The 41,453-nt window shown below is 71.9% G+C and carries 40 protein-coding genes and 1 pseudogene; 19 read left to right on the top strand and 22 right to left on the bottom strand.

The window, feature by feature from the left end:
* The first annotated feature begins 52 nt into the window (after positions 1–52).
* Both ACPXCB_RS09515 and ACPXCB_RS09520 read left to right on the top strand, forming a co-directional pair.
* On the top strand, positions 53–532 hold the full coding sequence (locus ACPXCB_RS09515) for an Lrp/AsnC family transcriptional regulator (RefSeq protein WP_088999305.1): 480 nt from the start codon (positions 53–55) through the stop codon (positions 530–532).
* An 81-nt stretch (positions 533–613) separates the two neighbouring features.
* Positions 614–1,624 carry an LLM class flavin-dependent oxidoreductase gene (locus ACPXCB_RS09520; RefSeq protein ID WP_425874484.1) on the top strand — a complete coding sequence of 337 codons (1,011 nt, stop codon included), beginning with the start codon at positions 614–616 and terminating at the stop codon, positions 1,622–1,624.
* 220 nt (positions 1,625–1,844) lie between these two features.
* Here the strand turns inward: ACPXCB_RS09520 and ACPXCB_RS09525 are convergent, their stop codons facing one another.
* Positions 1,845–4,118 (bottom strand): cellulose binding domain-containing protein, encoded by a 2,274-nt coding sequence (locus tag ACPXCB_RS09525; RefSeq protein ID WP_425874087.1) that lies wholly within the window; start codon positions 4,116–4,118, stop codon positions 1,845–1,847.
* Between the two features lie 360 nt (positions 4,119–4,478).
* Between ACPXCB_RS09525 and ACPXCB_RS09530 the strand changes: the two genes are divergently transcribed.
* Complete coding sequence (locus ACPXCB_RS09530; protein ID WP_425874089.1) at positions 4,479–5,912, top strand: pyridoxal-dependent decarboxylase; 1,434 nt, start codon at positions 4,479–4,481, stop codon at positions 5,910–5,912.
* Between the two features lie 665 nt (positions 5,913–6,577).
* Here ACPXCB_RS09530 and ACPXCB_RS09535 read toward each other — a convergent pair.
* From ACPXCB_RS09535 to ACPXCB_RS09555, 5 genes and pseudogenes are all read right to left on the bottom strand, one after another.
* A pseudogene (locus ACPXCB_RS09535) lies at positions 6,578–7,462 on the bottom strand (sulfite exporter TauE/SafE family protein); the annotation flags it as partial.
* 300 nt (positions 7,463–7,762) lie between these two features.
* Positions 7,763–8,233, bottom strand: a complete 471-nt coding sequence (locus ACPXCB_RS09540) for an RrF2 family transcriptional regulator (RefSeq protein ID WP_151456960.1) — start codon at positions 8,231–8,233, stop codon at positions 7,763–7,765.
* A gap of 140 nt (positions 8,234–8,373) precedes the next feature.
* Positions 8,374–9,258: an acyl-CoA thioesterase gene (locus tag ACPXCB_RS09545; protein WP_425874092.1), complete on the bottom strand. Its 885-nt coding sequence runs from the start codon at positions 9,256–9,258 to the stop codon at positions 8,374–8,376.
* Entirely contained in the window at positions 9,255–10,703 is a 1,449-nt protein-coding gene (gene pyk, locus ACPXCB_RS09550; RefSeq protein ID WP_425874094.1) for a pyruvate kinase, read from the bottom strand. The genes ACPXCB_RS09545 and pyk overlap by 4 nt, the downstream gene beginning before the upstream one ends.
* Before the next feature lie 358 nt (positions 10,704–11,061).
* Positions 11,062–11,427 carry a YciI family protein gene (locus ACPXCB_RS09555; protein WP_151456957.1) on the bottom strand — a complete coding sequence of 122 codons (366 nt, stop codon included), beginning with the start codon at positions 11,425–11,427 and terminating at the stop codon, positions 11,062–11,064.
* 338 nt (positions 11,428–11,765) lie between these two features.
* On the opposite strand from ACPXCB_RS09555, the gene ACPXCB_RS09560 reads away from it, so the two are divergent.
* Entirely contained in the window at positions 11,766–12,638 is an 873-nt protein-coding gene (locus tag ACPXCB_RS09560) for an aldo/keto reductase (protein WP_425874096.1), read from the top strand.
* Positions 12,639–12,685: 47 nt separating this feature from the next.
* On the opposite strand, the gene ACPXCB_RS09565 is transcribed toward ACPXCB_RS09560, so the two are convergent.
* A complete protein-coding gene (locus tag ACPXCB_RS09565; RefSeq protein WP_425874098.1) occupies positions 12,686–13,537 on the bottom strand; it encodes an alpha/beta fold hydrolase in 852 nt (283 codons plus the stop codon).
* 230 nt (positions 13,538–13,767) lie between these two features.
* Here ACPXCB_RS09565 and ACPXCB_RS09570 point away from each other — a divergent pair, with 230 nt between their 5' ends.
* The 3 genes from ACPXCB_RS09570 (at position 13,768) to ACPXCB_RS09580 (ending at position 16,204) form a co-directional block, all read left to right on the top strand.
* The gene (locus tag ACPXCB_RS09570; RefSeq protein WP_425874100.1) at positions 13,768–15,120 is read left to right on the top strand and encodes a pentapeptide repeat-containing protein; all 1,353 of its coding nucleotides are present in this window, start codon (positions 13,768–13,770) and stop codon (positions 15,118–15,120) included.
* A 73-nt stretch (positions 15,121–15,193) separates the two neighbouring features.
* Positions 15,194–15,625, top strand: coding sequence for a nitroreductase family deazaflavin-dependent oxidoreductase (locus tag ACPXCB_RS09575; protein ID WP_425874102.1), 432 nt, complete (start codon positions 15,194–15,196; stop codon positions 15,623–15,625).
* Between the two features lie 87 nt (positions 15,626–15,712).
* Positions 15,713–16,204: a hypothetical protein gene (locus tag ACPXCB_RS09580; RefSeq protein WP_425874104.1), complete on the top strand. Its 492-nt coding sequence runs from the start codon at positions 15,713–15,715 to the stop codon at positions 16,202–16,204.
* A gap of 71 nt (positions 16,205–16,275) precedes the next feature.
* On the opposite strand, the gene ACPXCB_RS09585 is transcribed toward ACPXCB_RS09580, so the two are convergent.
* Together ACPXCB_RS09585 and ACPXCB_RS09590 are read right to left on the bottom strand one after the other, a co-directional pair.
* The gene (locus ACPXCB_RS09585; RefSeq protein WP_425874106.1) at positions 16,276–16,470 is read right to left on the bottom strand and encodes a DUF397 domain-containing protein; all 195 of its coding nucleotides are present in this window, start codon (positions 16,468–16,470) and stop codon (positions 16,276–16,278) included.
* Positions 16,458–17,267 (bottom strand): helix-turn-helix domain-containing protein, encoded by an 810-nt coding sequence (locus tag ACPXCB_RS09590; RefSeq protein WP_425874486.1) that lies wholly within the window; start codon positions 17,265–17,267, stop codon positions 16,458–16,460. The genes ACPXCB_RS09585 and ACPXCB_RS09590 overlap by 13 nt, the downstream gene beginning before the upstream one ends.
* A 235-nt stretch (positions 17,268–17,502) precedes the next feature.
* Here ACPXCB_RS09590 and ACPXCB_RS09595 point away from each other — a divergent pair, with 235 nt between their 5' ends.
* The 3 genes from ACPXCB_RS09595 (at position 17,503) to ACPXCB_RS09605 (ending at position 18,867) form a co-directional block, all read left to right on the top strand.
* A complete protein-coding gene (locus tag ACPXCB_RS09595) occupies positions 17,503–17,880 on the top strand; it encodes a hypothetical protein (RefSeq protein WP_425874108.1) in 378 nt (125 codons plus the stop codon).
* Between the two features lie 116 nt (positions 17,881–17,996).
* On the top strand, positions 17,997–18,131 hold the full coding sequence (locus ACPXCB_RS09600) for a hypothetical protein (RefSeq protein WP_425874110.1): 135 nt from the start codon (positions 17,997–17,999) through the stop codon (positions 18,129–18,131).
* A gap of 94 nt (positions 18,132–18,225) precedes the next feature.
* Positions 18,226–18,867, top strand: coding sequence for a dihydrofolate reductase family protein (locus tag ACPXCB_RS09605; protein ID WP_425874112.1), 642 nt, complete (start codon positions 18,226–18,228; stop codon positions 18,865–18,867).
* A gap of 93 nt (positions 18,868–18,960) precedes the next feature.
* Here ACPXCB_RS09605 and ACPXCB_RS09610 read toward each other — a convergent pair whose 3' ends face one another.
* The 5 genes from ACPXCB_RS09610 to ACPXCB_RS09630 form a co-directional block, all read right to left on the bottom strand.
* A complete protein-coding gene (locus tag ACPXCB_RS09610) occupies positions 18,961–19,203 on the bottom strand; it encodes a type II toxin-antitoxin system RelE family toxin (protein WP_393164743.1) in 243 nt (80 codons plus the stop codon).
* Complete coding sequence (locus tag ACPXCB_RS09615) at positions 19,200–19,499, bottom strand: type II toxin-antitoxin system Phd/YefM family antitoxin (RefSeq protein WP_393164745.1); 300 nt, start codon at positions 19,497–19,499, stop codon at positions 19,200–19,202. The genes ACPXCB_RS09610 and ACPXCB_RS09615 overlap by 4 nt, the downstream gene beginning before the upstream one ends.
* 164 nt (positions 19,500–19,663) lie before the next feature.
* A complete protein-coding gene (locus ACPXCB_RS09620; protein ID WP_425874114.1) occupies positions 19,664–21,157 on the bottom strand; it encodes a type I restriction-modification system subunit M in 1,494 nt (497 codons plus the stop codon).
* Positions 21,154–22,596 (bottom strand): restriction endonuclease subunit S, encoded by a 1,443-nt coding sequence (locus tag ACPXCB_RS09625; RefSeq protein ID WP_425874116.1) that lies wholly within the window; start codon positions 22,594–22,596, stop codon positions 21,154–21,156. Before ACPXCB_RS09625 ends, ACPXCB_RS09620 begins: the two co-directional genes overlap by 4 nt.
* On the bottom strand, positions 22,593–26,081 hold the full coding sequence (locus ACPXCB_RS09630) for a DEAD/DEAH box helicase family protein (RefSeq protein WP_425874118.1): 3,489 nt from the start codon (positions 26,079–26,081) through the stop codon (positions 22,593–22,595). The genes ACPXCB_RS09625 and ACPXCB_RS09630 overlap by 4 nt, the downstream gene beginning before the upstream one ends.
* Positions 26,082–26,299: 218 nt before the next feature.
* Between ACPXCB_RS09630 and ACPXCB_RS09635 the strand changes: the two genes are divergently transcribed.
* The gene (locus tag ACPXCB_RS09635; protein WP_425874120.1) at positions 26,300–26,896 is read left to right on the top strand and encodes a type II toxin-antitoxin system antitoxin SocA domain-containing protein; all 597 of its coding nucleotides are present in this window, start codon (positions 26,300–26,302) and stop codon (positions 26,894–26,896) included.
* On the top strand, positions 26,883–27,470 hold the full coding sequence (locus tag ACPXCB_RS09640; RefSeq protein ID WP_425874122.1) for a Fic/DOC family protein: 588 nt from the start codon (positions 26,883–26,885) through the stop codon (positions 27,468–27,470). The genes ACPXCB_RS09635 and ACPXCB_RS09640 overlap by 14 nt, the downstream gene beginning before the upstream one ends.
* A 176-nt stretch (positions 27,471–27,646) precedes the next feature.
* Here the strand turns inward: ACPXCB_RS09640 and ACPXCB_RS09645 are convergent, their stop codons facing one another.
* Positions 27,647–28,195, bottom strand: coding sequence for a nucleotidyltransferase family protein (locus tag ACPXCB_RS09645; RefSeq protein ID WP_425874124.1), 549 nt, complete (start codon positions 28,193–28,195; stop codon positions 27,647–27,649).
* 247 nt (positions 28,196–28,442) lie between these two features.
* Between ACPXCB_RS09645 and ACPXCB_RS09650 the strand changes: the two genes are divergently transcribed.
* The 3 genes from ACPXCB_RS09650 (at position 28,443) to ACPXCB_RS09660 (ending at position 30,032) form a co-directional block, all read left to right on the top strand.
* The gene (locus ACPXCB_RS09650) at positions 28,443–28,976 is read left to right on the top strand and encodes a DUF4240 domain-containing protein (protein ID WP_425874126.1); all 534 of its coding nucleotides are present in this window, start codon (positions 28,443–28,445) and stop codon (positions 28,974–28,976) included.
* 91 nt (positions 28,977–29,067) lie between these two features.
* The gene (locus ACPXCB_RS09655) at positions 29,068–29,385 is read left to right on the top strand and encodes a PadR family transcriptional regulator (protein ID WP_393164761.1); all 318 of its coding nucleotides are present in this window, start codon (positions 29,068–29,070) and stop codon (positions 29,383–29,385) included.
* Positions 29,382–30,032 (top strand): hypothetical protein, encoded by a 651-nt coding sequence (locus ACPXCB_RS09660; RefSeq protein WP_425874128.1) that lies wholly within the window; start codon positions 29,382–29,384, stop codon positions 30,030–30,032. Before ACPXCB_RS09655 ends, ACPXCB_RS09660 begins: the two co-directional genes overlap by 4 nt.
* A 779-nt stretch (positions 30,033–30,811) precedes the next feature.
* On the opposite strand, the gene ACPXCB_RS09665 is transcribed toward ACPXCB_RS09660, so the two are convergent.
* The 4 genes from ACPXCB_RS09665 to ACPXCB_RS09680 all read right to left on the bottom strand — a co-directional run bounded on the left by ACPXCB_RS09665 (position 30,812) and on the right by ACPXCB_RS09680 (position 32,761).
* On the bottom strand, positions 30,812–31,294 hold the full coding sequence (locus tag ACPXCB_RS09665) for a hypothetical protein (protein ID WP_425874130.1): 483 nt from the start codon (positions 31,292–31,294) through the stop codon (positions 30,812–30,814).
* Positions 31,291–31,737, bottom strand: coding sequence for a hypothetical protein (locus ACPXCB_RS09670; RefSeq protein WP_425874132.1), 447 nt, complete (start codon positions 31,735–31,737; stop codon positions 31,291–31,293). The genes ACPXCB_RS09665 and ACPXCB_RS09670 overlap by 4 nt, the downstream gene beginning before the upstream one ends.
* A gap of 306 nt (positions 31,738–32,043) precedes the next feature.
* Positions 32,044–32,307: a DUF6244 family protein gene (locus ACPXCB_RS09675; protein WP_091076450.1), complete on the bottom strand. Its 264-nt coding sequence runs from the start codon at positions 32,305–32,307 to the stop codon at positions 32,044–32,046.
* 235 nt (positions 32,308–32,542) lie between these two features.
* Complete coding sequence (locus tag ACPXCB_RS09680; RefSeq protein ID WP_311413617.1) at positions 32,543–32,761, bottom strand: winged helix-turn-helix domain-containing protein; 219 nt, start codon at positions 32,759–32,761, stop codon at positions 32,543–32,545.
* A gap of 472 nt (positions 32,762–33,233) precedes the next feature.
* Between ACPXCB_RS09680 and ACPXCB_RS09685 the strand changes: the two genes are divergently transcribed.
* Positions 33,234–34,178, top strand: a complete 945-nt coding sequence (locus ACPXCB_RS09685) for a hypothetical protein (RefSeq protein WP_425874135.1) — start codon at positions 33,234–33,236, stop codon at positions 34,176–34,178.
* Positions 34,175–34,486 carry a hypothetical protein gene (locus tag ACPXCB_RS09690; protein WP_425874137.1) on the top strand — a complete coding sequence of 104 codons (312 nt, stop codon included), beginning with the start codon at positions 34,175–34,177 and terminating at the stop codon, positions 34,484–34,486. The genes ACPXCB_RS09685 and ACPXCB_RS09690 overlap by 4 nt, the downstream gene beginning before the upstream one ends.
* A gap of 113 nt (positions 34,487–34,599) precedes the next feature.
* On the opposite strand, the gene ACPXCB_RS09695 is transcribed toward ACPXCB_RS09690, so the two are convergent.
* The 3 genes from ACPXCB_RS09695 to ACPXCB_RS09705 all read right to left on the bottom strand — a co-directional run bounded on the left by ACPXCB_RS09695 (position 34,600) and on the right by ACPXCB_RS09705 (position 39,129).
* Positions 34,600–35,523, bottom strand: coding sequence for a hypothetical protein (locus tag ACPXCB_RS09695; RefSeq protein ID WP_425874138.1), 924 nt, complete (start codon positions 35,521–35,523; stop codon positions 34,600–34,602).
* Complete coding sequence (locus tag ACPXCB_RS09700) at positions 35,524–38,157, bottom strand: FtsK/SpoIIIE domain-containing protein (RefSeq protein ID WP_425874140.1); 2,634 nt, start codon at positions 38,155–38,157, stop codon at positions 35,524–35,526.
* Positions 38,158–38,328: 171 nt separating this feature from the next.
* Positions 38,329–39,129, bottom strand: a complete 801-nt coding sequence (locus ACPXCB_RS09705; protein WP_425874142.1) for an SGNH/GDSL hydrolase family protein — start codon at positions 39,127–39,129, stop codon at positions 38,329–38,331.
* A gap of 201 nt (positions 39,130–39,330) precedes the next feature.
* Here ACPXCB_RS09705 and ACPXCB_RS09710 point away from each other — a divergent pair, with 201 nt between their 5' ends.
* Positions 39,331–40,863 carry a M1 family metallopeptidase gene (locus ACPXCB_RS09710; RefSeq protein ID WP_425874144.1) on the top strand — a complete coding sequence of 511 codons (1,533 nt, stop codon included), beginning with the start codon at positions 39,331–39,333 and terminating at the stop codon, positions 40,861–40,863.
* A gap of 334 nt (positions 40,864–41,197) precedes the next feature.
* On the top strand, positions 41,198–41,453 hold a 256-nt coding region (locus tag ACPXCB_RS09715), incomplete at its 3' end, for a hypothetical protein (protein WP_425874146.1).

A 41,453-nucleotide genomic window follows, 5' to 3' on the forward strand; every position in this document is an offset into this window, starting at 1 on the left:
GATTCGGTAATTGGCCTTGGAGGCACGTACTGGTTCGATGGATGATGCCTCCATGCCCCTTGCTACGAATGATGTGCGGCGGTTCGCCGACCTGGACGACACCGACCGCGCGATCCTGTCGGAGCTGGCCGCCGACGGCCGCCTGCCGAACAACGCCCTCGCCGAGCGGGTCGGGGTGGCCCCCTCGACGTGCCTGACCCGCACCCGCGCCCTGCGGGAGCGCGGGGCGATCCGCGGGTTCCACGCGGAGGTCGATCCGGCGGCGGTGGGGTTGCCGTTGCAGGCGCTGGTGTCGGTGCGGCTGACCGCGCACGAGCGGGCGGCGGTGGACGCGTTCCGGGCCAGGTCGGTGCGGCTGCCGGGGGTGGTGGCGGTGTTCCACGTGGCGGGCGCGGAGGACTACGTGCTGCACGTGCGGGCGGCCTCGGCGGATGCCCTGCGGGACTTCGTGCTGGACCACCTGGCCGTGGACCCGGCAGTGCTGCACACCCAGACGAGCCTGATCTTCGAGCAGGCCCGCGGCATGGGCTGAGCGCGCTGCGGGCCCGCCACAGGCGCGTGAGCCGGATCGCCCCGGGGAACAAACCCGAGGTGGGACGGGTTGGCCACCCTTGTGATCAACGTACCGCTGTCTGTTCTCGATCTTGCCCCGGTCGCGGCCGGCGCCACTGCCGGCGCGGCGCTGCGGCACACCACCGAGCTGGCCCGGCGCACGGAGGAACTCGGGTACCGCCGGTTCTGGGTGGCCGAGCACCACAACATGCCGGCGATCGCGAGCTCCGCGCCGGCAGTGCTGCTCGCGCACCTGGCGGCGCACACGTCGACGATTCGGCTCGGCTCGGGCGGGGTGATGCTGCCCAACCACGCGCCGCTGGTGGTGGCCGAGCAGTTCGGCACCCTCGAAGCGCTGCACCCGGGCCGCATCGACCTGGGCATCGGCCGCGCCCCCGGCACCGACCAGGTGACCGCGCTGGCGCTGCGCCGGACCATGGAGGGGCTGTCGGCGGAGGGCTTCCCCCGGGAGCTGTCGGACCTGATGAACTACTTCAGCGGCGAGCGGCCGGGACCGATCACCGCCACCCCGGGCCTCGGCCAGCAGCCGGCCGTCTGGCTGCTCGGCTCCAGCGGGTTCAGCGCCCAGCTGGCCGGGCTGCTGGGCCTGCCGTTCTCCTTCGCGCACCACTTCAGCGCGCAGAACACGGTGCCCGCGCTGGCGCTGTACCGGCAGCACTTCCGGCCGTCGAAGTGGCTGGACGCGCCGTACGCGATGGTGGCCGTGAACGCGGTCTGCGCGGACACCGACGAGCGGGCGGAGTGGCTGGCCGGACCGACGGCGCTGTCGTTCCTGCGGCTGCGCTCGGGGCGGCCCGAGCCCCTGTCGACGCCCGACGAGGCGGCGGCCTACCCGTACACGGAGGCGGAGCGCGAGTTCGTGCGGCAGCGCCGCGACGGGCAGGCGACGGGCTCCCCGGAGACGGTACGGCGGCAGCTCGGCGAGTTGCTGGCGCGCACCGGTGCGGACGAGCTGATGCTGACCACGCTGGTGTACGACGTGGCCGACCGGGTGCGCTCGTACGAGCTGATCGCCGAGCACGTGGCCGGTGGCCTGCGCCGCGAGGGCTGAAACACGATCTTCACGTCGGCGTCACCGGGGCGACGCGTGGCCCGCCTAGTTTTGACCTCGGTGGTGGTACGGCATTCCCGGTCGGGACGGGTCGGGGATGCCGCGGTGTGGGGCACCGGGCCGGAGCTGTGCGGATTCCGCGGCTGCGGCCCGGTGCCTTTTCCGTCCCGCGACCGGCCGGCGGGGTGGCACGAGGCACCGCCGCCGGCCGGGCACCGGTTCACCGCAGGTAGACGTTGGGCGTGGGCGGGGCGGCCATGCCGTCGCCGAGGAAGAAGCCCGGGTGCGGGGGCTGGTTGTAGGCGGTGTTCTGCCAGGCGACCGCCACCCGGTACTGCGGGTCGTGCATGAGCGTGTGGATCCGGGTGCCGGTGGGCGTGGGCGTGCTGTAGATGCGCAGGGCCCGGCTGTCGCTGGTGCGCCAGACGACCTCCTCCCGCCAGTCGCCGAACAGGTCGGCGGAGAGCGCCGGGGTGGACTTGGTGCCGTTGTTCGCCGCCACGCCGCTGGCGGTCAGCAGGCGGGTGTCGCCACCGGTGCCGTACTTGTCGATGCGGGTGCCGTCGAGCAACTCCCGGACGGGGTCGCCGTCCCACCAGGCGAGGAAGTTCGCCGAGGACGGCCGGCGCCCGACGACGGCCCCGGTGGCGCTGTAGAGGTCGCCCATGTGGGTGCCGGCGCCCCAGAACTCGGCGCCGGGGCTGCCGGCGTGGATGTCGGCGGCGACGCCCCGGCCGGGGCCCTCGACTCCCCCGTTGTTCGGCCGCTGCCAGACGACCTGACCGGTGCGGGCGTCGTGCAGGTCGGCCGCCGGCTGGTTGCCGGACTCGTGGATGGTGAAGACCTCCAGGCCGGCGCGGCCGGGGACGAGGTCGCCGACGTGCAGGGCGTCGCCGTGGCCGAACCCGGTGGCGTACATCAGGCGGCCGTCGTCGTTGATGGTGGCCGACCCGTACACGATCTCCTGGCGCCCGTCGGCGTCGACGTCGGCGACGGAGAGGTTGTGGTTGCCCTGGCCGTGGGCGGCGCCGTTGCCCGAGGCGTTGGAGTCGAAGGTCCACCGCTTGCGCAGGGTGCCGTCGCGGAAGTCCCAGGCGGCCACGACCGCCCGGGTGTAGTAGCCGCGGGCCATCACCAGGGAGGGGCGCTGCCCGTCGAGGTAGGCGGTGGCGGCGAGGAAGCGGTCGACCCGGTTGCCGTAGTTGTCGCCCCAGGAGGAGACGGTGCCCCGCGGCGGGTCGTAGCTGACGGTGGAGAGGACCGCGCCGGTGCGGCCGTCGAACATGGTCAGGTACTCGGGGCCGGCGAGGACGTACCCGCTGGAGTTGCGGTGGTCGGCGGTGGCGGAGCCGATCACCTGGCCGGTGCCGGAGCGGGTGCCGTCGGCGGTCTTCATGGCCACCTCGGCGCGGCCGTCGCCGTCGTAGTCGTACACCTGGAACTGGGTGTAGTGGGCCCCGGCGCGGATGTTGCGGCCCAGGTCGACGCGCCACAGCCGGGTGCCGGCGAGGGTGTACGCGTCGACGTGGACGTTGCCGGTGTAGCCGGACTGGGAGTTGTCCTTGGCGTTGGACGGCTCCCACTTGACCACGAACTCGTAGTCGCCGTCGCCGTCGAGGTCGCCCACGGAGGCGTCGCTGGCGGAGTACGTGTAGCTCTCGCCGCTCGGCGTGCTCGCGCCCGCCGGCACCTGCAACGGCACGTCGAGGTAGCCGGCGGGGAACCGGAGCGCGGCCGCCGAGGCGGCCTGTTCCGTGCCGCCGACGACGGCGCGCACGGTGTACGTCGCGTCGGCCGCCGCGCCGCTGTCGAGGTGGTTGGTCGCGCCGGTGATCGGGCTGCCGTTGACCCTGGTCGCGCCGCGGTAGAGGTTGAAGGCCACCCCGGTCGTCTCGGTGCCGAGCAGCCGCCAGGAGACCAGGTTGCCGCTGCCGGAGCGGACGCTGACCAGTCCCCGGTCGAGATCCTCCATCTGCACCGCCCCGGCCGGCGGCGGGGTGGTCGGCGGCGGCGTGGTGGGTGGCGGGGTCGTGGGCGGCGGCGTGCTCGGCGGCGGGGTGGTCGGGCCGCCGGTGGGCGCGGCGCCGGTGCAGGCGGTGCCGTTGAGGGCGAAGCCGGTCGGTGGCGGGTTGCTCCCCTCCCACGAGCCGTTGAAGCCGAAGGTGGTGCTGGCACCGGTGGCGATCACCGCGTTGTGCTCGACGTTGCGGGCGGTCACCTGCGCGCCGGACTGGTCGACGACGGCGTTCCACGCCTGGGTGACCCGCTGGCCGGCGGTGTGCGACCAGGTGAGGGTCCAGCCGTTCACCGGGTCGCCCAGGTTGGTGACGGTGACGTCGGCGCCGAAGCCGCCGGGCCACTGGTTGGTGATCCGGTGCTCGACGCGGCAGCCGGCGGCGGCAGCCGAGGCGGTGAGGGTCGGGAGCGTACCGGCGGCGAGTGCGGCCGCGGCGGCCGCGGCGAGCAGCGCGACGCGGTGGTGGGTGACGGGCATGGGGAGTGTCCTCCGGGGAGGTTGGGCGCGCGGCGACCGTCGCCGTCGGCCTGCCCGGGCCGGCGGGAGGACACGCCGCGCTTGCGGCGGTGGTCCGACGCCGTCGGTGCGACGTCGGTGTCGACGCCGCCGCTCCGGTGTCGGCATCCCGGCGCCGGCAGTGCGGCGTCGGTGCTCCGGCGGTGCGGCGTCGAGGGGTGGCTCCGCGCACCTGCGATGCTAGGGCAAGCGCTTTCAGCGGACAATCCGTCCGTCCCCCCCGCCCTGTCCGCCCTGGCCGCCCTGCCTCGGCTGTCCCCGTGGCGGGTGGCACCAGCCACTTCCCTTGCCCCCGGCCCGGATTCTTGATCGACTCAGGGCGTGGCTGAGCACATGACCCCGGACGAGTTCCGACGCGCCGGGCACGCCGTGGTGGACTGGATCGCCGACTACTGGGCGACGCTGGAGCGGCGTCCGGTGACCTCGCAGGACCCGCCCGGGACGGTGGCCGCCCGGCTGCCCGCCGGCCCGCCGGAGCACGGCGAGCCGGTGGAGGCCGTCCTGGCCGACCTGGACACCCTGATCACGCCGGGGCTGACGCACTGGCAGCACCCGGGCTTCTTCGGCTACTTCCCGGCCAACACGTCGGGGCCCAGCGTGCTGGGCGACCTGGTCAGCGCCGGGCTGGGCGTGCAGGGGATGCTCTGGGCGACCGGGCCGGCGTGCACCGAGTTGGAGACGGTGCTGCTGGACTGGCTCGCCGACCTGCTGGACCTGCCGAAGCGGTTCCGCTCCGGCTCCGGGGGCGGCGGGGTGATCCAGGACTCGGCGTCCTCGGCGACGTTGGTGGCGACCCTGGTCGCGCTGCACCGCGCCGGCGGCGGCCGGTGGCGCGAGGTCGGCGTCGACCGCCGCTACCGCGCCTACGCCTCCACCCAGGGCCACTCGTCCATCGAGAAGGCCGCCCGGATCGCCGGGCTGGGCGCCGACGGCGTACGGCCGGTCGAGGTCGATCCCGAGACGCAGGCGATGTCCCCGGCGGCGCTGCGCGCGGCGATCGAGGCGGACCTGGCGGCCGGAGTCGTGCCGGCGATCGTGGTCGCGACCGTCGGCACCACCTCCACGACCGCGATCGACCCGCTGCCGGAGATCGGCGCGATCTGCGCCGAGTACGGGGTCTTCCTGCACGTCGACGCCGCGTACGCGGGAGCGGCGGCGGTCTGCCCGGAGCTGCGGTTCGGGCACGCCGGCTTGGAGTACGCCGACTCGTACTGCTTCGACCCGCACAAGTGGCTGCTCACCGGCTTCGACTGCGACGCGTTCTGGGTGGCCGACACGGCGGAGCTGATCGAGGCGCTCAGCGTGCTGCCGGAGTACCTGCGCAACGCCGCCACCGAGTCCGGCGCGGTGATCGACTACCGGGACTGGCAGGTGCCGCTGGGCCGCCGGTTCCGGGCGCTGAAGCTCTGGTTCGTGCTGCGCTGGTACGGCGCGGAGGGGCTGCGCGCGCACATCCGCTCCGGCGTGGCGCTCGCCGCCCGGTTCGCCGACCGGGTCCGCGCCGACGACAGGTTCGCGCTGGTGGGGGCGCACCCGTACTCGCTGGTGTGCTTCCGGCTGGCGGCGGACGACGAGGTCAACGCGGAGCTGCTGGCCCGGGTCAACGCCACGGGCCGGGTGCACCTGACGCACACCCGGGTGAACGGCCGCTACACGCTGCGCCTGGCTGTCGGCTCCCCGCAGACCACCGAGGTCCACGTCGACGAGGCGTGGACCCTCCTCACCCAGGCTGCGGCGGCCCTCCTCCCCCGCTGACCGCCCGGTGCTGGTGCGGGGTGCGGGTGCGGGTGCGGGGTGCGGGTGCCGGTGCCGGTGCCGGTGCGGGGTGCGGGTGCCGGTGCCGGTGCCGGTGCGGGGTGCGGGTGCGGGTGCGGGTGCCGGTGCCGGCGCGGGTGCGGGCAGCGGCCGGTTGGCGGCGCCGACCGATCGCGCTAACGGCACGGCTGCGCCGACCTGCTGCGCCGGCCGTGCTGCGGGTGCGGGTGCGGGTGCGGGGCGGGTGCGGGGCGGCTAGAGATCTTGGTAGGAATCGGCCCCTGGAGGGGCACGTTTCTACCAAGATCTACACGACACGACACGACACGACACGACACGACACGACACGACACGACACGACACGACACGACACGATGCGACGCGGGGCAGGGCGGGCCGCGCCGGGGCGGGGGTCAGCGGTTGTTGAGCGAGGCGACCGCCGCCGGGATCGGGAGACGGTCGCCGCCCGGGGCAGTTGTAGCGGGGACAGTCGTCGGGAGACGGTCCCCGGCCGGGACAGCCGCCGGAGGGACGGTCGTCGGGGCGACAGCCGCCGGGGGGACGTCCGCTGGGGGGACGGCCTTCGGGGAAACGGTCGCCGAGGGGACGGTCGTCGAGGGGACGGCCGTCGGGGGGACTGTCGTCGGGCTCGGGGCGCCGGCCGCGAGGGCGGTCGCGGCGACAGCGCGCTGGCGGCGGGTGTGCAGCAGCGCCCGGACGGCCAGTGCCAGGGCGGCGGCCCAGGCGACGGCCAGCAGTGCGTAGACGGCCGGCCGGGCCGGGCCGCCGAGGTCGGTCGAGCGCATCAGCGTACGGGCGTTGGTCAGCACGATCACTCCGCCGATCGTCGCGCCGAGCAGTTGGGCGGGGACGATGCGCACCAGCCAGGCCGCGATCGGGGCGGCGATCAGGCCGCCGACGAGCAGCGCGGCCACCATGGGCAGCAGGAAGCCCTCGGAGCCGAGGCCGATCAGGAAGCCGAGGCTGGCGGCGCCGGCGACCACGAACTCGGACGTGTCCACCGAGCCGATCACCTTGCGCGGCTCCATCCGCCCGCTGACCAGCAGGGCCGGCGTGGCGACCGGGCCCCACCCGCCGCCGCCGGTGGCGTCGACGAAGCCGGCGACCAGGCCGAGCGGGCCGAGGAAGCGGCTGCGCAGCCGGCCGCCGCGCCGATCGGTCCGCAGCGGCTGGGAGAAGCGCACCAGCAGGTACGCGCCGAGGGTGAACAGGATGCCGGCCATCCACGGGGCGGCCGACTCGGTGGAGATCGAGCTGAGGAAGGTCGCGCCGGCGAACGCGCCCACGGCGCCGGGGAGGGCGATGCGGCCGACCACCCGCCAGTCGACGTTGCCGAACCGCCAGTGCGACACCCCGGCGGCGAGCGTGGTGCCGATCTCGGCCAGGTGCACGGACGCCGACGCGGCGGCCGGCGCCACCCCGACGAGCAGCAGCAACGTGGAGGAGGTCAGCCCGTACGCCATGCCGAGCGCGCCGTCGACGAGTTGCGCGGCGAGCCCGACCAGCGCGAGGACCAGCAGCTTGCGCACGAGCGCCCCCTGACTTTTCGGTATCTCCTATCGACTTGGTCGACAATGCGGCACGGGGCGTGCCCCGGTCAAGCCTTCAACCGGTCAGTGAGACGACAGAACCCACCCGACCGCCGTCACCGGGGAGGGGCCGGCCAGGGCCACCCCGAAACCGGCCGGGCGGCCGGCGACGTCGGGCCCGGCAGGGCAACCGCGGGGCGGGCGGCGACGTCAGGCCCGGCTCGGCCCGGCCACGGGCGGGTCGGGGCGGAAGGGCGTGGACCCGCGTCGGCCGGCGGAGGGCGCCCGGCCGGGTCCGGATCAGGTCCAGGCGCGGGGGTCGGCGGCCAGTTCGACGACCCGGCCCGGCAGGGTGCCGCCGGCCACGTCGGCGACGGTGACCAGTTCCAGGATCTCGCGCTCGCTGGCCCGCAGGGCGATCCAGACCTCCTGGAGGGCCCGCGCCGCCCCGTGGTAGCCGAGTTCCTCGGGCCGATGTCCGCGTACGTGCGCGAGCGGGCCGTCGATCACCCGGATCACCTCGGCCAGCGAGATCTCCCCGGCCGGTCGGGCCAGCCAGTAGCCGCCCTCCGGGCCGCGCTGGGCCTGCACGATGCCGCCCCGGCGCAGTTGCAGCAGGATGCTCTCCAGGAACTTCGGCGGGATCTCCTGGGCGCGGGCGATCTGGTCGGCGGTCACGGGCCGGCTTCGCCCGGGCCCGGCGTCGGCGGTCACCGAGGCGAGCTCGGCGACCGCGCGGAGGGCGTAGTCGACCCGGGCGGAGAGGCGCATGCGGCAAGGTTAGTCGCCTGACCGACCCGCCCGGACGATCGCCCCTCGACCGATCGGCCGGTGGCGATGCGCGGGCGGCGTCGGAGACGACCCCGGTGGCGAACCCGACGGGCCGGGCCGCGCCACGACGGTCGGGACGGTCAGTCGCCGACGCGGCGCAGCAGCCCCTCCTGCACGGCGCTGGCGATGTGGTGCCCGTCGGTGGTGAACATGCGGCCGGTGGCGAGCCCCCGGGCGCCGGAGGCCGACGGGCTCCAGCAGTCGTAGAGGAACCACTCGTCGGCGCGGAACGGCCGGTGGAACCAGAGCGCGTGGTCGAGGCTGGCCCCGACCACGCCGCCCGGGCCCCAGACCTCGCCGTGCACCGAGAGCACCGAGTCGAGCAGCGTCAGGTCGGAGGCGTACGTCAGCGCGCAGGCGTGCAGCAGCGGATCCTCGGGCAGCTTGCCGTCGATGCGCATCCAGACCCGCTGGTGGGGGTCGGCGGGGCGGTCGCCGGGGCGTACCCAGCCGGGCTCGCCGACGTAGCGGACGTCGATCGGGCGCGGGATCTGCGCCCAGATGCCGAGCCGCTCCGGGTAGCGGGCGAGCCGGTCGGTCATCGTCGGGACCTCGTCCGGCCCCGGCACGTCGGGCGGGGTGGGTGCCTGGTGGTCCAGGCCCTCCTCCGTCCGCTGGAACGACGCCGACATGAAGAAGATCGGCTTGTCGTGCTGGAGCGCCACCGAGCGGCGCACCGAGAAGGAGCGGCCGTCGCGGACGTTCTCCACCTCGTACACGATCGGCTCGGCCGGGTCGCCCGGGCGGACGAAGTAGCCGTGCAGGGAGTGCACGAAGCGGGCCGGGTCGACGGTGCGTCCGGCGGCGACCAGCGCCTGGCCGGCGACCTGGCCGCCGTACACCCGCTGGGGACCGACCGGGGGGCTCATCCCCCGGAAGGTCATCCCGCCGGTGTGCTCCAGGTCGAGCACCTCCAGGAGCTGGTCGACCGCGGCCTGCCCGACCGCGACGTCCGCGTCGCTCACTGCAAGGCCCGCGCCGACGCCGCGTCGACCAGCGATCCGAGCTGGTGTACGCGCAGCGTGTTGGTCGAGCCGGGGGTGCCGGGCGGGCTGCCGGCGACGATCACCACGTAGTCGCCGGGGTTGGCCCGGTCGAGCCCGAGCAGCGCCTGGTCAACCTGGCGGAACATGTCGTCGGTGTGCTCGACGAACGGCATCAGGAACGTCTCCACGCCCCAGGAGAGGGCGAGCTGGTTGCGCACCTCGGGCACCGGGGTGAAGGCGAGCAGCGGCAGGTCGCAGTGCAGCCGGGACAGCCGCCGCACGGTGTCGCCGGTCTGCGAGAAGGCGACCAGTGCCTTCGCGCCGATGGCCCGGGCGATCGAGGAGGCGGCAACGGTCAGCGCGCCACCATGCGTACGGGGGTCGTGCTGAAGGCGCGGCACGCCGATCGAGCCGGACTCGGTGGTGGTGACGATCTTCGCCATGGTGCTGACGGTGAGCACCGGGTACTTGCCGACGCTGGTCTCGCCGGAGAGCATCACCGCGTCCGCGCCGTCGAGCACGGCGTTGGCGACGTCGGAGGCCTCGGCGCGGGTCGGCCGGGAGTTCTCGATCATGGAGTCGAGCATCTGGGTGGCCACGATGACCGGCTTGGCGTTCTCCCGGCAGAGCTGCACGGCACGCTTCTGCACCAGCGGCACCTGGTCCAGCGGCAGCTCCACGCCGAGGTCGCCACGGGCGACCATGACGCCGTCGAAGGCCAGCACGATCTGCTCCAGGCAGTCGACCGCCTCGGGCTTCTCCACCTTGGCCAGCACCGGCCGGTGCACGCCCTCCTCGGCCATGATGCCGTGCACCAGCTTGATGTCGTCCGCCGAGCGGACGAAGGAGAGCGCGATCAGGTCCACGCCCAGACCGAGGGCGAAACGCAGGTCCTCGGCGTCCTTGTCGGACATCGCCGGCACGCTGACCGCCACGTTCGGCAGCGAGACGCCCTTGTTGTTGGAGACCGGGCCGCCCTCGGTGACCAGGCAGCGGATGTCGTTGCCGGTGACGTCGGTGACCTCGACGGCGACCCGGCCGTCGTCGATCAGCAGCCGGTCGCCGGGCTTGACCTCCTGCGGAAGCTTGCGGTAGGTGCAGGAGACCCGCTCCTTGGTGCCGAGCACGTCGTCACCGGTGATGACGACCGAGTCGCCGGTGCGCCACTCGTGCGGGCCGTCGGCGAACCGGCCGAGCCGGATCTTGGGTCCCTGGAGGTCGGCGAGCACGGCCACCGGCCGGCCGGCCGCTTCCGCGGCCTCGCGGACCAGCCGGTACACCGCCTCGTGATCCTCGTGGCTGCCGTGGCTGAAGTTGAGCCTCGCCACGTTCATGCCGGCCTCGACGAGGCCCCGGATGCGCTCCGGCGACGAGGTGGCAGGACCAAGAGTGCAGACGATCTTCACACGGCGTGTCACGCCCATCAGGCTAGTCTCTCCTCCGGGTCGGGCGCTCTGGGCCGACCCCTTGCGGATTGCGGAACATTGTCCAACGACGCGCGGCGTGCGCGCAGCCGGCGGGCGGAACCCACGCCGGAACGTCGAGGCGGCGGGCATCGGCGACCGCGCGCCGGAATCGTACGCCCCCGGCGCCACCGGACAGCCGGGCGCTCCCCGCCGGTCCACCCGTCGCGCCGACCGGGGCCGCCCGGCGCGCGGGCCGACGCTGGGGCGGGGGTGGCGCGGGGCCGCCCCGACCCGCTGCGGACAGGGCCGGCGTCGTCCCCCGGGCCGGACGGCGACCGCCTTCGCGCGCGGCGCCCGTACCCTGCCGGCGGGCGGCTCAGCTCTGCGTCTTGACCAGCGGGAACTCCAGCGAGCCCTCCGGGCAGAGGAAGGTCAGCACGTCCACCCGGTAGAGCCCCGCCTGGACGGCCGGGTCGGCCTCCATCACGCTGCGTACGTCGTCCACCGAGCCGGTGCGGGCCAGGCCGAAGCCGATCGGCGGGTCCGGTTCGCGGGCCGGGCCGTCCACCGAGCCGGCGACCAGGATGATCCCGCGCCGTTGCAGGGCCTGCATGTGCGCGAGGTGCTCGGCCTGCAACCGCTGCACCGTCTCCGCCGGCAGCGCCCGCCCGGCCGCGCCGGGATACAGCACGATGCACTCGTACGTGTCGAGCGCGAAGTCGACCTGCGGCACTCCCGTCATGGCGTCCCCTCCCCGCGTCGCGCCGCACGCGGCGACGTGCGCTCGGTCGACCGGCGGGGCGTACGCCCGTGGTCGACGTCGAGCCGGCACGGCCCAGCGTCGCACGGGCAGCCGGCCGGCACGGGCGCTCCGGTCAACTTCGTCCGCCGCCCGGCCCGGTCGCGGCAACGCCGCACCGTGTCGTGGCGGGCCCGGAGGCACCCGGGACGCGCCGGCCCGGCGGCGGGTGATCCCGGTCTCGATCCGCCCCGGTGGTGGTGTGGGCGACGATCGGCGGGAAAGCCTCTCGGTGGTGGGATCGACCGCCGGAGACGGACGACAGGATGGGGAATCCACGCATGACGAATGACGCCGGCAAGCAGCCCGCGAAGGCCTCGGGGACGTACCGGATCGGGGGCGACCTCCAGGTCGACCGGCTCGGCTACGGCGCGATGCAGCTCACCGGCCCCGGCGTGTGGGGCGACCCGAAGGACCCGGCCGAGGCCGTGCGGGTGCTGCGCCGGGCGTACGAGCTGGGCGTGACGTTCATCGACACGGCCGACTCCTACGGGCCCTTCGTCAGCGAGCTGCTCATCCGGGAGGCCCTGCACCCGTACGCCGACGACCTGGTCATCGCGACCAAGGCCGGCCTGACCCGCTCCGGCCCGGACGACTGGCGTCCGGTGGGGCGCCCGGAGTACCTGCGCCAGCAGTGCGAGCTGAGCCTGCGGCACCTCGGCCTGGAAGCCATCGGGCTCTACCAGCTGCACCGGATCGACCCGCAGGTGCCGCTCGCCGACCAGCTCGGGGAGCTGGCGCTGCTCAAGCAGGAGGGCAAGATCCGGCACATCGGCCTGTCCGAGGTGACCGTCGAGCAGATCGAGGCGGCCCGCGCCGTCACCCCGATCGTCTCGGTGCAGAACCTCTACAACCTGGCGGACCGCAGCGCGGAGGCCGTCCTGGAGCACTGCGAGCGCAACGACCTCGCGTTCATCCCCTGGTTCCCGATCGCCACCGGCAACCTGGCCCGGCCGGGCGGTCCGCTGGACGCGATCAGCACCGGGCACGGCGCGACGCCCGCCCAGCTCGCGCTCGCCTGGCTGCTGCGCCGGTCGCCGGTGATGCTGCCGATCCCGGGCACGTCGTCGGTGGCGCACCTGGAGGAGAACGTGGCCGCCGCCGAGGTGCAGCTGTCCGGCGACGAGTACGCGGCCCTCGCCAAGGCCGCCTGACGACGCGCGGGGGCGGGCGGCGCACGGCCGGCCGCCCCACGCGAGCGCTACAGGGCGAAGCAGTTGGGGCGGATCGGCTCGTCGCGCAGGGCCTGCCGGATCACCGTGTAGGTGGTGCCGTCGAGCACCAGGCCGAGGTGCCCGACGACCCGCAGGGGGCACGCCGACTGGATCAGTACGTTGGTCGCTCCGTCGGCCAGTTTGGCGTTGTCGACGGGCCGCACCAGCTCGTCCTGGAGGGTGCGCACCGCCGTCCAGCGGACCGTGCCGGGGGTGTCGTCGCCCGCGTTGAGGCCGGCGAGGAACGACGAGCCGATCGACATCTGCTGGCAGGCGACGATGCCGGCGCAGCTGCCCAGGCCGAGGAACTTCACGATGTTGGCCACGTACGTGCCGTACTGCGGGGTGCCGAGGCTGACGTAGCGGTCGATGCTGCTGGTCCCGCCGAGGTTCTTGATGAAGTACCGGGACACCAGGCCGCCCTCGGAGTGGGCGACGACGTCGACCTTGGCCGCGCCGGTCGATGCGCGGACCTGCCCGACGAAGCTGCTGAACGCGTGGGCCGAGGTGGGGATGTCGCCGAGCCCGAGGTTGGGCAGCTGGTAGACCCAGACCCGGTACCCGTCGACGCGCAGCCGGGAGGCCAGCGGCCCGTACGCGGAGGCGATGCCGCTGAGGCCACCGACGACGATGACGGGGTTACCTGCCGCGGCGGCGGCGATCTCGGCGGCGGTGCTGGTGACGCTGTCCCCGGCGGGGGCGGGGGCGGCCGGGTCGGCGGCGCTCCGGTCGGTGCTGGCCGCGGGCCGGTCGGGGGCCGCGACCGCGGCCGTGGCGGGGGCGGCGAGCACGGCGGCGACCATGACGGCGAGGGCGGGGACGATCTTTCGGAGCAGCAAAGCTGCACCTCCCATGGAGGAACCCGGTGGAACCCGGGCGGGGCGGGGTGGGGGTGGTTCCGATCGATCGTGGAGACGATGATGATGGCCGTAATCCGCAAACGTCAATCACAAGTTACGGGCCGGTAACCCCTTGTCGCGTTGGGGGCACAAACCGGCAATCCGGGCAACCATCGTCCAGAGGGGACGGTGCCCCGCGTCGGTCCCGGCGCGGTGGCATGCTGTGACCCGTGCGCCCGACACCGCCCCGCGAAGAGCCGCTGCGGGTGATGCCGTGGTGGCTGGTGCTCGTCGGGCTGCTGGTCGCCGCGCTGCTCGGCTGGCTGGTGCTCGACTGGCTGCTCGGCGAGGCCGACCGCGCCGCCCAGCCGGACACCCGCGCGACACTGCGCATCGACGCCATCCGCACCGGGCTGACCGTGGTCGCTGGCACCGGCGGCGGGCTCGCCCTGCTGCTGGCCGCCCGGCGACAGTGGATCGGCGAACGCGCCCAGCGGCACCAGGAGGCCGTCGCCGCGCAGGACCAGGCGCACCGGGAACGGATGCAGGCGCACGCGGAGGCGGTCGCCGAGGCCGGGCAGCGCCACCAGGAACGGCAGGCCGAGGCGGCCGAGCACGACGCCGCCGAGCGCCGGCTGACCGAGCTGTACACCGGCGCCGTCGCCCTGCTCGGCAACGACAACGCGGCCGTACGCCTGGGCGGCCTGCACGCCCTGGAGCGGCTCGGGCAGGACAATCCCGCCCAGCGGGAGACGATCGTGGCGGTGCTCTGCGCGTACCTGCGGATGCCGGCGCCGGAGGACGACGCGCGCGAGGCGGAGGTGCGCCGCACCGCCCAGCGGGTCCTGACCCGGCACCTGCGCGCGGACGACGACGCCTACTGGCCCGGGGTCAGGCTGGACCTGACCGGCGCCCGGCTCGACGGGTTCGACGCGACCGGCTGCACCCTGGACGACGCGGACCTCACCGGCGCGGTCTGCGCCGGCACCACCAGCCTGGTCGGCGCGACCGTGCGCGGGCGGCTCGCCCTCGGCGCGACCTTCGCGGACCTGGCCTGCGACGACCTGCGCGGCGACGCCGAAATCGTCCTCGACCGCGCCCGGATCACCGGCCGGATCAGCTTCGACCGCGCCGACCTCGCCGGCGGGCTGTCGTGCCGGCACGCCACCGTCGCCCGGGCCTCCTTCCGGGGCGTCACCTTCCACCGGACGGCGAGCTTCGACGCGTCCCGATTCACCGACAGCGCGACCTTCCGCGAGGCGGTCTTCCTGAGCGGGGTCTCGCTGGACCACGCCACCTTCACCGGCTACGCCGGGTTCCGGCAGACCCGCTTCGCGGACATGGCCCTGTTCCGGTGGACCGAGTTCGGTGACCAGACCTGGTTCGAGCGGGCCCGGTTCGAGGGGGCAGCGAACTTCGGCCGGGCCCGCTTCCACGGCCCGGTCACCTTCGACGGGGCGAGCTTCGCCCGCACCTTCCTGGTCGACCAGGCCCGGGCGACGGCCGCCGGCCCGCATGCCTGGCCCGAGGGCACGACCGTCGACGTGGTCGACGACGACTGGCTGCTGCTCACCGATCCCTGACCGGTGCGCTTTCCCCGCTTCCGCGTCGTCCGACGGGCCGACGACCACCGCGGGAGGCCGCTAGGCTGGCCGGATGGCGGAGACCATTGAGGACAGCCCGGTCGAGTGGGTGGCCAGCCACGTGCGCCGCTACGTGGCGAGCGACGGCGCCGACGGCGGGAAGTTCCACGGCTACGACGCCCTGCTGATCACCACCCGGGGGCGCCGCTCGGGCACGCTGCGGCGCACCGCGCTCATCTACGGCCGCGACGGCGACCGCTACCTGCTGGTCGCCTCGAACGGCGGGGCGGCACGGCACCCCGCCTGGTATCTCAACCTGTGCGCCGACCCGCAGGTGGAGGTGCAGGTCGGAGCCGAGAAGTTCCGGGGCACGGCGCGTACCGCCACCGCCGAGGAGCGGCCCCGGCTGTGGCAGGTGATGACAAAGGTCTTCCCGACCTACGCCCGCTACCAGAAGGAGACCGACCGGGAGATTCCGGTCGTTGTCGTCGAACGCGCCTCATAGGCACCGGCCCGGCGCGCAGCCACGGCGGAGGCCCAGGTGATCCACGGCCTATGATGCTGCCCGTACCGCACGGACGGGGAGGGCGTCATGTCCACGGCTGAGCAGAACTCCAGGCTCCCGCTGTTCGCGATCGACGTTGGCATGCTCGTGGCCACCCTGCTCACCCTCGCCGGATATCTGATGCCCTGGTTCCGGCCGAGCAGCCGCGCCATCTGGTCCTTCTCCGGCTGGGCCTACGCGTCGCTCAGCGACGGGGGCGGCTGGACCCTGCTCACCTTCGGTTGGCTGCTGCTGGCCGCCGTGGCCGCGCTGTGGGCACGGCGCAGCCTGGTGGCGGCGATGACCGGGATGGTCGCTGCCGTGGGCACCCTGGTCACCGCTCTGTCGGTGGTGGCGGCGAGCTTCGCGGTGATCGGCGAACAGAGCTCGCTGGACGCGATGGCGCAACTGCCGTTCGACATCGGGCTGACGGTCCTGGCCATCGGCCTCGGGCTGCTCCTGGCCACCTCCTGCCGGGCGATCGTCCGGTGCCACCTGTTGAATGTCGCCGAGGACGCCTCCCCCGCTTCTCCGCTCTGACGAACCTCAGTTCGCATCGGGGTTGCAGCGGCCGGGATCGCCGGTGAGGGCGACGAACTCCCGGCGGGTTGTCAGGCGCGGTCGGTGAGCTGGGCGACGAAAACCCGCCAGGCGGTCGGGGCGAAGACCAACGCGGGGCCGGCCGGGTCCTTCGAATCCCGTACGCCGACGACGCCGGGCAGGTTGTCGGCAACCTCGACGCAGGTCCCGCCGTTCGTCGACGAGCGGGACGACTTACGCCACCGCGCACCGGTCAGATTGTCCATGTCTTCGCCGCTTCCTTGAGCACGTCGATCGATTGCCTGAGCGGGAGGGCTTCGCCTCGGACAGCGTCCCACGCCAGCCCCACGCGAGCAATCGCGTCAGGCTGCCCCGTGGTCTGCGACTCCAACTGATGGTCCACACAGCCCGCCCGCGAGCCGTCGGGCAGGTCGGCCAGGATGAACGCTCCGGCCAGTCCTGAGTAGATGCCAGCAGACATCGGCACGACCTGCACCTGGATATGCGGCTGTTCGGCGCAGGTCAGCAGGTGTTCAAGCTGCTCGGCCATCACGTCGGGACCGCCGCACGCCCGCCGGACGACCATCTCGTCGAGCACCACGAAGAGCTGTGGGCTCGGCAGGCGGGCGAGCACCGCCTGCCGTTCCATCCGCGCCGCGACCCGCTGGTCCAACTCGGCAACCGGCGTCCGCGCCGCCCGGAAGGTCGCTCGGGCGTACGCCTCGGTCTGGAGAAGTCCCGGCACGAACGCGTGCTCGTACCAGCGCAGAGCGGTCGCCTCTCGTTCGATCTGTATCCATTCGCGCAGCCAGACCGGCGCGGCGTCACCCTTGACCAGCTCGTTCCAGAGCGTCGCGAAGTATCCGCCGGTGTCCAGCGCCTTGTCGACGGCGGCCAGGTAGGGCGGGGTCGGCGGCTTCGTCCCGGTCTCGATCGCGCTCACCTGGGAGTCCGAGCAGAAGACCAGCTCACCGAGTTGCGCCTGGGTCAGCCCGGCGGCCGACCGGCGTCGCCTCAGCTCACGAAGCAGGTACTCCGATGGCGAGATTCCCACGGCTCCCACGCCCTTCCGCGACTCTCCGCACAGTTCCCCGTTAGCCCGAAACCGCTCACTACGTTCCGCGAACACGCGGTGACTGTTCCGAGCCTAGGGGGCGTGCGTCCAGGGTGGAAGGAGGACAGCGCGCCCGGCGGAATCGGTCCCCCCGACCCTGTGGGCGCGCACGTCAACGGGGGTCGCTGCTGGCGAGCATCCGCAGCGACCCCCGTTCCCCACTCACCGACGGAAGGAGGCGTCCGTGCCCGTGCCGAGGCCCGCGAATGCCGTACCGGCGTCGCGCTGGGCGACGCGCCCCGCCGCCGCGACGGCCAGCACCCGCGAGGACGGGACGCCACGGGTCAGCCCCGGCGTGTACCTGCTGACGCGCGAGGCGTCGCCGCAGTTCGCCACGCCGATCACGGTACGGGTGGTCCGCGAGCGCACCGACCTGGTCACCTACCACGGCTGGACGTGGATCGAGGCGTACCAACTCGACGCGCGCGGTCAGGCGATCGACCGCCGCGAGTTGTACGTGCGACCCGACGGGATGCGTCCCACGCAGGCGCCCTCGGCCGCGCGTACGCCCTCAACGCAGCGGCGCGCTCCGGCCCGGCGGAACGCGGGGACCAACCGGTGAGCACGTCCATTCGCGACCACGTACCGTCCCGCCCGACGTGGCGCTGCCGGGCCTGCGGGATCGCCTGGCCCTGTTCCCCGGCGAAGCTGCTCCTCCTCGCGAGGTACCGGGGCGACATGCCCGGACTCATGGTCCACCTCGTGACGCTGCGCGAGGAGGCCGCCGCCCAACTCGCCGAGCACGACCCCGGCGTGCAGTCGACGGATCTGCACCGGCGGTTCACGGACTGGATGCCGGTCCGCTCGCCCTGACAGTCACGGACCAACTACGCTCGGACAGCGCGGGGCCGCACGGGAGCGACGAGTGCCCAGGCCCGCGAAGCAGCCGAGCAGACGGAGCGAGCAGATGAGCCGGACCCGCATCCACAACCTCTCCATATCGCTGGACGGGTTCGCCGCCGGTGAGGGCCAGGCCCTCGACACCCCGATGGGCCACGCCGGCACCCGGCTGCACGAGTGGATGGTCGCCACCCGCTTCGGCGCTCCGATCATGGGACGCAAGGGCGGCACCAGTGGCACCGACGACGCGTTCGCCCAGCAGCACGAGCCCGGCATCGGCGCCGAGATCATGGGCGCGGGCAAGTTCGGACCCCCGGGCTGGCAGGACGACGCCGACTGGAAGGGGTGGTGGGGCCCGAACCCGCCGTTCCACACACCGACCTTCGTGCTGACCCACAAGCCGCGCCCGCCGATCGAGATGGCCGGCGGCACGACGTTCCACTTCCTTGACGCCTCGCCGGCCGAGGCCCTCGCCGTCGCGCGCGAGGCGGCAGCCGGCAGAGACGTACGCGTCGGCGGCGGCCCGACCGTCGCCCGCGACTTCATCGCGGCGGGACTCGTCGACCACATCCATCTGGTCCAGGTGCCGATCGTGCTCGGCCGGGGCGTGCGGCTGTGGGACGGCCTCGAAGCCCTCGAAGCGAGCTACGACATCGAGGCGGTCTCGACACCCACCGGCGTCACCCACCTCACGTTCACGAAGCCGTGACGGCCCCAGGGTTCCTGCCGCTCGCGCGGCAGGAAACCGGCCCACGATGAAGGAACTGCACGATCAGGTCAACGACCGGGTGCCGGCCCCGATCTACGAGTAGACGTCCTTGCGATGTCCGACAGCGTGGATGACCAGTGCGTCGCGGTCGAGACGGTAGAGAATCCGGTAGTCACCCACCCGCAGTCGACGTCCGGATCCGTCGCGCATCTCGGTCGAGTTTTGCGGCGCGGGTTCAGAGACCAAGCCGAGGATCGCGCTCAAAACGGTCAAGAACACGTTCCGTGGCTGCTTGTGCAGCCAAACCAGCACGTCGCGGTCGATCTCAACCTTCACGCCGCCTCACCGTTGGCCCTGTCGGCCAGTAACGCCTCCACCTCACGAGGATCGACGCCGAGTGACTCCAGGGCCGCCGACAGCGGCACGAACTGACCTTCGGCCCGGGAACGAGCAATCACGGCCGAGTCCCGGCGGTCCCGAAACGCCTCGATCTCTTCCCACTCGTCGATCCCGATCAGCACGGCCACCGGCCGTTCGTACTTGGTGATGATGACCGGCTCTCCAGTGCGCTCGACCGCGTCCAGCACCCGGCCTGCGCCGTCACGGAACTCACGCAGCGTAATCATTGCCATGTACCGCAATGTACCACGCGGTACCGTCCCTCACCTGGAGATCCGCGCGAGGGCGCGGGCGGCGGCACACAGTCGGCGGACCTGCACAGGCGGTTCACGTACTGGATGCCGGTCAGCTCCGCTGACAGCCGCGGGGCACCAATGCGGCGCGACAGCTCGGAGGATCAGGTCGGATCGGGACTACGCCGCCCGAGTGCGTCGGCGATGGCGGCGAACTCGCGTAGGGCCGCCTCCAGGTCCTCCACGATCTCCTGCGCGATGACCTCGGGCGGCAGCAGCGCGTCCGCGTCCTCCAGGGAGGCGTCCTTGAGCCAGGTGATGTCGAGGTTCACCTTGTCGCGGGCGATCAGCTCCTCGTAGGTGAAGGCCCGGAACCGCTCGGTCTCGACCCGCTCGGAGCGGTCCTTGCTCGGCAGGTAGCAGTCCACGAAGTCCTGGAGGTGCTCCCGGCGCAGCGGGTTCTGCTTCAGCGTGAAGTGCTGGTTGGTGCGGAAGTCGTACACCCAGAGCTTCTGGGTCCACGGCTGTTCCCGGGCGCGCTTGCGCTCGAAGAAGAGCACGTTGGCCTTCACCCCGCCGGCGTAGAAGATGCCGGTGGGCAGGCGCAGCATGGTGTGCAGGTCGTACTGCTTGAGCAGCCGGCGGCGGATGGTCTCCCCCGCGCCGCCCTCGAAGAGCACGTTGTCCGGCAGGACGACCGCGGCCCGGCCGTCTATCTCCAGCAGCGAGGCGATGTGCTGCACGAAGTTGAGCTGCTTGTTGGCGGTGGCGGCCCAGAAGTCGGGCCGTTCAATCTCCCGCTCCTCGCGGGACGCCCGGCCCGCCTCGGTCACCGAGCGGATCGTGGAGCTACGGCCGAACGGCGGGTTGGCCAGCACCAGGCTGTAGCGGCGGCTGGGCGGCCTGCCCAGGGCGTCCTCGACGGCGATCAGCGAGTCACCGCCGGGGGTGCCGATGCCGTGCAGCAGCATGTTCATGGCGGCCAGCCGGGCGGTGCCCTCGACCAATTCCGTGCCGGTGACCGCCCCGGCGGCGAGGCTGCGACGCTGGTCGGGGGTGAGGCTGCCGCCGTGGTGCCGCTGGATGTGGTCGAACGCGGCAAGCAGGAAGCCGCCGGTGCCGCAGGCCGGGTCGGTGACCGTGTCGTCGGGCGTGGGCAGCATGCAGTCGACCATCGCGACGGTCAGCGCGCGGGGCGTGAAGTACTGCCCGGCACCCGACTTGGCGTCCTCCGCACCCCGGGCCAGCAGCTCCTCGTAGGCGTCACCCTTGACGTCGACGCCGGTGCCCGACCACTGCTCCTTGTCGATCAGGTCGACGATGAGCCGCTTCAGCTTCGCCGGGTCCTGGATCTTGTTCTGTGCCTTGCGGAAGATCGTGCCGAGCGTGCCGCCCTCCTTGGCCAGCCCGGTCAGGATGTGCCGGTACTGCACCTCGAGGGCGTCGCCCTCGGCGTCGAGCAGCGTCTGCCAGCTCAGCTCGTCGGGCACGATCTGCTCGGGCCGCATCGGCCGCTTCGCCCGCTCGTCGGCCATCTTGAGGAACAGCAGGAACGTCAACTGCTCCACGTAGTCGATGGTCGACACGCCATCGTCCCGCAGCACGTCGCAGTAGTTCCACAGTTTCTGCACCAGCCGGCGCGAATCCACAGTGCTCACAGCGGCAAAGTCTCCTGCTGGTAGTCGTCGCCGGTCACCCTGGTCGGCGGTGCCGCCAGGTCTTTTCTGGTACGCGGGGAGCGCGCCTTCTGCTTCGGCAGGGCGGCCTGACGCTCGGCCCGAATCCGGGCGAGCAGCTCCGAGGCGGGCTCGTCGCTCGGATCCTGCGACACCAACCGCCCCGCGAAGGCTTCCGCCAATAACGAGGCACGCAGTGCGCCTGCCCGGCGTTTCGCCGTCGCCAACTCGCTGGTCAGGCTCTCGATCAGAGTTCGCGCCGTTGACATTTCGGACAGCAAAGCCCGCTGTTCCTCTAACGAAGGCAGCGGGACAGGCAGGCTGGCAAGCGTCTTGGAGTTGAGGTTGTACTGACCGGCCGATGAGGCCGCTGCCGTTTCGAGATGCTGCCGCCATGCCGGACTGGACACGACGAGCGCGACCCAGTCAGGATCGACCGTCCCCGGCTTGAGGCGAAAGCGAATCAGATAGGATGCGAACGCGACCTTCATCGCCTCTCGCACCACGGCAACACGTCCAATCAGCTGAGGGCTTCCATTCGTTCTGACGAAAAGAAGATCACCCGGAGTCACGAAGTAGCTGTCGAGGTTCTGCGACTCATCAACCGCATACTTCATATCCGCGAGACTTACCTCTCCATTCTGAACATTTGGGATACGAAGAACCGGGACGCCTGCCGCATCGTAGGCGCACTTCGTAGATGTGCCGTATCCCGATTCGAAGGACAGCGAACCCAGGTTGGCTATTGACCAGCCATCCGGCAAGTTATATTCCTCGGAAGCAGACGACAGCGGCCACCCTCCAACGACTCGGCCACATAAACGCTGGTCGAGTTTGCGGGCCCGCCCCGCCGCGAGGGCCAGCCCCGCCAAACCTCGATCCAGCCTTGCCAAGGTCTCTTCGAGGGCGGCGACGATTCGGCGCTGCTCGGCGAGTGGCGGCAGCGGAATCCCAACAGACCGAAGACTTGCCCCTGAGATTCCAGCCTGACCTGCGGTCGTGCGGGCCAAGGCTCGCACCCGGGACCGAAGCTGCGGGGATTGGAAGAGGTATGCGATGTAGGCTGAGTTGGCAGCTTCAGGGTCTACTCGAACACGAATTAGCTTGTCGGGATAAGTTAACGGGCCAACGCCCTGGGGGACAATCGCACACGCCCCAACAAGGTTGATGTTCCCGTTGTAGCGGGTAAAGAGAAGATCCCCGGGGTGCAGCAGGGAATCTGACTCCCCCAGATCCGCCGCGCTCTTTCCGGTGTAACGAACGTCTTCCACTCGCAGACGTCCAGGCCGGACGGCACTGATCCGCAGAATCGGCAAACCGTCGGGCTCTACGCCAGGCCGAGAAACGAAAATTCCGTTCTTGACAGACAAGGCGATGTCATCAAGCCGCACTTCCGTCCAGCCTTCTGGCAGATCGGTCACGCGGACAGCTCCTGGTTGAGTTCGGTGAGGAGGGGTTCGGCGCGGTGGCCGAAGGTGCCCGCGTACCCGTCGATGCCGCCGCGTTCGGTGAACGGTGCGCCGTCCAGGTCGTCGGGGGTGACCTCCACGCTGACCGATATCACGTCCCGGATCCTTTCCAGCCACCACACCTGATCGGCAGTGAAGGTAGCTCCCGCCTGTTCCTGCCGCAGCAGCCACCCACGGAAGCGCTCCTCCACGAGGCTGCGGTAGGGGCGCAGCTCGGTGTCGAGGCCGAGTTCGTAGCGGATGAGGCTGACCAGGTCGGTCACGCCCCGGGTGCCGGGCGCGTCGGCGGTGCGCCCGAGCAGCACGTACGCCTTCCACAGCGTCGCGGGCGTCCACGCCTGCGGCGGGCGGGCGATGCGTCGGGCCAGGTCCTTGAGGTCGTCGTACCCGATCCGGCCGTGCCCCTCGTAGAACACCTGGAGGGCGGTGATCTCGGCGCGGTGTTCCTCCAGGTAGGCGTGCCAGTCCTTGACGGTGACCTGCGCCCGTTCCTCGGCCGGCACGCCCCGCGCCGACAGCAGGGTGTCGGCGTTGACCTCGTCGATGGTGATGTCGTGGGCCCGCCGGATCTCCAGGATGCGTTCGCGCAGCTCCGGGTTCGCGGCGAGCGGGCGCAGGGCGTCGGCCAGCAGGTCGCGTACGGCGGTGGGGCCGGCGGCCTTGGCCGGGTTGAGCTGTTCGGGGGCGACGGCGTCGACAAGCCCCCGCACGATTCCGGTGAGCGGCTGCCCGCCGAGGTCGGTCAGCTCCTCGCGTTCGGCGTCGGTGAGCTGCCGGTCGAGGCGGGCCAGCCGGGCGGCGAGGGTCGACACCTCGTCGGCGTCGGCGGTCAGGGTGCCGGCCTTCTTGAGCAGGTCCCGCAGGGAGATCTGCTTCTCGGAGTGCCGGTTCAGCGGCACCGCCTCGTCCAGGTCGGCCTCGGTGACGCCGACCGCGTCGACGATGACGAACCGGTCCTTGATCTGGGCGTCGGGGGTGACGGCCTGGAACTCGGCGGCGTCGATAGTGCGGGCCCCACGGCCCTTCATCTGCTCGAAGTAGGTGGCGCTGCGCACCGGCCGCAGGAAGAAGACGCACTCCAGGGGGCGTACGTCGGTGCCGGTGGCGATCATGTCGACGGTGACGGCGATGCGCAGCTCCGGGCTGTTGCGGAACGCCTGGAGCAGCGTGTCGGGGTTGTCGCCGTCGCGGCGGGACGCGTACGTGATCTTCGCGGCGAAGTCGTTGCCCCGCCCGAAGACCTGCCGCACCATCGTGACGATCTCCTCGGCGTGGTTGTCGTCGCGGGCGAAGATCAGCGTCTTGGGCACGGTGTTGCGGCCGGGAAAGATCTCGGTGAACAGGCGGTCGCGGAACGTCTCCAGCACCAGGCGCAACTGGCCCTTCGAGATCACCGAGCGGCCGACCTGACCGGCGTCGTAGGTGAAGTCGTCCTCCAGCTCCTGGTAGCGCTCGGCGCGGGTACGCCGGTCCCGCAGCGGCACCACCGTGCGAGCGTCGATGGTCGCGCCCGCGTCGGTGATCTGCGTCCTGATCCGGTAGACGTCGAAGCCGACGTTGACACCGTCGGCGACCGCCTGCTCGTAGGTGTACTGCGAGACGAGGTGCTGCTGGAAGAAGCCGAGGGTCTGCTTGACGGGGGTGGCGGTCAGGCCGACCACGAACGCGTCGAAGTATTCGATCACCGCGCGCCACCGGCCGTAGATCGAGCGGTGGCACTCGTCCACCACGATCAGGTCGAACGTCTCCGGCGGGAGGCGCGGCTGGTAGCCGACCTCCGCCGGCGCGTCCAGCTCGTAATCGTCGTACGCGCGGTCGTCGGCGTCCGGGTCGGGCAGGTCGTCGCCGCGCAGCGCCGCGTACAGGCGCTGGATCGTGGAGATCACCACGGTCGACGAGTCGAGCAGACCCGCGCCGGAGAGCCGGTCGACGGGATACAGCTCGGTGAACTTCCGCCCGTCACCCGGGGTCTGGAAGCCCGCGTACTCCTGGAGGGTCTGCTTGCCCAGGTTGTTGCGGTCGACCAGGAACAGGATCCGGCCGGCGCGGGCGTGCCTCAGCAGCCGGAAACTGGCGGTGACCGCGGTGAAGGTCTTCCCCGCCCCCGTGGCCATCTGGATCAACGACCGGGGGTGGTCGTCGGCCAGCGACCGTTCCAGGCCCACGATCGCGTCGACCTGCGCGGGCCGCAGGCCGGTCGGGTCCAGCTCCGGCATCCGGCGCAGCCGGGCCCGCAGCGTCGGCGCCGCCGGGTCGTCGTCGGCCTCCCGCATCCACCGCGCCAGGGTCTCGGGCCGGTGGAAGGCGAAGATCTCCCGGGTACGGGGGTGCGGGTCGAGCCGGTTCACGAACGCGGTCTCGGTGCCGGTGGCGACGTAGCCGAACGGCAGCGGGGCGTCCCGCCGCCAGGCGCGCATGGTCTGCTCGGGGGTCAGCCCCCGCAGGTAGCGGTCGAGCTGCGCCTCCACGCCGCGCGGGGCGGTGCCCTCCCGCTTGGCCTCGATGACGCCGACCAGCTTCTGGTCCACGTACAGCAGGTAGTCGGCCCGGCCACCGGCGAGGGTGACCTCGCGGACGGCGACACCCGTGCCCGCGTACAGGTTGATGTGCTCCTCGTTCTGCACCTGCCAGCCGGCCTCACCGAGCTGCCGGTCGATCTCGACGCGGGTCTGCGCCTCGTTCAGCGGCCCCCGGGAGGCGCGGCGGGCCCGGGCGATGAACTCCTCCCGGCGGGCGGCCGACACGCGGCCGGGTCGGGCGGTGTCGCGGCGCTCCTGCTCCGCGCGGACCGCCGGTTCCAGGCTGCTGACCAGGGCGGCGGCCGTGTCGCGCCCGGCGGCGGCGGCCCGGACCGCCTGGTCGGCGGCCTGCTCGGCGGCGGCCCGCGCCTGCGCGACGGACTGCGCGCCGTCGATCAGCAGCTTCGCCTCGGCCAGCTCCTCGCGGTATCGGTCCAGCTCCGCCTCGAGGGCCTCGGCGACGCTGCGCGGGACCTGCTGCGCGGGCGGCGTCGGCGGCACGAAACCGATCGGCGTACGGTCGCCGGTCAGCGCCCGGTGGAACCAGACACCCAACTCGAAGCAGGTACGCAGCATCTCCAGCGCCGCCCGCGCCTCGGCCAGATGGTCGTGCACCGCCCGGTTGCCCTGGTCACGCAGGCTGTGGAAGGCGCGGTAGACCTCGCTGGTCAGGGTGCCGTCGGCGTGCAGCGCCTCCACCCGGTGGAAGAAGTCACTGCGGGGTCGCTGACCGGTACGGCGCAGCAGATCCTTCGCCATCTCGTCGCCGAACGCCCGGATCTTGAACATCGCCGCCTGCGCGTCGACGTAGACGAGCAGCTCGGCTCCCGCCCCGTACCAGACAAGCAGCGGATGGTCTTTCAGAAAGCCGAAGTTGGCGGAGTGTTCCGCCAGGCGTCGCACCTGTCGAGGATCCATGCTTCCCCACGTCCATAGGCCCCGATGAACACGTCAGGATACGGGCGCACGATCAACACGAACACCCGCGACCGGGACCTATCGCCTATCCGACACCTGCTCCCCTGCAACCGCGAGTAAAGGGCCGAACGGGACAACACGTCAACGGTGGACGCCAGCACGCCTGCCTAATCGCTAGGCTCAGGGGAGCAAAAAAGGCCGTGGAAGGAGGTGCCACCGTGACCGATGCTCATGACGTAGCAGCGGCGGTGCTGGGTGAGCTCGGCTCCATGAACGCCATGAAGCTGGAGAAGCTCGTCTACTACTGCCAGGGGTGGCACCTGGCTCGGCACGGCGCGGCGCTCTACCCGGATCGCATCGAGGCGTGGCGACAAGGCCCGGTGGTGCCGCTCCTCCACCGCCACCACCGACGCCAGCTCACCGTTTCCGAGTGGCCGCACGGCAAGGCTTCCCGGCTGACGCCCGCTCAAGCAGATACGGTGCGTTGGGTGACCACCACGTACGGCAAGTTCTCCGCCAGCGAACTGTCGACCATGACCCACAACGAGCTTCCCTGGCGGGCCGCACGCGGTGCCTTGCCGGAGGCGGCAAGCTCGAACGAGGAGATCGACGTCGAGATGATGCAGGCGTACTACGCCCGCCAGGTCGCGAGCGTCGAAACAGCCGTCGTGCTGGCCACGGCGAACGCCGCCCTCGAAGGCGAGGAGTTCGACGAGGAATGGCAGGATCGACTCCGGGATGTCGCGTCCGGCGTCATCAGCGCCGACGAGCTGATCGCTCAGGAGATTGCCCGGATCAGCGGTGACCGAGCCTGATCCCTACTGCTGGCCGGGCACAGACTGTCTGAAGAACAAGCTCGGCGTCTCGGACCCGGAGCAGCTTCGCACAACCGAGTTCCGGCTGGTGTCGATCCGTGAGATCTCGGCATCCCGCCTGATCATTCCCGGCAACTACGGGCTGGACCACCTCCAGAGCTTCCACCGGTATTTATTTGGCGACGTCTACTCCTGGGCTGGTCAGACCAGCAGTGTCGACATCAGCAAGCCTGGTGCACGCTTCTGCCACTGGCGGTTCATAGACGACCAGGTCAGCTCGATCCTGAGGCGCCTCGATTCGGACGGACACCTGCTCGGCTTGAACCATGCCGCCTTCGTGGAGGCGCTGGCGCACTACTACGGCGAACTGAACGTCTGCCATCCCTTCCGCGAGGGAAACGGGCGTACGATCCGCTCGTTCCTACGGCAGCTCGCTGCGGCAGCAGGCTTCCTGCTCGACTGGTCCGAGCTGGACAGGACCGAGAACATCGAGGCATGCCAGGCGCACCTCAACACCGCCGACCTCAGTCCGCTGGTGGACGTGCTGCGGCCGGTCGTTCGACGCCTGAGCTGACTGGGCCATCTCGATCCGCTACCGCCACGACAGCAAGCGCCGTTGCCAGAAGCTGCCCTTTGACGCCGCCGTGTACACCCGCAACGCCGACGACCTCGCAGGTCTCGAAGACCTCATCACGATCCACACGATCTGACCTGCACCGCCCGCGACCCTTCCTTCGTTTGGCGTGAGCGCTAGATCTCCAGCCGCAGTCCGGCCCACCGGTCGAGCCATCCCTTGGCCTCCACGCGGCGCTGTACCTTCGCGCGGCCCGCTGCATTGTTGAAAGCTGGAGAGGGGCGGATAACCATTCCTACGAGGTCAGCCAGCCCATGGCAGGACACCAGGCGAACAGAGTCACCCCGCAGGGTAACCGCGACGCACGTTGCCGTTTCAGGCCAGCGCGATATCGCGTCCAAGGTGGACGTGTAGGGCTCATCGCCATTGCGCAGATGCATCCGTGCTTGATTACGAATCTCCCACGGCACCCCAGGCAGGGCCACCATGGCTTGGGCTTCGGCGCGTGCGTCCTCGCGTGGGTCCAGCTTCTCCGGGTCGAAGTAGGCGACATCCACGTCGCGCTCCGGCGAGACCGCGATGTTGCTGATCGCGTCCCAGACGCGGTTGCGTACGAAGCCGGCACCGATCCACCAGTCCGGTAATCCAAGGTCGGCCGCAGCCCGAAGCACTTTCATTACTCCCGGATCTGACTCGATTACGCCCACAACGTCCTGCGCGCTCATGACCACCCCAGGGACCCTAGACCAGCGGACGTACGCACCGCTTGCGAGGCGGGGGCTGAGGGCAGAGCGAAGTCATTGGTCACCGGCGGATAAGCCGTCGAGTCGACCCCAAGGCAAGATCGGGTATCCGGATCTGCCGCGATCAGCTCATCTTCCAGGGCTCCGAGCGCTAGACGGGCGGTCAGGAACGGGCACGACGGCGAATGGTGGGCGGCGAAGTCGGAGACCGCTGCCATACTCCCGCGTCATGAGGGTTGACGAGTTCTGGAACGTGGTGGCGAAGGCACGGGAGTCTGCGGTCGACCCCTCGGACGCCGAGAACGTCGCCGAGCAGACACTGCGACTGCTGGCTGCCCTGCCGGTCGACAGGATCGCGGAACTGGCGCAGCCGCTGTGGGATCTGCGTGCGCAGTCGTACGGGTGGGACCTGTGGCAGGCGGCCTATCTGATCAACGGCGGCTGCTCCGACGACGGCTTCGAGTACTTCCGCGGCTGGCTGCTCACACAGGGGCGTGAGATGTTCGAACGCGCTGTGGCAGACCCGGATACGCTCGCCGACCTGCCGGTGGTCCAACGCGTTGCCGTCGACGACGGGTTCGATCTTGAATGCGAATCCATGTATGGCGTCGTATGGGACGCATACGCGGTCGCATCAGGGAGCATGGAGCTGCGCAGTGCGGTCACTGGCAGATACCCGGAGCTCGGCCAGGGCTGGGACTTCGAGGACGACGGCGAGGTCCGTCGGCGTCTGCCGAGGCTCGCCGCGCTCTTCATGGATTAGGCCGTGTCTCGTGGATCTTGAGGGCCGCGAAGGTGTCGACTCTTAAAGTCTCTGATAGACATCGTTAATCTACACATGTAGTTTAAGGCCCATGGAACCGCTCGCCCGTATAGGTAGGGCAACCGTTGACGTCCTGACCGTCCTGCTTGACTCTGAGCAGCCGCGATGGGGGTTGGAGATCATCAAGGCTACCGGGCGGCCGTCCGGCACGGTCTACCCACTGTTAGACCGCCTAGAGAGAGCCGGATGGGTCACATCCTCCTGGGATGACCAGGATCGCAAGGGTGCCCGGCGGCGACTGTACGTACTGACGCGCGACGGGGCGACCGAGGCTCGCCGGATCTGCCAACGCGCCGCTCAGCGGAGCACGCTCCGGAACTCCGCCATTCGGCCGAACCTGGCCCGATGACAGCATCCCGCCGAATGCGCCTCGCTTTGGCCGTCAGCCGGTTTGCCTCGGCCGCGTTGCCAGTCTCCGATGCCCGTTCGCGCTACCGCGAACAGTGGGAGGCCGACATACACGGCGCCGCCGACATAGGGCTGTCTCCGCTGCGGCTCGCTCTCGGCACCGCAGTGGCAGCCCTCCAACTTGCCGCTACCACCAGAAAGGGGACAGCAGTGCTTGCGTCAGGGAACATTGCGCTGGCCATCCGGGCAGCCGGTGCGCCCCGCGTACGTACCGGCCTTGCAGTGACGCAGTTGGGATTCGGCGTTCTATATGCGGTCGTGCTGGTGTTATACGCCGTCAGCCGGATCCGGTTGGGACTCGGCCACTATGAACTCACCCACGAAATGCACGACCCCAAGGACCTCGTGCCTTTCGGTTTCTCCCTGCTAAACCCCTTCACCTGGCTGTTCATGACCTCGCAGCTGTACATAATGCTTCATGGCTGGGTGCTCGGAGCTGTCCTCGCTACAGGGTCACTCGTCCACGCGCTTACCGGCAACGACCGCTGGCGGCGGCTCTCCGTGACCGCGACGGCGGTCAGCGCCGTCGTGCTGGCCATCGCTCTCAGTGGCTTCGGCTGGGACATATTCGTGTGGGTTAGGGATTAGGGCGAGCGAGATCGCGTAGCCATATCTTCATCGTGGCGACGTCAACCGTAGCCTGGTACGAGAACTCTCTCTTGTCGTAGCGGGTGGCCACGGCTCGGAACTGTGTGATCTTGTTGATCGCCCGCTCGACGACGTTGCGCTGTTTGTACAGCTCACGGTCGAAGGCGGGCGGGCGCCCCCCGGCTGCCCTTGGCCGCCCGAGCGGCGACCTTACTTTGCCGGCGTTAGCAAAATTCGGTGAGTCCACTCCAGTAGACGGGTCACACGGAACGGGCCGGTCCAGCCGACCGGCGGGGCGTTGTCCTCATACTCGACCGCCGACCAGCAGTCGTCGAACATGACTGTGTACTCGCGGTTGCCTGGAAAAACGTTCGTGACGGTTCCCACGACAACTTCGCCCTCGGAGTACCGTCTGGTGATCGCGGCCCATTCCTCACCGGACCAGCGTAAAAGACGGGCCCCACGACCTCGCATCCCGGCGTCCAACGGAAACAGCCGCACCTGGCCGGGCCGGTGTTGCCCCACCTCGAAGAGCCCAGCCTTGCCGACCGGAGGCCAGTCGGTCGGGTCATCCGGCAGGTGTAGGACGTCGACCCATCCTCGCGGCGGCTGGCCAAGGTCTACCAGAACCCCTGCCCTTCCCGCGCCCATCGGGACGGCACTCACGGTGCCTCGCACGCGGTCGCCCACCGGGAAGGCGAGCCGTGCCGCGAACAGCTCGTCAGCGCTCGTAGTCAACCGACAGTCCTCCCTTCACAGCGCGTGATCCATCACCTGCATTACGAGTCCCTTGCCGGTCGTGCAGATGAACTCATCTGCCGCACGTCCCCGACAGCCACAACGGCAAGCGCCGTTGCCAGAAGCTGCTCCCGGTCCACCTGAGCGGGGTCGACCAGCACGTTGACGGCGACGCCAGGCTCGGCCAACCAGAACGCCTGCGAAGCGTCATGAAGCCCCGTGGTCTCACCACGAGGGAATTCGGTCAACGGCCAGTCGTCAGGGTCGCGCTCGTGATACTCGGCGAGAAAGTCGCGCAGCGCGGCGAGGTCGGTCAGCCGCTCGCCCCGCAGGACGTGGACGCGCAGGTCGACCCGGTAGCCGTCGTCGGTCTGCCGCTCCCAGACCCGGGTGGCGAACCGGACGTCGTCCCATTCGCTGGCGAAGTCGGAGACCTCGGCGCCGATGTCACCCGGCACCTGCCGGATGTGGAACCCGTCCAGCACCCCACCGTCACGCGTCACCGGCTCGGGCACCCCGGTCATCCCGCCGCCTCGATCGCCGCCTCCACCTTGTCCAGGTAGTTGAACCACCACTCCCCCTCATCCGGCTGGGAGGCAGCGGCCAGCAGGTTCGCCGTGACCACAAACGGAACGGCGGCCGACGCCGAACCACTCCCAGCTACCACCGGGCTTCCGGTCGAAATCGCTTGCAGCAGGGAATCGACCTCGGCAGCTCGGACCCCGCTCCACCGTTCCTGCTCCGCGATCGTGCGGGAGATCTCCGTGACCTGGTCGGCCGAAGGCATCCCCTCATGAACCTCGAAGAGCACGGCAGCCGCTACCGCGAGGCTGAGTTCCACAGCTTTCGTCACGGTCGCCTCGTCCCCGAGCGACGCCGTTGCCGCAGCAAGGCGGTCGGTATCCTTGTGGACCGCCGCATCCAGGACAGATCTGACCAGCCCCTCGACACGGTCATCGATCTTCATCGACACTACTCCGATCTCTCCGCTTCGCTTGCCATGCCTTGTACGAGCCGACAGATGTGGCGGCAGCCAGGACAGTGCCGGCGAACGCCTTCACCACAGGCGGCAGGAACTCTTGAAACGTCGCATATGCCGCCGCCGTTGCTGATGTCCACCAGGCGATCGACTCGCTGGAGAGGCGTTCGCGTGGGCGAGCAGGAGGAGCGGCCTGCCCGCGAGCACCGGCGTCAAGCCTTCGGGGAATCGCCGGCCGAATCACGGGTCTCGCGACAACGGGTGGCTGACTAGTACCGCCGCCACCACCCGACCTCAATTTCCCAGTGCGTGCACCTTGGCGATCGTCTCCTGCACCTGCTGCTTGGCCGGCTCGCTGCCCTGGGCCGCCCTCATCAGTGCTTCCCGATACGAATCGATCATGCCGATCAGTGGCCCGGCGCCGATGCCCTGCAACGCGCCCGCGACAAGTTGTCGGGCCTCGGCCGCATCCTGGGCTGCCGCCGCCGTCTTTGCCTTCGCCTCGTCCAGCTTCTGCGACGCCGCCGCCAACCTGGCGATCATCTCCGCTGCGCTCACACGCCCTCCCCCGGTTCCTGACGAGCCGCGCCCCGCACGAGCGACGACCACAGAGGAGAGTACGAGATCAACGCACCGAGCGCGACCGTGTGATCACCTGAAGACATCACCGATGGTTCGATCTTGGCGATACGTTGCCCCACTAAGGGCCGAAAATTGCCAAGATCTACGGGAAGTTCCGACGATGCGACCCGGATCGCCAAGCGGCGGCAGTGCGGCACCACACGTTCGGACGTCACTCGTCTACGACGAAGACGCCCACCCCGGGAACACCGACGACCAGCCCTTCGGCCTTCAGCGTCAGCATCGCGTTGCGCACCACGATCGCGGACACGCCGTGGATCTGGCAGAGCTCCGACGTGGACGGCAACTTCTCGCCTGGCGGCAACTCGCCTGATGCGATCTGGTTGCGAATGTGCTCGGCAAGCAAAACCCACTTGGGGCTCGGTGGCATAGCGATACTCCCTGGTCAGCACCGCCATTCGACCACCCCTCACCTTGCTATCGCAAGTGATTGCTTGACTGCGATAGCTTGGTATCGTAGGTTCGACATCAGCCGAGCCCCTGGTCAGCACCCACGGGACCCGGTTCTTCCCCACCGCACAGAGCGCCCGGCCGGTCGATCCCCCCGGCCGGCCGGGCGTGCCGTGGTCGCCCGCACGCGGCCCCGGCTGGATTCCGCACCGCCAGCGACGGACGGGAGACGCCCACGTGCCCCACCCACCACACTTGCCACCCGGCGAACACACACCACCCACCAGCGGCACGGAATTCGCGTCGGCGCAGGACGTCGAGGACGCCGACGACGTGCTGTTCGCCCACCCGCCCCGGCCCGTGACGCGCTGGATGTGCGGGTGCGGCGAACCGTACCCGTGCCCGGAGGTGAGCTTCGCCCGCCTGGTGAAGCACGCCAGGGTCATCACTCCGTGAACGCCGACGAGCTGCGCCACCACGTACTGCTCGAGCTGGCCGAGGCGCGGCGGACGGTCGTCGAGCACGACACGGAGGCGTACACCGGGATCTGCCGCAGGTGCGGACGGCCCGGCCCCTGCGACGCGCAGCGCGCCGCGCGGGCCCGACTTTACGACCGGCGCGACGCCCCGCCGCCGATCCGCCCGGCGTCGCCCGACCTGCCGACGCCCCGAGGCCCGGCGGTGCCGCCGGAGCTGCCGGGGCACGCGGGTGCCGTCGACGGGCTTCGGGACGCCTGGCTGGCGACCATCGCGGCGGCCGACCGGGCCGGCGGGCTGCTGCACGGCGCGGGACCGCCCGGCCGGCGGCTGCCCTGGCAGGATGCCGTCACCGAATGCTGGCGGGCGCTGAGCCTCGTGCACGCCGGCCTCGGCGTGGCCCGGGCCGGTGCCGGCAGCGCCGGTGACCTGCTCGCCGGGCTGCGGGCGGCCCGCGCCGACGCGGACCGGGCCGCCGCCGAGGCCGCCAGGACCCGATGGTGGCTGGCGGCGGCCGAGGACCGGATCCGCCGCCGCCCCGAGCCTTCCGGCCCCACCTTCGGGGGCGCCCTGCCGCAGCGGCCCGGCGCGGCGCGCGACCCGGGCGACCTGGCCGCGGCGGGCCGGTTCCGGGCGGCCGTGGCCCGGCTCGACCTGGTGGCCGCGCGGCTGGCGCTGGGTGGCCGGGCCATCGACCGGTGGGCCGCAGCGCTGGCCGGCGCACCGGAACCGGCAGCCACGCTGCCGCCCCGGCTGGTCGCCCCGGCGCAGGCGAAGACATCAGCGACCGCACATGCGACAGCCCAGGGGGCACGGGCCGCCGCCGCGCTGGTCGCCGCCAGCGTCCGGCGGCGCGACCGGCAAGCCAGAGCGGGGCTGCCGCGCAGCCGACAGAACCGAGGAAGGTGGAACCGCCCATGACCGACGACCCGACGACCGCCCTGCGGAACCTGCTCGACGGGCGGCTCGGCCGGCACGACCGCCGGTTGCGCCGCTTCACCGAGCCGCAGTGGCTGCGGTACGCCGACCTGCTCGCCGGGGCGCTGCTGGTGGCCGCGCGCCGCCGGTTCGTCGCCGGGCAGGACCGCGCGCCGCTGATCAGGTTCGTCGCGGCGGCCCGGGAACGCTACGACCTGACCGGCATGGACGTCGACCCGACGCTGGCGGAGACGCTGCTCGGCGCGGCCCTGGGCGAGCAGCGTCTCCGCACGGCACCGCCCCGGCCGTGACCGCCGGCACGGTGCTGCTCCTGGCGCTGCTGGAGGACGAGGGGCTCACCCCCACCGAGCTGGACGCCTTCCTGACCGCCACCGAAACCGCCGCCCGGCGCGACAGCGCGGCGTCAGCGCAGGGCGCGGAACATCAGCAGGTAGCCGCAGTAGGCCAGCGGGACGGCCAGGAAGCAGACCAGGATGCCCAGCAGGGGGTAGCGCGGCGGCGTGCCGACGACCACGGCGGGCGTGCCCCAGCGACCGAGGATGAGCCACCCGGCGATCAGCGACACGGCGGGCAACCCGGCGCACATCCACGTGTAGAGCGTGCCGAGGCCGAGCGCCCCGACGCCGGAGGCGAGCACCATGACCAGCATCAGCAGCACGCCGACGCCGGCACAGCCGAGATAGACGGCGAGCGCCCGGGCCATCGGTGACCAGCTCGGCAGCAGCGCCGGGCGCTGGGCCAGCAGCTCGACCTGCTGGCCAAGCCGGTCGGCCTCGTCGGCCCAGCGCCGCGCCGACTCCAGCTCCGCCGTCGGGTCCAGCTCCCCGGCGCGCGGCGTGGGCACCGCGCCCGGCACCGCCAGCGCCGTCTCCCCCGGGCTCCCCTGGGCGTACGCCCCGACCCCCGGCCGCCCCGGCACGGCGGCTGCGCCGCCGAGCGGTCCCGTCCCCGGTGGCGGCAACCCGTGGGGCTGCCCGGCCGACGGCCCCCCGACGGCCGACGGGCCGCCCGACCTGGGCGCAGTCGCCACCGGCCCGCCCGACGTCGGCGCAGCCGGAACCGGTCCGCCCGACGTCGGCGCAGCCGGAACCGGTCCGCCCGGTGGGGTGCCGGGGGCGGGCTGGCCGGGGGGCTGGGGTGGACTGCCGATCGTGTGGCCGAGCTGGTCGAGGCGCTGCCCCTGCGCGGTGAGCCGGCGGTCGAGGTAGTCGACGGCGGCGTGCAGGTCCCGCTGGCGGGCCGACTCAACAGCGGCGCCCTCCTCGCCGGCCCGCCGCTGGGCGGCGAGATGGCGGGCCAGCGCCGCGTAGTCCTCGAAGGTGGACACTCAGCTCTCCCCGTCCGGCGGGTGCCCGTCGCGGGTGAACGGCACGATGAGGCGTACCCGCTGGTCGTGCCGGTCGACCAGCAGCGCCCGGTCGGCGCGCGGCTCGTAGGCCAGATCGTGCACGCCCAGGTGCAGCCCCAACTCGGCGCCGGTCACGTTCAGCGCGACCAGGCAGGCCACGTCGTCCCGGTTCTGGGTGCCACCGAGGTCGTCGGCGAGCCGGCGCAGGCCGCGCCACCAGCCCAGCAGGTGCACGCCCCGCCCCGGCCCCTGACGCAGCAGGGCACGCAGGTCCTCCTGGGCGGAACGGAACGTCACCGGATCAGCGGCGGCGAGCACGGCGGAGGCGGCATCCATTCCGAACACGACCAGGTAGGTGCGGGCCGCCCCCGCACCGGTGGATCCCGCCACGCCGGCCGTCGCGTCCGGGCTGGGCGGCGTGACCGGGCTGGCCGTTGTGTCCGGGCCGGGCGCCGCGTGCGGGGCGGGGGTCGGCGCGGCCAGCGCCACGATCCGGTCGCGCAGGGCGTGCGCGTCGAGGCGTTCCACGGTGTGCCCGGCGGCCACGAGCACGGCGACGGTGTCGTCGACGGCCGGGTCGGCGGCGGCCACGAGGGGCGCGAGCAGGAACCGCGCCTCGCCGGGGCCGTGCTGGCGGGCGAGGCTGAGAGTGGCCGCGCGCAGCACCTCGGCGGCGGTGACGGCGGTGCCCACGACGGCCAGGTGCCGGCCGGGGCTGGTGTCCATCATGAACAGCGCGGACGTGCCGTCCATGTCGACGGTACGGCCGACCAGCGCCAGGGGACGCCGGCCGCCTGGGCGCAGACCGGCGAACGTGGTGTCGTCCTCGACGCGGGCCCCCTCGTATCCCCGGAACACCGACGGCGGGCGGGCACCCGCCGGGCGGGCCTGCCACAGCTCGTGGCGCAGCCGGGCCAGCACGCCGGATTCGGCATGCGCATCGGGGAAACGGACGACCGTGTCGGCGCCGGCGGCCCCGGCAGCCGTGTTGAGCACGGCCGTGCCGACGCTCAGGGTGGCGGCGGAAGGGTTGTCGCGGTCGAGCACGCCGCCGCCACCAGGCAGCGCCACCCGCAGGGCGAACTGCCCGAAGACGGCCTCGGCCCGCCCGTAGAGGGCCTCGATACCGGTCGTGCTCTGGCTGGCCAGCACCAGGTGCACCCCGTAGGAGCGGCCCTTGCGGGCCAACTCCTCCAACAGGTCCACCGACTCGCGGGCGAGGGCGTCCCGGCCGGCCAGCAGCACCTGGAACTCGTCGACCACCGCCACGACCCGGGGCGCCGCGACGTCGGCGGGCAGGTCGGCGAGCTTCGTTACGCCGTGCCGCTTGAGCAGGGTGGCTCGGCGGTTCAGCTCACGGCGCAGCTCGCGCAGCACGGCGACGCCGTACTCGCGGTCGCTCTCGATCCCCACCGTGCGGGCGTGCGGCAGCCAGGCCGGATCGCGCTCGGTCGGCACGAACTCGGTGAAGCTCACGCCCTCCTTGAAATCGAGCAGGTAGAGCTGAAGCTCGGCCGGGGAGTAGCGGGCGGCCAGCCCGTAGAGGACGTCGAGCAGGAAGACCGTCTTGCCGCCGCCGGTGCGCCCGCCGACGAGCCAGTGCGGGGTGGCGTCGTCGAAGGCGACCACGACGGCTTCCCGGCCGGCGCGCCCGACCACGGTACGCAGGCCGACTCGGCCGGACTCCGTCCACCGGTGCGGGGGCAGCAGCTCGGCGAAGCCCACGGCGGCCTGGCGGCGGACGGCGGCGTCGAGGTGCCCCGCGAGGGCCGACACGGCCGCCGGCGGCGGATCGCCGTCGAGCAGCACCGGCACGGCCAGCCCGGTGCCGTCGGCGCTGAACGCCGCGCCGGGCGGGTCGCCGACGTGGGCGTACCCGTCGGGGGTCAGGCGCAGCGCGGTGGTGGTGCCCAGCGGCGGCGGTGGGGTGGCCGACGGCCCGGACGGCCAGCCGCCGACCAGGACACAGACGGCGGCGGCCGGGCCGGCGTGGGTGAGCGCGGCGAGCCGGGCGGCCTCGCGGGGCGACGGGGCGGACGCGGCCACCACCAGCAACAGCTCCTGGTCGTCGCGGTCGCCGTTGCGGGCGGCGCGGGCGTGCCGCTCCGCGTCGTCGAGCAGCGCGGCCACCTCCGCCTCGGTGGTGGCGGGCGGGTCGAGCACCCCGGCGTCGACCAGCGGGCGCAGCGGTCCGAAGGTGGCCCCGAGGGCGGCGGCGTCGAGCCCGGCGACCCGCAGCCCGCCGGGCGGCGCGGTGGCCAGCATCCGCAGGACGACGGCCCGCAGCAGCGCGGCGGTACGCGGGTCACGGGCGTCGACGTCGACGGACAGGTGGTGGCCGCCGCCGAGGGGCACCAGCACGGGGAATCCGCCGCCAGCGGTGATCGCCTCACCGAGGCGGACCGGCCGGGGCGTACCGGTCAGCGGGGTGCCCGGGGCGGGAGCGGCGAGGGCGCCGCCGACGCGGGCCAGCCGGGCGACCAGGTCGGGGTCGGCCTCCGGTGGGGCGGGCGGTGGCGCGGCACGCCACGCGGCGCGGGCGTTTTCGAGGTGGACGCGGGCGGCCCGGTGGGCGGCGACCGCCTGCCCGTACGCCGACGCGAGCCTGCCCACTTCTCGCTCCCGTCGCCGTCGCCCCACCTGATCCACAAAGACCCTAACGGACACCGACGACACCGGACAGTGACGAACCCGGGCGCGGCGGCTGAGGTGTGAGGAAGGTGCCCTTCCTCTCGCTTGTGCGACAGGAAGGGCACGTTCCTCACACCTGCGGTGGGCGGTGGGTCAGCCGGTGACGGCGTTGAGGGCCGGCAGGTAGCCGTACCGGTAGCCGTCGGCGTCGGGGTGGTACGCCTCGATGACGCCGCTGACGTCGCGGATCCACGGGTCGGCCGCGCAGACCCCGTGCCCGGCGAAGTAGGGGCGGGTGTCGGCGAACGTGGCGCCGGCCGCGGCGGCCCGGCCGGAGATGACGGTGGCGAGCACGTCGGCGGCCTCGTTGAGGATGGTCCGCTTGTAGGTGCTCATCGCCAGCAGCCCGCAGGAGCCGGTCTCGAACAGCCGCGGGTAGCCGAGCACGATCAGCCGCGCGTTCGGGGCCCGGTTCCGGATCGCCGCGTACGTGGCGTCCAGCCGGCCCGGCAGCGTGGTGGTGGCGAACGCCTTCGACTCGTTGACGGCGTTGGTGCAGCTCGACGTGCTGCCGAAGCGGCAGCTGGTGATCACGTCGGCGAAGCCGGCGTCGTTGCCGCCGATGGTGATGGTGACCAGGGTGGTGCTGGCGCTCAGGGAGCCGACCTGGTTGTTGATGACGTCGGAGGTGACGGCGCCGCCGCAGGCGGGGAACGTGAAGCTGGTGACCGCGTTGGCGGCGGCCCACAGCGGGGCGTACGACTTCTGGCTGCGCAGGCAGGTGGACAGGTCGTACGGGCCGGCGCCGACGCCGGAGGAGTAGGAGTCGCCGAGGGCCACGTAGTTGACGGCTGCGGCGGCCTGGGCGGTGCCGGGGGCGAGCAGCGCGCCGAGGGCGGCGGTGGACAGGGCGACCAGCGCGGCGAGGGCACGGGCCAGCGGACGGTGGGGCATGAGGGGGACCTCCACGGGACAGGGGGTGGTGGGCCCGGTGACCGCGCGCGTGGCCAGGGACGGGGGCTTGTTACCAGGCGGTAATGCTATCGAAACATTCAGATCAATGGAATGGGTCGGATCGGGGCGACGGGACCAACATGTTCACGATCGTCGATTAGGTTGGCCGGTGCGTACACCCCGACGGAGGGAGTCCACCCCGTGCGACGCGCTCTCACGGCGGCCATCGCCGCCCTGACCGTCACCACCGCCGGCGGCCTGGTCGCCGGCACCCCCGGCCAGGCCGCCCCACCGGCCCTGGGCCGGCCCGTCCCCGCCGCCGCACCGCAACCCGGCGGCCCGGGACTGGGCGACAGCTACTTCCCCGACTACGGAAACGGCGGCTACGACGTCCAGCACTACGACGTCCGGCTGCGCTACGACCCGGCCACCGACCTGCTCACCGGCACCACCACCATCCTGGCCCGGGCCACCGAGGACCTGTCCCGGTTCAACCTGGACTTCCTGCTCGACGTCGAGTCGGTGCGCGTCGACGGCTGGCAGGCCACGGCCACCCGCGAGGGCGTGCACGAGCTGGCGATCACCCCGCGCCGCGCGATCACGGCCGGCAAGCAGCTCACCATCGTGGTGCGCTACTCGGGCGTGCCGTCGGAGACGCTGGTCGGCGGCTACACCGGCTGGACCCGCACCGCCGACGGGGCGATGGTGGTCAACGAGCCGGAGTCGGCCTGGTGGTGGTTCCCCAGCAACGACCACCCGCTGGACAAGGCCACCTTCGACGTCTCCGTCTCGGTGCCGACCGGCGTCGAGGTGATCAGCAACGGCGTCCAGCCCCGCCCGCCACTGGCCGAGGCGGGCAACCGCACCCGGTGGAGCTGGCGGACCACCTCACCCACCGCCACCTACCTGTCCTTCCTCGCCATCGGCCAGTACGACATCGTCACCGACACGGCGCCCAACGGGCAGCCGGTGGTGAATGCCTACAGCGCCGGCCTCGGCGAGCTGGGGCCGGCCGCGCGGGCCAGCATCGAGCGCACGGCCGAGGTCGTCGAGTGGTGCAGCGGAATCTTCGGGCCGTACCCCTTCGAGGCGCAGGGCGGCGTGGCCGGGCCCGTCGACGGCATCGGCTTCGCCCTGGAGACGCAGACCCGCCCGGTGTACGGGCCGGGCTTCTGGCGCCGGGGCGCCAACACCTACGTGGTGGTGCACGAGCAGGCCCACCAGTGGTTCGGCAACTCGGTCTCGCTGGCCGACTGGAGCGACATCTGGCTCAACGAGGGCTTCGCCTCGTACGCGGAGTGGCTCTGGTCGGAGGAGCAGGGCGAGGGCACCGCGCAGGAGCTGTTCGACTTCACGTACGCCAGCTACCCGGCCGACGACGAGTTCTGGCAGGTGCCGCCGGGCGCGCCCGGGCCGGGCAGGATCTTCGACGCCGCCGTCTACGACCGGGGCGCGATGACCGTGCACCAGCTGCGGCTGGCCATCGGCGACGAGGCGTTCTTCGCACTCCTGCCGGCCTGGACGGCCGCGCACCGGCACGGCAACGCCACCACCGCCCAGTTCCAGGCCCTGGCCGAACGGATCTCCGGTCTGGACCTGGACGACTTCTTCACCACCTGGCTGCTCACCCCCGGTCGGCCGGACGTGCCCGGCGCGGCCCGCAAGGCCGGCCCGCCCGCCGAGCCGAAGTCCTGGACCAAGCTCCGCGAGTCGCACCAGCTCCTGACCCGCTGAGCGCTGCGGGTGTCCGCCCGTCTCATGGGGCGGGCACCCGCACCGGCCCGTGGGCGGGTATCCGCACCGGCCCGTGGGCGGATACCCGCACCGGCCTGTGGCCTACGGCGCTACGGGTGCAGGCGGGCGGCTGCGGCCGACGTGTCGTGCCATCCGCACTCCGACGGCCGTCTTCCGCACGGCTCACGCCCTTCGCGCGGCGCACGCCCTTTGCGCGGCTCACGCCCTTTGCGCGGCGCGGCACGCCGCAGCGCCAGAACCACCTCGGTCTCCCTCCCTCTTGCGGGGTTTCGGCACTCGTTCACACGCCAGAGGCGGACCTCGCACGCGCTGGATGGGAAGCCTGCGTCGACGCTTTCGAGCTGATGTCGTAGACGATTCACCCGCCCGGGCGCCGGCCGATCCCCGCGCCCGTCACCGCAACCGGGACCGGGACCAGGACCGGGACCGGGACCAGGACCGAAACCAGGACCAGGACCGAAACCGGGACCGAAACCAGGACCAGGACCGGGACCGGGACCAGGACCGGGACCAGGACCAGGACCGGGACCGGGACCGGGACCGGGACCGGGACCGGGACCGGGACCAGG

Source organism: Micromonospora sp. DT62 (assembly GCF_049847285.1).
GTDB lineage: Bacteria > Actinomycetota > Actinomycetes > Mycobacteriales > Micromonosporaceae > Micromonospora > Micromonospora reichwaldensis.

Bases quoted from the DNA above. Each gene is read 5' to 3' on its own strand.
- ACPXCB_RS09705 (WP_425874142.1), bottom strand. From the start codon at position 39,129: ATGCCCCACCGTCCGCTGGCCCGTGCCCTCGCCGCGCTGGTCGCCCTG.
- ACPXCB_RS09670 (WP_425874132.1), bottom strand. From the start codon at position 31,737: ATGAAGATCGATGACCGTGTCGAGGGGCTGGTCAGATCTGTCCTGGAT.
- ACPXCB_RS09605 (WP_425874112.1), top strand. From the start codon at position 18,226: ATGAGCCGGACCCGCATCCACAACCTCTCCATATCGCTGGACGGGTTC.
- ACPXCB_RS09525 (WP_425874087.1), bottom strand. From the start codon at position 4,118: ATGCCCGTCACCCACCACCGCGTCGCGCTGCTCGCCGCGGCCGCCGCG.
- ACPXCB_RS09580 (WP_425874104.1), top strand. From the start codon at position 15,713: ATGTCCACGGCTGAGCAGAACTCCAGGCTCCCGCTGTTCGCGATCGAC.
- ACPXCB_RS09560 (WP_425874096.1), top strand. From the start codon at position 11,766: ATGACGAATGACGCCGGCAAGCAGCCCGCGAAGGCCTCGGGGACGTAC.
- ACPXCB_RS09690 (WP_425874137.1), top strand. From the start codon at position 34,175: ATGACCGACGACCCGACGACCGCCCTGCGGAACCTGCTCGACGGGCGG.
- ACPXCB_RS09615 (WP_393164745.1), bottom strand. From the start codon at position 19,499: ATGGCAATGATTACGCTGCGTGAGTTCCGTGACGGCGCAGGCCGGGTG.
- ACPXCB_RS09540 (WP_151456960.1), bottom strand. From the start codon at position 8,233: ATGCGCCTCTCCGCCCGGGTCGACTACGCCCTCCGCGCGGTCGCCGAG.
- ACPXCB_RS09660 (WP_425874128.1), top strand. From the start codon at position 29,382: ATGACAGCATCCCGCCGAATGCGCCTCGCTTTGGCCGTCAGCCGGTTT.
- ACPXCB_RS09555 (WP_151456957.1), bottom strand. From the start codon at position 11,427: ATGACGGGAGTGCCGCAGGTCGACTTCGCGCTCGACACGTACGAGTGC.
- ACPXCB_RS09575 (WP_425874102.1), top strand. From the start codon at position 15,194: ATGGCGGAGACCATTGAGGACAGCCCGGTCGAGTGGGTGGCCAGCCAC.
- ACPXCB_RS09630 (WP_425874118.1), bottom strand. From the start codon at position 26,081: ATGGATCCTCGACAGGTGCGACGCCTGGCGGAACACTCCGCCAACTTC.
- ACPXCB_RS09600 (WP_425874110.1), top strand. From the start codon at position 17,997: ATGCCCGGACTCATGGTCCACCTCGTGACGCTGCGCGAGGAGGCCGCC.
- ACPXCB_RS09655 (WP_393164761.1), top strand. From the start codon at position 29,068: ATGGAACCGCTCGCCCGTATAGGTAGGGCAACCGTTGACGTCCTGACC.
- ACPXCB_RS09680 (WP_311413617.1), bottom strand. From the start codon at position 32,761: ATGCCACCGAGCCCCAAGTGGGTTTTGCTTGCCGAGCACATTCGCAAC.
- ACPXCB_RS09585 (WP_425874106.1), bottom strand. From the start codon at position 16,470: ATGGACAATCTGACCGGTGCGCGGTGGCGTAAGTCGTCCCGCTCGTCG.
- ACPXCB_RS09645 (WP_425874124.1), bottom strand. From the start codon at position 28,195: ATGAGCGCGCAGGACGTTGTGGGCGTAATCGAGTCAGATCCGGGAGTA.
- ACPXCB_RS09515 (WP_088999305.1), top strand. From the start codon at position 53: ATGCCCCTTGCTACGAATGATGTGCGGCGGTTCGCCGACCTGGACGAC.
- ACPXCB_RS09650 (WP_425874126.1), top strand. From the start codon at position 28,443: ATGAGGGTTGACGAGTTCTGGAACGTGGTGGCGAAGGCACGGGAGTCT.
- pyk (WP_425874094.1), bottom strand. From the start codon at position 10,703: ATGGGCGTGACACGCCGTGTGAAGATCGTCTGCACTCTTGGTCCTGCC.
- ACPXCB_RS09665 (WP_425874130.1), bottom strand. From the start codon at position 31,294: ATGACCGGGGTGCCCGAGCCGGTGACGCGTGACGGTGGGGTGCTGGAC.